This window comes from Arcobacter sp. CECT 8989 (assembly GCF_004116715.1).
Lineage (GTDB): Bacteria > Campylobacterota > Campylobacteria > Campylobacterales > Arcobacteraceae > Halarcobacter.
This window is the reverse complement of record NZ_PDKE01000003.1, coordinates 173,014-230,684: the sequence shown is the minus strand read 5'-3', so window position 1 is coordinate 230,684 and position 57,671 is coordinate 173,014. Positions and strand designations below refer to the sequence as shown.

The following is a 57,671-nucleotide window of genomic DNA, read 5'->3' as shown; positions in this document are numbered from 1 at the left end:
AACTTAACTAAGTAATATTTTTGAATTTGACCATCATAAGGGTGCATTTTCTTAGCAATCACAGGAGGAAAATCATAGCTTACCCATTTTGGATATTCTGCAATTATTTCAACATCCCTTGTGCCTATTTCTTCTTCAAGCTCTCTATATAGTGCTTCATTAGGTTGTTCACCCTCATCAATTCCACCTTGAGGAAACTGCCAAGCATTTTCTACATCTGTTCTTGAAGCTATGAAGATTTCACACTTTTCGGGATATTTTGCTGATAATACTATTGCCGCTACATTAGGTCTGTAATTTTTTTTATTTTTATTATCTTTCATTTCTTTATCAGTCATAAATATTTTTTCCCTTATAATTAGCCAGATATTATAATAAACTTAGGATTAAAAATTGCTTTTATACTTACATATACCTTTTTGCGACAGCAAGTGCCACTATTGTGCTTTCAACTCATATACAACTAAATTTAATCTAAAAAAAGATTATATGAAGGCTTTAAATAAACAACTAAAACATGATTTAGAAAAAAACTGTCAAAATAAAAAATTAGAGACTATCTTTTTTGGAGGAGGAACTCCAAGTACAATAAAACCAAAAGATTATGAAGAAACTTTTAAAATATTAGAAAACTATATTGATGACAATACAGAAATAACAACTGAATCAAATCCTAATTCTGCCACAAAAGAGTGGCAAAAAGAGATGAAAAACTTTGGAGTAAATCGTATTAGTTTTGGAGTACAAAGTTTTCAAGAAAATAAGCTAAAAGAATTAAATCGTGCACATAATGCTAAAAGCGCTATAAATGCTATACAAAATGCCTCTTGTATAGGTTTTGATAGTATTAACTGCGATATAATTTATGGTTTTAAAACAGATACATTAAATAATATTAAAGAAGATTTAACACAAGCTTTTTCTTTGCCTGTGACTCATTTAAGTGCTTACTCTTTAACCTTAGAAGAAGGAACAAAATTCTTTAATAAAAGTGAAGTAAAAATTGATGATGAAGAGTTATCTTATAAGATATTTGATTTTATAGAAAAGAATGGTTTTACTCAATACGAGATATCAAACTTTGCAAAAGATAAAAGTTTCCAATCAAAACATAATTTTGGATATTGGGAACACAAAGAGTATTTAGGAGTTGGAGCAGGAGCAGTTGGATATGTAAACAATAAAAGATATTATCCAAATAAGGATTTAGATGAGTATATCAAAAATTCAACTTCATATGAAATAGAAGATTTATCAAAAGAAGAAATAAAAGTAGAGAAAGTACTTTTAGGTTTTAGATGTATATTAGGAGTTTCTTTATCAATATTTACGGCTGAGGAATTAAAAAGAGTAGAACATTTAATAAAAGAAGAAAAAATATATATAAAAGATAAGAAAGTCTATAACAAAAACTTTCTTTTGGCAGATGAGATTGCTCTTTATATATTAGAGTAAACTCTTTTTGATATAATATCGCCTTTATATATAATAAGGATATAAATGACAATAAAAGAAGTTGTAAGAAACTATTCTAAACAATTAAGAGATGTAACTCATATTCCAGCTAAAGAAGTTGAGATATTAATATGTTATATTTTAGAGAAAAACAATATATGGTTACATCTTAATTATAATAATGAGTTTAGTGAAATAAAACAATTAGAAAAACTAATAGAGAAAAGAAAAAAAGATTATCCTTTAGAGTATTTAATTAAAAGGGCATCTTTTTATGGAGAAAGTTTTCTAGTAAAAGAGAATGTATTAATTCCTAGACCAGAAACAGAGCTTCTTGTTGATAATGCCGTTGAAATTTTAAAAGATACTAAAAATAAAACCGTTTTAGAAATAGGAACTGGTTCTGGGATTATTTCTGTTATGTTAGCTCTTTTAATAAAAGAGATTAAAATTATAGCAGTTGATATAAATGATGATGCAATTACATTAGCAAAAGAAAATGCAAAAAAACATAATGTAGAAGATAGAATCACTTTTATCAAAAGTGATTTATATACGAATATTAGTGAAGATGAAGAGATTTTTATGACAATTTCAAATCCTCCGTATATTGCAAATAACTACAAGCTTCCAGCAAATGTAAAATATGAACCTAGAAATGCACTTTTTGGAGGAGAAGTTGGAGATGAATTATTAAAAAATATCATTGAAGAAACTTCAAAAAGAGATATAAAATATCTACTTTGTGAAATGGGATATGATCAAAAGAAACCTTTGGAAAACTATTTAAATAATTTTGAGATTAAAGATTACTTATTTTATCAAGATTATGAAAAGTTTGATAGAGGTTTTACAATTGAGTTTAAATAAATATAAAATAAAAAGGAGAATAAATGTTTAAAGAGTTTGATTTAACAGATTTAGAAAATAGTAAAAATAGATTAGAAGAGATTTTAGAAGATAGCAAAAAGAAAATTGATGAGCTATTAAAAATTGAAAATAAAAGTTATGAAAATTTTGTAAAACCATATGAAGAAGTAGGGGAGAGGTTAAGTGATTTTGTTACACCTATCTTTCATATAGATTCAGTAAAAAATTCAGAAATAACGCAAAAAGTTTACGAAGAGTGCCTTCCTTTAATCTCAAATTATGAAACTGAGATATCTCAAAATGATAATATTTATAGGTCTTTAAAAGATATACAAGATAACAGTTATACAAGTTTAAATGATATACAAAAAAAAGTACTTGAAAATGAGACTAGAGATTTTGAATTAAGTGGTTGTCATTTAAATAATGAAATTAAAGATAGACTAAAAGAGATAAATTTAAGACTAAGTGAATTGTCTCACAAGTTCTCACAAAATCTTTTAAATGCAACAAATGCTTATGAAATGATTTGTGAAGATTATGAAGATGTAAAAGAGATTCCTGCTTCAGATTTAGAGTTTGCAAAATTTGAAGAAGATGGAAAAACTAAATACAAGTTTACTCTTCAAATGCCATCTTATTTAGCTTATATTACTTATGGAAGTAATAGAGAAAAAAGAGAAGAGATATATAAAGCATACTCGACAAGAGCACCCGAGAATGGAAAAATAATTGAAGAAATCCTTTCTTTAAAAGATGAAAAAGTAAAAATTTTAGGTTTTGAAAACTATGCTTCATACTCTCTTTCAACTAAAATGGCCAAAAAAGAAGAAGAGGTAATTAACTTCTTAGAAGAGCTTGCAAAAAAAGGTAAAGATAGAGCATTAGAAGAGATAGAAGAATTAAAAGTATATGCTTCAAAAGATGGAATTTCTGATATAAAAAGTTTTGATTTAGCTTATTACAGCGAGAAGTTAAAAGAAGAAAAATATGATATTGATGAAGAGTATTATAGACCTTATTTTGAGAAAAACTCTGTACTAAATGGATTCTTTAGCTTTTTGAATAAGATCTTTAATGTAGAGTTTGAAGAAGTAAAAGATGCAAAAGCTTGGGATAAAGATGTATTAGTTTGTAATATAAAAGAAAACTCAAAAGTCTTTGCAAGAATATATATTGATTTAGAAGCTAAAAAAGAGAAAAGAGGTGGTGCTTGGATGAACAATTGGCACTCACACTATGTAGATATGGATGGAAACAAGAAACTTCCTACAGCATATATAGTATGTAATTTCCCACAATCAAAAGAGGGTGTTCCTTCATTATTAAGACACTCTGATGTAGTAACACTATTCCATGAAATGGGTCATGCATTACATCATCTATTTAGTAAAGTACCTGAAGCCTTTGTAAGTGGTATTGCAGGAGTTGCATGGGATGTTGTTGAGTTCCCATCACAATTCCTTGAATACTTCTCTTATGATAAGGAAGTATTAAAAATGTTTGCTAAGCATTATGAAACAGGTGAAGTATTAGATGATGAAGCTATTGATAAATTAATTAAAGCAAGAAATTTTCAATCATCACTTACAATGTTAAGACAAATTGAGTTTGCATTGTTTGATTTTAAACTACATCAAAAGCTATACAAAACGGAAAGTGAAATACAGAGTTTACTAGATAACATAAGAGACAACTATGCCGTAATAAAGCCACCTAAGTACAATAAGTTCCAAAATGGATTTGCACATATCTTTGCAGGAGGATATGCAGCAGGATATTACTCTTATAAATGGGCAGAAGTATTAAGTGCTGATGCATTTTATATGTTTATTGATTCTGGAAAAGTATTTAACAAAGAATTAGCGATGAAGTACAAAAAAGCTATTTTAGAGAAGGGTGGTTCACAAGATATGGACAAATTATTCTATGAATTTGCACAAAGAGAGCCAAGTGTTGATTCTTTATTAAAAATTGATGGAATTATTAGCTAGTTTTTGTAATAATATCGTTTTTAATTAATAATAGAATTTTATAAGGGTTATTTAAATGACAAACGCAGAAACAATCGCAAAACTTAATGAAGCTTTAGAGAAACTAATAGTTGCATATGAACAATTACAAAACTCTTATGATCAGCTACAAGATGAACATAATACACTAGAAAATGAAAACGAAAAACTAAACAGCGAAAATAATAAACTTAAAGATAAGATCTCAGCTTTAGAAGCTGAAACTAGAAACTTAGAAGATAACTTAAACAACTTACAAGATAGTAGTGAAAAAGACTCTTCAAATATTAACTCTATGTTAAGTAAAATTGAAGGACTTCTAAGTAAAAAAGCACATCCAGAAAAACATAACTATGATGAAGACACTTCTAAAGCTAGAGAAACAATACAAGAAGTTATAGTAGATAAAAAAACTGATTCTCCATCAATAAATACTACTAACTCTTCAGAAAATGATGGAAAAGATGATAATAAAGAGTCTTCTTCTAATAATGGCTCTTCATCAGAGAAAATTGATTTAAATAGAATGGCGTCATTATTAAATGGGTTTAATAACTAAAAAAGAAAAATGATACTTCTATTAAATAAAGATTCTCTATTCTCTACATTTGGGGTTGATTCCTTTCAAAGCTTAGACTCTGCAATAAATAGTATGGCTCCTTCAATGGTAGATTACTATTTATCAGATCTTTCAAATGGAATGGATGATAGCTATTTAAATAAAAGAAGTATTCAAGACAGCATAACAGCTGGAGACTTTTCTTTATATTTAGACTATGATGAAGAAGTTTATTTAGAAATAGAAGAAGCAAATGCTTCTTTAGAGCTTGAAACAGGTTCTTTGTGGTAACCAACTACTAACTAATCCATAAGATTAGTAGTAGCTTTTAATCTCTCTTTATCAAAGTGTGTATATATTCTAGAAGTATTTATATCTGCATGACCTAGTGCTTCTTGAACCAAGATAAGATCATGATGTTTTTGGTAAAGTAGGGTTGCAAAAGAGTGTCTTAACATATGTGCACCATTTTTCTCTTTTCTAATACCTGCTAAAGTTAATATATTTTCAACAATTCTACTAACATAAGCTTGTGTTAACCTATTTCCTTTTTTATTACAAACAACATAGTCTTCATCACAAACCCTTTGATTTAACCAGTTTTGTAAATCATTTTCAATAATTTTTGTTTTAATCATAGCAATACGAGGTTTATTTCCTTTTCCTCGAACTTGTAATACATAAACATCATCTTCTTTGTATAAATCTCTTAATTTTAGATTTAACATCTCAGAAACCCTAATTCCTGTATATATTATCATTTTTAGAATAACTCTATTTCTATAAATAGTATCTGCTGAAAACTCGTACTCATCAATCGCTTTTAAAAATCTATCAATTTCATCTTTATTCATATGAGCAGGTAATTTAGTTCCAGATTTACCACCAAGTCCTGCCCAGTTTTTTAATTCAATTTTAAACTGATATGAGCTTCCATCGTCATTTTCATTTTGTTTGTCTATATAAGAAAAGAAGTTAAGTAGGGCAATTCTATGATTTTTTTTACTTGCATCAGATAAACCACTTGTGTATGAAGCTAAAAAATCAATAAGCAACTCTTCATCAATCTCTTTCATAGATGCTGGTCCAAATGTCTGTAAAAACTCATATAGTTTTGCAAGGGGATTAAAATATGTATTTATTCCTGTTAAACCAATATTTCTTGCTTGTTTAACTAAATCTCTTAATTCTTCAATTGTTTTATTTCCACGAATTAAAACTTGCAATATATTTGCAAATTTTTCTTTGTCATTTACCTGTGTATTAGAAAGTGTTGTTAGCTTATTTCTTATAAATAAGGAGAGCCAAAAACAGTAGGTTTTGTTAAAACTGTTTTCAAAATCAAGTTCGTATCTCATGTAGTGCCTTTATACTTATTAGTAGTATAATAGCAAAATATATATTAATTAGTATTGAAAACTATAATTTTCAAACTTTTTATATATACAAAAGAAGCCCTCTTATCTTCTTTTGTTCTTAGCAAAATCTATTATATATTGAGCTATTTCATCTAAATGAACAATATCTTTTACTGCTCCTGCTTGAATTGCTTTTGCAGGCATACCAAATACTACACAACTCTCTTCATTTTGAGCAACTGTATATGCTCCATTATCATGAAGTTCTTTCATAGCAATAGTTCCATCATCACCCATACCAGTCATCATAACTGCCATTGCAGCTCCACCAACTGTATTATTAACTGATCTAAACATCACATCAACACTTGGTTTATGATGACTAACTTTCATTTCATCCAATAATCTGATTTGGTAGTTTCCACCAGCTGTTCTTTCAATAGTTAAATGCATATTTCCAGGAGCTAAGTAAGCATGTCCATTCTCTAAAGTCATTCCTGTTTCTGCTTGATGTACAGTCAAAGATGAATTATCATTTAATCTATCTGCAAATGATTTTGAAAAACCATAAGGTATATGTTGTGTGATAACTATAGGAGGTAAGTTACTTGTTAGACTTTTAAAGACCCTTAATAATGATTCAACACCACCTGTAGATGAACCAATTGCAATAATCTTTTTCCCCATTAATGGGGCTTGTCTTAATGGTATTACTAAATCTGGATGGTTTTTCTTATTTACTTCTAATGAAGCTTTAGTTTTTACTTGTTTTTTTGCTTTTGGCTTTTTTAAAGTGTATCTTTTTAGTAAGAAAGTAAGATTAAGAAGGTTTTCTTTTATTCTTTCCCCAAAAGATATCATTGACTCCCCTGCTTCAGGTTTAGGAATAAACCCTACAGCACCATCATCAAAAATATCATTACCTCGTACGCTTTCTCCTGAAATAACTACAGCAGGCATAGGGTGAAGTCTCATAAGATTTCTTAAAAAGGTAACACCATCCATTTTAGGCATATTGATATCAATAGTTACTAAATCTGGTTCATATTCTTTGATCTTTTCTCTCGCATCATACGCATCAAAAGCTTCTGCAATAACTTCAAAATCTTCTATACCATTAATCATATCTTTAATAATTCTTCTCATTGAAGGAGAATCATCAATCACTAAGACTGTATACATTAAATCTTACCCTACACTTTAATTAAAATAATTCAATTTCCATTTCTGGTTCCGCTTTATTAGTGTTATCATCAAATAAGTCAACACCTCCAACATACTCTTTGATAACTGGTGCTTTTGTAATTTCTGTTTGTAATGCTTTTTCTTCTTTAAGAATTTTATTGTCAGTTTCACTTTTTTGAGTAACTTTAATAAATGTTTGAAAAGTATCTGCAAGAAGAATTAATCTACCATGTTCTCCTCTTGTATGCTCACTAAGAAGTTTAAAACCCTCTGACTTACAAAAATCCTTTGCAAATTCAACATTTCTATGTCCAATAGAGACAGCAGATACATTTAATTGCATGATATCAGCACCACCAGAAATTTTTGCAGTCATATTTTTTTTATCACATCCAAGTTTGTACATTTCATTTAGCATTGCCTCAACAGAATAAAGACCATACTTCATATCATCATTACTACTATTTGTAGTAGGAAGTAAAAAATGGTTCATACCTTTTATCTTCTTTACTTCATCATAAAACATGATTGCTACACAAGAACCTAACAGTGTTTTAAATGCAATATTATCAGTATCTTTTCCTACTGCAAACTCTCCGCCAATTACAGTGTGAGTATTATAGCCTTTAGTTTTTTGTGTAAATCTTGAGATAGATGCTTTTTCAATGCTTCCATCTTTATGACCTATAACAATCAATTACATTCCTTTGTTTTTATAAAAATATTTTGGCCTACTCTATCAACATAATTTATTAAATCATGAGGGTTTTCAGAATGTCCTAAGTATAATGTTCCACCTATTTTTAAATGAGAAAACAATCTTTTTAGAATTTTGTTTTGATCTTCTGAAGAGAAATAAATTAATACATTTCTACAAAAAATCACATCAAAATACTCTTTTTCAAAAGGATATGAATTATCATTTAAATTATTAACTTGAAAAGTTACCATTTTTTGAAGTTCTGGCTTTACTTTTATTAATATCTCTTCACTAGTTAATGTTTTGTTTACTCTTTTTTTGAAAAACTTTGGCGGTTTTATCCAATCTGGAAACTCTTTTGATGACTTTGCATATCTATAAACACCATTTGCTGCATATTGAAGTACATTTGTATCAATATCTGTAGCAATAATAGAAGCATTTATTCTACTTCCTAATAACTCTTGTGTTTCAAGTACTGTCATTGCCATAGAATATGGTTCTTCTCCAGTTGAAGAAGCAGAGCAATACATTTTAATTTCTTTTCCTGCATTAGCAAATGAAGGAAGAACTCTATCTCTTAAATCTGTAAAATGAAACTCTTCCCTAAAAAAATGAGTTTTATTTGTCGTAAAAGAGTTAATAAACTCCATAGTAAAAGAACCCTCTTCTATGGAATCTAAAAGGTGATCTATATCACCTGTGTATTTTGTATCTCTTTTTAATTTATGAAGCCTATTTGCTATCATAATATCTTTATTCTCTGCAAGAGTAATTCCTGTTAGAGAATAAAGTATTTTTTTCACCCTTTGGTGTAAAACTCTATCGCTAGCCATATCTTTATGAAGCGAATTGAGCTGCTGTCATATCTTTTTCTATTTTAATTTGAGCATTGATAATTCCAAGTACATCTAGAATTAAACCAATACTTCCATCACCTCTAACTGTTGCAGCACCAATTCCTTCTACACTTCTAAAGTTTTTATCTAAAGGCTTAACAACAACTTGATGTTGATTTAGGAATTCATCAATTGAAATTGCAACTTTTTGATTTCCAGATTTAACAACAATTAACATACCATCTTCAAGATTATCAAATGTTGGTTCAACACCAAATAATTGATGTAATCTTACTACAGGAATAAACTCTTCTCTAAGCATTAATAAATCTTGCGAACCATCACCAATTTTTTTAATCATATCTGATGTTGGCTGAAGTGATTCAACAATTGAACTTAATGGTAAGATATATTTTTGATCTCCAACAGCAATGTCTAATCCATCTAGAATAGCAAGAGTAAGAGGTAACATAATAGTAATAGTTGTACCAGCTCCAGGAGTAGTGTCTAACTTAATTGCACCACCTAATTTATGAATATTTGTTTTAACAACATCCATTCCAACACCTCTTCCAGAGATATCAGTAATTTTATCTGCTGTTGAAACACCTGCACCAAATACAAGCATCGCTTTTTCATTGTTATTCATATTATTATATTGATTTTCATCAATTTGCCCTTGTTCAAGAGCTTTTAGAGCAACTTTTTCTCCATCAATACCTTTACCATCATCATCAATAGTAATAATCATTTGACCATTTGCTTGCTCTGCAGAGATAGCAATAGTTCCTACTTCTTCTTTTCCATTTGCAACTCTAACATCAGGAGTTTCTAAACCATGATCCAATGAGTTTCTAATAATATGCATTAATGGATCTGTTAATCCTTCAATCATTGCTTTATCAATTTCAACACCGTCACCATAATGTTTAAATTCTACTTTTTTACCAAGTTTTTTAGAAATATCTCTAACAACCTTTGGAAATTTAGAATAGATAGCATCCATTGGTACCATTCTAATACTCATAATAGAGTCTTGCATTTCTCTAATATGTCTTTCTAACAATTCTAATCTTTCTAAAACAGCATTTCTAGTTTTGTCTGATTCAATTGTTGTAGAGAATTGAGTTAACATTGCATTTGTAATAACTAAATCTCCAACATTATTCATAAGTAAATCAATCTTTTCAAGATTTACTCTAATATTATTAGATGCAGAAGATTTTTTACTAGTATCTTTCTCTTTTCTTGCTATTGGAGCTTTTCTAGCTGCAGCAGATGATACTGAAGGTGTAGGAATTTCTACTTTTTTCTCTTCTGCTACAGGAGCTATTTTAGTTTCTACAGTTTTTGTTTCTTGAGCTTTAATCTCTTCTTTTTGGTCTTCATTATTTGCTTCAATTTTTGATTCAGATGTTATTTCATCCATATCATCAAAGAATCCAAAATCATCATTCTCTTCATGTTCTATCACTGGTGTTGCAGTAGTTTCAGAAAGCCTATCAAGCTCTTCATCAAAAAATCCATAATTGGCATTATCTTTTCCAATTTCTTGGTCATTAAAGAATCCATAAGTTTCATTAAAGTTACTTTCTTGAATATTTTCATCATAAAAACCAATGTTTCCTGCTTCTGATGAACTAGGAGTTTCAACAATTGGAGTTACAGCAGAAGAAGCATCACTAACTGGTGTTTCTACTACAGGGATAGTTTCTTCTGAATTAGGATTTTCTCCACTTATATAAGCTCTAATAGTAACTAATAATTCAGCTGTCATTTCTTCAAAAGTTTCTCTAGACAACTCTTCTGAAACTTCTAAGTCTAGAAGTTCTCTCATTACATCTAAACCATCAATTAATGTTCCAGCCATTTCTGGTTTAAATTCAATTTCATGGTTTCTTAATTTATCCATCATGTTTTCAACATCATGAGTAAATTCAGCAAAAAGAGTTAATTCAACAGAGGCACCACTACCTTTTAATGTGTGAACATCTCTAAAAAGTTGACCCATCTCGTCATCAGTAAGTGTACCGTTACTCTCTGCTTCAAGTAACACATTATCTGCAGATTCAAATAGCTCTTCAGCTTCCTCTACAAACATTTCTCTATATTTAGATATATCAAAACCAGACATGATAAAACCTTTTTATATTTATAATTATAGTTTTTAAACTATCTACTTAAAACTATGTTAACTGCTTTTAATAATTGTTCTGGAACAAATGGTTTTACAATCCAACCAGTAGCACCTGCAGCTTTACCTTTTGCTTTCATTTCATCACTTCTTTCAGTAGTCAAAACTAAAATTGGTTTAGAAGCATATTGAGGTAACTTTCTTAATTCACCAATTAATGTTAACCCATCCATATTTGGCATATTAACATCTGTAATTATTAAATCAAATGAGTTAGCTTTAGCTTTCTCAAGACCATCAACACCATCAATAGCTTCTACAACGTCAGTATAACCACCTTCATTTAGTGCATAATTTAGCATATCCCTTAACATTGTAGAATCATCTACGATTAAAAGCTTAGCCATATAAACCCCTTATTTGTAATAAAAATATATTAATTTAATCAATATTAACTAAACATATATTAATTTAGTATTAAATTTTAAAACTGCGCCGAAGCCAGTTCTATTCTATCTTTTTTAACTTTTAGCACTTTAATTTCAACATCTTGATCAACTTTTAGTACATCTTCTACTTTATTTACTCTTTGTTTAGAAATCTTAGAGATGTGTAAAAGCCCTTCACCACCTTTTGGTAGTTCAACGAATGCACCAAAGTCAGCTATTCTAACTACTTTTCCAGTTAAAACTTCATCTACACTATATAGTTTTTCAAAATCTATATTCTTTTTTTGATGATCTCTTCTTTCAGGAGCATTATTAGAAATAGTTTTAATATGTTCGCAAGCATCTAAAACATTTTGTTTGTTCTCACCACTTACTTTTACATTTCCTGTATCTCTATCTAAATCAATAGAAACAGAGAATTTTTCTATAATTTCTTTAATAGTTGCACCTGCTTTTCCAATTACAACCATAAATTTGCTTGGATCAATTGCAAACTGCTCAATTAATGGTAATGCTTCACTAGGAACAATTTCACTAGCTGCTTCTTCCATAAGACCTAAGATATGTTCTCTTCCTTCTTTTGCTTGAAGTAATGCTTCTTTTAAAACTGAAAGTTCAATTCCTCCAAGTTTAATATCCATTTGAAGTGCTGTAATACCTTCTTTAGTTCCTGCAACTTTAAAGTCCATATCTCCATCATGGTCTTCTAATCCCATAATATCAGTTAATACAGAATAGTCATCACCTTCAACAACCATACCCATTGCAACACCTGCAACTAAGTTAGAAACTGGAACACCTGCTGCTTTAAGTGCTAATGAACCACCACAAACAGTTGCCATAGATGAAGAACCATTTGATTCTAAAATTTCAGAAACTAATCTAACTGTTTCACTATAATCTTTATCAATAGTTGCTTCAAGTGCTTTTTTAGCTAAATTTCCATGACCTAATTCTCTTCTACCTACACCAAACATTGGTTTTGCTTCACCTACAGAGAAACCAGGGAAGTTATAGTGAACCATAAAGTTTTCAGTAGAAGTAGATTTTTCAGTTAAGATTTCATACATTTGACCATCTTTAGCTCCAGCTAAAGTACCAACTACTAAAGCTTGTGTCTCACCTCTTGTAAATAAACAAGAAGAGTGAGTAGAAGGTAAAATATTTGTATCAATAGAAATAGGTCTTACATCTTTAAGTCCTCTTCCATCAGCTCTAACTTTATCATTAACAATCATTTGTCTTACAGCTTCTCTTTTTACAATTGAAACTGCTTCATAAATTGTGCTATATTCAATCTCTTTTTCAACACAATATTCATCTACTAAGATTAAGCTAGCAACTTCTTTTAATTCTGTTGCTCTTTCACTTTTTGCTAGTTTTTGAATTGCACTTTTAATATTTTCTAAATAGTTATCTCTTACATAGTTAATAATTGATTCATCAATTGTAAACTCAACTAGTTTTACATCTTTTGTCTCTTTACAAACAGACTCAAAACCTTTTTCATAAGTTTCATTTGATTCTTTTAATGCTTGTTGTGCAACTGAAATTGCTTCAACAAGTTCAACTTCAGTCATTTCATTTGTTTGATGTACTTTTGTAAAAGCTTCAATATCAACTTCTACCATCTCTTCAGAAGCAATTGATTTCATCTCAATCATTAATAGCTCTTCTTTAGAACCAGCTACATATAAATCAAGTGTTGATTCATCCATATCACTGATTTTTGGATTAACAATATACTCTCCATTGATTTTAGCAACTCTTACACCAGCAACAGATTTTTTAATTGGTAAGTTTGAAGTATATAATGCTGCACTTGCTGCATTTAAAGCTAATACTTGTAAGTCAACATCTTTGTCCGCACTTAAAACTATAACTGTAATAGTTGTAGGATAAACATAACCTTTAGGGAAAAGAGGTCTTAAACTTCTATCAATAACTCTTGAAGTTAATGTTTCAAATTCACTTGGCTTTGCTTCTCTTTTAATAAAACCACCAGGTAGTTTTGCTGCTGCATAAGTTTTTTCTACATATTGAACTGTTAAAGGAGTAAAATCTTCTTCAACAGGGTTATCAAACTCACTTACTACAGTTGCTAATACAACTGCATTTCCTAATTTTGCTAAAACAGATCCATTTGATTGTTTAGCTACTTTATTAAATTCGAAAACCTCTTGTTTTTCATTTAATTCAAATTCACATACTGTTGACATAAGTTTTATCCTTTATTCATTATTTTTAATAAGTCTTCATATTGTAATTCATCAAGTTCATCATAATAGAAACCAATATCTATAAAATGGTCAAGACTCTCTACGTAATATAAATCATCTGCAATTGATTCTATAGTATTTATACTCACTTTTGGTAAGATTGGTGTTGCTACAGAAACTGATTTTGCACCTAGATTAATTGCTGTTTTAATACAAGCCATCATAGTTAAGCTTGTGTTTAATCCTTCATCTACAAGTAGAATGTTTTTATTTGTAAAATCTCCAAGTTTTTTTCCTCTTCTATGCTTACAAACCATTTTTGATAAGTCGTTTTCATAAATATATCTAGACTTTGAAAAAACAAAATCTAAGCTAATATCAAATGCTTTTACTAGTTCCTCATGAATTACAACCTCTTCTGTTTCAGTAACAATTGCAACTTCACAATCTTCATTGTTAGGCGATAGTATTTTTCTTGAAAAAAGTACATCACAGTTTCCCTCTAACTCTTTTGCAATAATCTGAGCTACAGGATAACCTCCATACGAAGTTGCAATAACAATCCACTCTTCAAGTTTCATCTTATTTACTGGTAAAACATCAATAAGTCTATATGCTGCTACATCTCTATTTTTAAAAAAGATTTTATCAGGAGTCATACTATTTATCTCTTTCTAATTCAAACTCTTGTTTAACTGAACCTAATGGCTTTAAAACTAACTGTAAATAGAAAATATCTTGTGTAATAGGTTCTAAGTCCAGAGTTGAAGCAGGTTCTGTTTCTCTTTCAAAACTAATACTAAAATCCCAACATCTATCATTGATATCAAAGTGTATAGCTTCTTTACTTCTATAGTCTCTTTCTAAATCATATGTTGTAGTATAACCTATTTTATAATCATGAGAGATTCTATAGCTTGTAGCTACATTATAAGACTCTAGCTCTTCTTTCCCTGAGTTAGGTGTATCTTTAGACATATAATATCCAAGTCTTAGATAATAGTCTTCATATGATAATGAAAAGTTTGTAGAATTTTCAATAAATTGATCATCTTGATGATTATAAACTACTTTATTAGATATTGCACCTAAACCATAGTTATAAGTGATTTGATTCTCTAAATTATGTAGTTTAGCTTCATCTTGGTCATTATATACAATTGATTGTCTAATTCTATGATTTATTATTTGTTTTAAATTTTCTTTATCATAAATAGATTGATTTAATCCAAATATTATATTATCTGAACTTTCACTTATAGGAAATGAGCTTAACTGAGAGTTTGTATTTGAAATAGAGTAAAGATCACCCTCTTCTTTCATTGTATTAAAATGATTATACTCAGCACTTAAATTCATAGTATGAATATAGTTTTCATAGGGTTTAATTAAATCACTATTTAACATAACACTACTTACACTTTCAACAAAAGTACCGTCTTCAAGATTTAATCCTGTATCCTTATCACTATATTCAAACTTATTTGCTGTTACTTGATGTTTAAACGTAAGTGTTAAATAATCATCTAATAATGAGAATGAATAAGATAAAGGAATACTAAACTCATATTGATTAGCATTTAAACCATCTCTTCTATAGTGGTTAGTATATTTTAAATCTGTAGAATACATTAATCTATCTATTAAAGGTCTACTATAAGAGTGAGCTTGAAGTTTTGGTAATTCTTGAAGAGTTTCATTATTTGATTCTTTTTGTGTATCAATATAATATCTTGAATATGCACCTAAAAAATAGTCAGGAGTATCATACACATAGTTAATTTTAGACTCTACCTTTTTTTCAATAGACTCTTGATATCTACTATCTTCTAAAGAGTTAAACTCTACATCATTTAAATATCTAATAGAAGCATATAATCCATCTTTTGAATCAAAAGTATCTGCAAATAGATTTACTCTTTCATAATCTAAATTAAATCCATAATGCTCATCATCTCTTAAGTTGTTTTCTTCAACATAAGACTCTTTTTCTTTGAAATAACCTGTTCCAATTCTAAGCATAGAATCTGGAGAGTCTGCATATCTAAAATAAAAATATGAACCATATCCTCTACTTGTTCTAATTTGAGGAATAACCTCAATATCATAGTTTGGAGCAGGAGCAAAATATATAGGTTGATTATAGAAAAAACCTTCTGTACTAGAATATCCTAATAAAGGAATTAAAAGTCCTGTTCTTCTTCTTGTATCTGTTGAGAAGCCTAAATATGGTGTGTAAATAACTGGAAAATCTTTTACATATAAAGTTGTGTTATATGTATTAATCCACATATCTTTTGTGTCATAATCCATACTAGTAGATCTAATACTCCAATCTGGATCATCACAATCACAACTTGAAAGAATTGATTTTCCTAATTCAATTAGATCATTTTTCTTATCTGCATCTTTTGAGTTAATCCAGATTTGGCTCTTCTCTTCATAAAAAATATTTGGATTTTGATATAAATCATCATTATTTAGATCTAAAAATGCATAATCACTTTTTGTTTGAACATTATTATTTTTAACAATAATTACATCATCAAATAACTCTAATGTATTTTTATCTTTATCATGAATAATTTTTTGCGCAGTTATATAGTATTTAGGAGAGAATACAACAACATCTCCCTTTGCAACTAGAATATTATTTTTTGTATTTAAGTTATTTGCAATAACTTGAAACTTTTCATTTTCTGCATGTAATGATACAACTAAAATAGCTGTTGCTATAACCTTCTTAAGCATTAACTACCAATGTCCTTCCTACTTTATCATGTAATGTTTGTCTACTTTCTGTAAAGAAAGCAAAAATAAATCCAAAATAGAAAAACATCTCACTAAAAAGTCTAAAAACTGATCTTGTTGCAGAAGTAAGCAAAGATACTCTTCCAAAGTTATTAAAATCAATAACTCTCACTTTAGCTATTATTTTTCCTACAGTTGCACCATAGTACCAAATAAAAAATGTTTGATAAATAAACTTTAAAAGTAATACTTGCCAAATAAAGGCATTCATTACAGCAAGAACAGACACTAAATCTGTTCCATTAACAACTATTTTATCCCAAAACATTACCACAATAATGAATGTTACTAAAAAATCATCAATAACATAAGCTAAAGCTCTTTTTCTATTTGATGCTAATTCTAAGTTATCTGTATTCATACTTTTTATTTTAATGCCTGATAAGCAATATCTGTTCTAATTTTTTTACCTGCAAAATGAACTTGACCACAAAGACCATATGCTCTATCTCTTGCTTGCCTAATAGATTTACCAAAACCAACACAAAGAAGAACTCTTCCTCCTGTTGCCATTAGTTTACCATCTTGCATTTCAACTCCAGCATATGAGATATGTGTATGCTCTTTTAAATCTTCATCAACAATTTCATCAACAATAATTTCTGCAGGTTCACTTGAACCATATGGATAGTTACCACTTGCCATAACAACTGCAACACCATATTCATCTTTAATTTTAATATCTAACTTATCAAGTTGTTTTGTAGCACCCTTATAAAATAGTTCAGAAACAGGAGTTTCTAATAAAGGCATTAAAATTTCACACTCTGGGTCACCAAATCTAACGTTATATTCTAAAATAATTGGCTCACCATTTACTACCATTACTCCAATAAATAGTACACCTTCAAAAGGAGCACCTTCTTGCTTCATACCTTCAAGTGTCGGTTTAATTACTCTTTCTTCTACTTTTTTATAAATATCATCATTTACTAAAGGAGTTGGAGCATACGCACCCATACCACCAGTATTAGGTCCAGTATCACCATCTCCTACTCTTTTATGGTCTTGTGCTGCTGGTAAAACTTTATAGTTTTCACCATCACAAATAGCAAAGATAGATAACTCATATCCATCTAAATACTCTTCAACTACAATAGAAGTCCCTGCATCTCCAAAAGATGAACCTGATAACATATCAGAGGCTGCTTGTTTTGCTTCCTCTTTTGACTGAGCAATAATTACACCTTTACCTGCACATAAACCATCTGCTTTTACAACAATTGGTTCACTCATTGTATCAATGAAATCGTAAGCTTCTTTTTCACTTGTAGTTTCTATAAACGCTGCTGTTGGTATGTTATATTTCTTTAAAATGTTTTTCATATAAACTTTTGAACCCTCTAGCTGAGCTGCAGATTTGCTTGGTCCAAATACAGTTAATCCATGCTCTTTAAATATATCAACAACACCATCTACTAGTGGAGCTTCTGGTCCAACAATTGTTAAATCAATTGCATTTTCTTTTGCCCAAATAGCTAACTCATTATAATCTTTAATATTGATATTCTCTGCAATTTGCGAAGTTGCCCCATTCCCTGGGTTAAAATATAATTTATGATTCTCTTCTTCTTTAGAAATAGCAAGTCCTATTGAGTATTCTCTTCCACCACTACCAAGTATTAAAATGTTCACTTTGATTTCCCCTAAAAATTATTAAAATATCCAAGTAGTCGTTAACCATCAAATGGCCCACAAAAGCCAACGATAGCAGATAAGAGTAACATTTCAGGAGCTTAAACGCAATGAAAAGCTGCACACCATGTTATCCACATTATCCACAAAAAAATAGTATCGGACCCTCAACAATGGAAATCCCGCGCTACTTAGATATATATTATTTTATCTAATTGTATATGAATTAAACATTAAAGTCTGTTATAGTGGGCTTCTTTTATAATTATTTTCCTGAATTGAATTTACAGCATTATCAATCTTATTAAATATTTTTATATTTTTAAATATATTATTTCTATCTAAATTAATAACTCTTTTTTTATCAGAAATTTTTAATAGTAAAATTACTTCAATATCTCTATTTTTTAACCTTGTAACAATCTCTTCTAGCATAAATATTGCTGATAAATCCAAAACACTAACCTCTAAGCAGTCCAAAACAAGAGTTTTTGTTCTAGCTCTTACTTTATCTATCCTTCTATCAAGAATAGAAGCTGTTCCAAAAAATAATGAACCTTTTATCTTAATAATCTTTGTTGACTTATCTTCAATATTAATATCAAAGTCTGATTCTCTTTTAGGATAGATAGTTTTGATTTTAGTATTTTTAGATACTTTATAAACTGCAATAATTGAAGCAAAAGTTATCCCTACTCCCACAGCCATAATTAAATCTACAAAAACTGTTAATAATACTACTGTAACCATCACAAGAAGGTCTTGTTTAGAAACTTTATTTATAAGTCTTATAAACTTATAGTCTAAGATATCAAAACCTACTTTGATTAAAATTCCAGACAATACAGCGAGGGGAATACTTGAAGCAAAAGGTGCTAGAACTAAAACAATCAAAAGTAAAGTAATAGAATGAACTATTCCTGAGACCCTTGTTGTTCCTCCACTTTTTATATTTATTACTGTTCTCATTGTAGCCCCAGCTCCTGGAATTGCTCCAAAGAAAGAACAAATAGAGTTCCCAATTCCTTGGGCAATAAGCTCTTTATTTGGCTTATGTTTAGTTTTTGTCATAGAATCAGCAACAAGTGAAGTAAGTAATGAATCAATTGAACCTAAAAGTGCTAAAGTTATAGCTAAAGTTATAATCGTACTAAGTTTCAAGATATCAAAACTAAAAGGAAATACAAGCTCTGGTAAACCCATTGGTATTTCTCCAATTGTAGAGATTGAAAAATTCATTGATACTGAAAGTAAAGTTACAAAAACTAAAGCAATTAAAGCAGGAGGAATTAGCTTTGCAATTTTTTTAGGAGTTAAAAACATTATTGCTAGGGTTATTGAAGCAATTATAAAAGAATGGAAATCTATATTTTTTATAGTATTCGGAATATTAACTACTGTTTCTATAACCGAACCATATGAATCAACTCCTACAAACGAGTTAATTTGTAAGATAATAATTATAATTCCAATTCCTGACATAAAACCAGAAATAACTGGATAAGGAATATATTTAATCCATTTTCCTATTTTAACAATACCAAAAGAGATTTGAATTAATCCAGATAGAAAGATTACAGTAAAAACAGCTTGTAAATCATTTTGAAAAGTTACTATAGCAGAAGCTGTAATAACTGTCATAGGTCCAGTTGGACCAGAAATTTGGGTAGAAGTTCCACCAAAAAGTGAAGCAAAAAATCCCAAGATAATTGCTCCATAAAGACCTGCAATTGCACCTGCACCACTTGCAACACCAAAGGCTAAAGCCAATGGTAATGCAACAATAGCAGCAGTTACACCTCCAAAAATATCATTCTTAAAAGTGTTTATATTCAAGAAGAACTCCTTATTAGAAAGCTTCTACTTCATCCTCATCAATATCTCTTTCACCTTTTCCTCTTGTGATAATATGAATAGGTGTTCCTTCAAAGTTAATATTCTTTCTTAAAAAATTAATCAAATATCTTTTATATGAAAAATGTAGTAGTCGTGGTTTATTCATAATAAGTGCAACCCTTGGAGGTTTAACCTCATATTGAGTTGTATAATATATTCTTAAATATGCACCATTAGGACTTGGAAGAGCATGTCTAATAACAGCTTCTTCAATTGTTCTATTTAATACTGATGTTGGAATTCTTTGTGCATAATTTTCATAAATTTCTATAATTTTATCTTTTAGTCTATCTATACTTCTACCTGTTTTAGCTGAAACTGCAATAATAGGAGCATAATATAAAAATTTAAATTTAGAACGAATTTTATCTTCTAACTTTTGGAATGTATCCATATTCTCATCCCATTTATTTAAAACAATAATTGTTCCTAAACCATATTTATCTACAAGTCCTGCAATTTTTTCATCTAAATCAACTAATTCAGAAGAAGCATCTAAAACTAAAAGAGCTAAATTAGCTTTCTCTAGCATTTGAGTAGTTCTATTTAAAGCATATTTTTCTATACCTTCAATTTTCCCTCTTCTTCTTAGCCCTGCTGTATCAACAAAAGTGATGTGCTTGTCTTTGTAATCAAAAGATTCATCAACAGGGTCAATAGTAGTTCCTGCAACAGGAGAAACCACTGATCTTTCTTCTCCAACAAGTGCATTTAAAATTGAAGATTTCCCTACATTAACTCTACCAATAATAGCTACTTTAACTTGACCATCATCTAGTTGAGCAGTTTCATTAATATCTTCAACTGGGTCTAAAAATTGTTCTAAAGAAAGGTCATCTTCTACAATTTCACTGTTAATTATTACTTCTTCTTCAACTTTTCTTGCTGGAAGTCTATTAGCTATCCATTCAAATAAAGTTTTAGTTCCTCTATTGTGAGAAACAGAGATTCCAAATAGATTATCTTCATCTATTCCAAACTCATAAAAATTCCAAAGTCTTTCTTTCTCTTTATCATTATCAATTTTATTTACAACTAATGCAAGTTGTTTTCCTAAATCTTGAAGCTCATAAAATAGTTCTTTATCTTTATCATCAGGTAATTTTTTACCATCTACCATAAAAAGTATTATATCAGCCTCTTTTGCACACTCTATGGCCTTTCTTTTAACGTTTGTAAAAATTGCATCATTTGTTTCATCAATTCCACCAGTATCTAGCATTAAAGCATCTTTTTCTAAGATTTCAACTTCATGTCTTCTAATATCTCTAGTAGTTCCAGCCATATCAGAAACAATAGCTATTCTTTGTTTTGCAATTCTGTTAAACAGTGATGATTTACCTACATTTGGTTGACCAATTAAAGCAATTTTTTTTAGTTTTTTGTCCATATAGTCTTTATATCCTTTAAAAATAAAAAAGGCATTAGCAAAATGCTAATACCTTATATTAGTAAATTAGATTATATCTTAATATAATCCAAATTTACCTTCGTCTTTTGATTTGTATAATACTCTCATATTATCATCTTTGTCATAGAATACTTTAAAGATAGCATCTGATTCTTTTAACTCAGTTAATGCTTCTTCAATATCCATTGGTTTGTAAGAAGTAAGTCTTACAGGGAAGATTTCAGAATCTAATTTATCTAGTTCATTAGCAATTTGGTCTTCAATCTCTTGAGAAACTACTTCAGTAAGCTTAGTTGCTTTATGACCAGTAATTTTATCATGATGTCTTCTTAAAACTTTTGATACTCTATCTACAGCAATATCAACTGCTGCATATAAATCTTTATCTTTTTGTTTTACAACTACAGTATCTAAATGTGCAATATTTAAAGTGAATTCAAAAGTAAAAGCTTTTCTACCATTTTTTTCTTCTTGTGCAATAATTGCATTAACAGATATAATATCTAAATTATATTTTTTGAAAATTTCGATTGAGCTATTAACGTAATCTTTAATTGGCTCTGTTAATTCTATGTGTCTTCCTACAATACTTGTATTCATAACATACTCCTTTGCTTTATAATTAAAATAATTCTAGCACAAAATATATAAAAACAGCATTTATAATACAAGATTCATAGATTAAATTAGTATTTCTCTGTTACCTTTGGCATTTGCTTCACTTAAAACACCTGTTTGCTCTAATTGTTCCACAATTGTAGCTGCTCTGTTGTACCCTATTCTTAGTTTTCTTTGAATATATGAAATAGATGTTTTTTTGTCATTTAAAACAACTAATTTTGCATCTTCATAAAGTTCATCTAATTCTCCAAGTTCAACACCAGTTGCACCTGCAATATCAGAAGTATTTCTATCTTTTACAAAGTTCATATCATATTCTACTTCTCTTTGGTACTTTAAGAAGTCAACTACAGCTTCAATTTCATCCTCTTTTGACCAAGGTGCATGAATTCTTACAATATTTGAAGTACCAGGAGGTGTAAATAACATATCTCCACGTCCAAGTAATGACTCAGCACCTAAAGAGTCTAAGATGATTTTTGAATCAACCTTTTGACCCACTTTGTATGATAATCTACTTGGTAAGTTTGCTTTAATAAGACCTGTTACAACATCAACAGAAGGTCTTTGCGTTGCAACAATTAAGTGAATACCACTAGCTCTTGCCATTTGAGCAAGTCTTGCAATAGAGTGTTCAACATCTTTTCCACTTGTCATCATTAAATCAGCTAACTCATCGATAACTACAACAATATAAGGGATTTTATCATACCCTTCTTTTTTAGCTTTTTCATTATAGTTTTCAATATTTTTAGTTTTTGTTTGAGACATTAAAGTATATCTTCTTTCCATTTCAGCAACCATATTAGATAAAGCATTAATAGCATCTGTTGGTTTTGTAATAACAGGAGTTAAAAGATGTGGAATGTCATTATACATTGAAAACTCTAGCATTTTTGGATCAATCATTACAAGTCTTAAATTATCTGGAGAGTTCTTATACAATAATGATAAAATCATTGCATTAATACCTACAGATTTACCAGAACCAGTAGTTCCAGCAATAAGTAAATGTGGTAACTTCTTTAAGTCTGTAATAAAAGGTTTTCCAACAATATCTTTACCTAAAACCATTGTTAATGGTGATTTAGAGTTTTGAAAAATCTCACTCTCTAAAAGTTCTCTAATAAAAATTGTTTGCATATCTTCATTTGGAACCTCAATTCCAACAACATCTTTTCCTGGAATTGGAGCTTGAATTCTTATTGTTTGAGCTTTTAAAGCCATTGCTAAATCATCTTGAAGGTTTAAAATCTTTGAAACCTTTACATTTGGAGCTGGTTTAAACTCAAATGTAGTAACAACAGGCCCTGTATAAGTTCTTACAACATCACCTTCAATTTTGAACATTAAAAGTTTTTCTAATAAATCTTCAATCTTTTGATCAATTACACCTTCTGATATTTTTGATTTTTTATCTTTTGGTGCATTTTGAAAGAATTTAGTTGGTGGTAGCTCAAAATCTTTTGGCTTTTCAGTTTTACCTAATTCAATATCTTCTAGAAGTTTTTTATTTTCTTCTAATTCATCTACAATAATTCCATGGGAAGTTGTATCTTCAACTACTGTGATATCAGAGATTTCTTCTTCAACTGAAGAGATATTTATCTCTTTTACTTCTTCTTTATTTAAATCTTCTTGGTCTAAAGAGATAATATTTAAGTCATCAACTTTAATATCAGTAATACTCTCTGCACTCTCATCAATTACAATTTCAGGAATCTCTTCCTCTTCTTGAATAGAAATCTTCTCTTCTTTTACAGGAGCTTGTTTTCTTTCTCTTTTCTCTTTTTTTCTGCTAGAGATTCTTTTAGGTTTAGATGTAGTGTCTACTTTTTTGAAGTTTGGAGTTATTTTTTCAATATCAATATTAAAACTCATGTCTTCAAGAAGAATTAAAAATGAGATTACAAAACCTATAATAACGAATATCCAAAGACCAGCAACCCCGATAAATGGCATCATTGAGTCAACAATATAGTTACCTATTTCACCACTTAGTTTTCCATCTACAACTAAAGATTGGAAAGTTAAAAGAGTAATCAATAATAAGAAAATTGAAACAGTTTTTATAGAAAAATCATTCCAATCAAAATTTTCTTTAAAGTTAATAATATAAAGTGGCACTAATAGTAATAATAAATATCCATATGATAAAAATCCAAAATTAGTGTGAGAAAAGTTAGCAAATACAGAACCTATTTGCCCTACACTACTTTTATCTGATATGAAGGTTGCATATTCAAAATATACAATTAAAAAAAGTATGATTAGTGAAAAAATCTTCTTTAAAATTTTAAAGCCTTTATTTTAATAATTTTGCAATTCTACTTTGTAGTTTTAACCATTGTCTATGTTCAAACAGTGGAAAACCTGCCCATTGTTTCTTTGGTTCAGTAATTGATTTAGTTACCCCACCACGAGCTGCAATTGTTGTAAAAGGTGCTATTTCAAGATGTCCAGCTGTAGCACTTTGTCCACCCATAATTACATATTCATTTAAAATAGTAGAACCAGAAAGCCCTACTTGACCTGTTAAGATACATCCATCTTTTAAAACACAGTTGTGTGCAATATGAACTAAATTATCAAGTCTAACACCATTTCCAATGATTGTTGAATTAAATGCTGCTCTATCGATACAACAATTAGAACCAATTTCAACATCATTTCCAACTGTTACATTACCATTTTGATAAATCTTAATATATTTTCCAGTTTGTGTGTGTGCAAATCCAAAACCATCACTTCCTATAACAGTTCCAGCATGGATTATACAATCATCTCCAATTGTACAATCCCTATAAACTGATACATTAGGATAGATAATTGTATTATCTCCGATAGATACATTATCTCCAATGAAACTTCCAGACATAATAGTACAGTTTTTACCTATTTTTGAGTCTTTTCCTAAATAAACATTAGGCATGATGTTTGTATTTTCACCTACAATACAATCATTCCCTTTAGTTTCTACTACTTTAGGTGCAAAGAACTTACTTAATCTAGCTAAAGTTAAGTATGGTTCTTCACAAATAATTGCAATTGTACCTTCTGGAACATCTTTTGCAAACTCTTCTTTTACTAAAACAGCTCCTGCTTTAGTTTTAGATAAATCATTAACGTACTTTTTGTTCTCTAAAAAAGAGACTTCATTTGCATTTGCATCTAAAAGTGTATTTAAGCCAGAAACTTCAAGCTTAGAGTCTAAACTAATATCTATTTTTTCTAATATATCAGATAAAATCAAATCTTTTCCTATCTTTCCATTGCTACAACACCACTTTTTACTACTTCTAGTGGTTTGTATTTATTCATAATATTTGTAAAGTTTGCAATTCTACTTGGTGCATCAGTTGCAGAGATAACGATTGCATCATCTGTAACATTTTGGATATGACCATTATATGCTCTTGCAATTACTTCAATATCACTAAGAGGTTGTTCAATTGGTATTTTGATTAAAACAGTCTCTTTTTCAATAACATTTTGGTGTTCATTTACTTTTAAAACAGGAATTAATTTATTTAATTGTTTAACAATTTGATCAATAACTCTTTTGCTTCCTGTTGTAACAATAGTCATTCTTGAGTATTTTGAACCACTCATAGGTGCTACTGTTAAAGAATCAATATTATATCCTCTTGCAGAGAAAAGCCCTACAATTCTAGATAAAACATTGTGTTCATTGATAACGATTACAGAGATAACCTGTCTTGTTGTTTCTGAATCATAATAGTGATTAAAATTATTCATTGCTATCTCCTAATAAAGTCATTTCATTTAATGCGTGTCCATTTGGAACCATTGGTAATACAATTTCATCTCTTGCTACAATAACATCAATCATTGCAGGTTTTTTCTTTTCAACTGCATCTTTTAGAGCTTCATCAAACTCTTTTTTAGTTGTTACTCTATAACCATTTCCTCCAAATGCTTCTACAAGCTTTTTAAAGTCAGGTTGTGCACTTAAATCTGTTTCAGATAATCTATTTTCATAGAATAGTGTTTGCCATTGTCTTACCATTCCTAAATAGTTATTATTTAAAATAATATTAATTACTGGTAAATTATATTCAACACAAGTCATTAACTCTTGGATGTTCATTAAAATTGAACCATCACCAGTGAAGTTAATAGATACTTTGTCTGGGTTACCTCTAGCAACACCCATTGCTCCAGGAAGTCCGAATCCCATAGTTCCTAAACCACCTGAAGTGTTCCATTGTCTAGGGAAAGAGAATGGATAAAATTGTGCTGTCCACATTTGGTGTTGACCAACATCTGTAGAGATAATTGCATTTTCACCTAATGTTTGACCAACTCTTTCAATAGCCCATTGAGGTTTAATAACAGCATCAGAGTCTTGGTATCTTAATGGCTCTTTTTCTCTATAATCTCTTAATAAAGAAACCCAATTTGTATACTCATTAAACTCCATCTCTTTTGCAGCTTCAATCATACCTTCTACAGTAACTTTTAAATCCCCTACAATTGGATAATTTGTATCTACTAATTTACCAATCGAAGTTGGGTCAACATCTACATGAATTACTTTTGCTTTTTTAGCAAACTCATCAAGTCTTCCTGTAACCCTATCATCAAATCTTGCACCTAAAGAGATAATACAATCAGTATCATGTGCTGCCATATTTGCTGCAAACTCTCCATGCATACCTAACATTCCCATGAATAAATCATTCTCATCACCCATAACACCTCTAGCCATAAGTGTTTCAACAACAGGAATGTTTGTCATTTTTGCAAACTCTCTAATTTCATAAGCACAATTTGCTAAAATTGCACCACCACCAACGTATAATAAAGGCTTTTTAGATTTTGCAATTGCATCCATTGCCTTTTTTAATTGTCTTTTATTGTAATTAACTGTAGGTTTGTATGTTGGAATATCTACTTCTTTAGGATATTCAAAGTTTGCAACCTCTGCTGTAATATCTTTAGGAATATCAATATGGACAGGACCAGGTCTTCCCGTTGCTGCTATATGAAATGCCTCTTTTATAATTCTTGGTAAATCTTTAATATCATTTACTAGATAGTTATGTTTTGTACATGGTCTACTAATACCAACTGCATCTATTTCTTGGAATCCATCTGTACCTATGATTGTTGTTGGAACTTGTCCTGAAATAACAACCATTGGAACTGAATCCATATATGCATCTGCTAGTCCTGTTACTGCGTTTGTGAAACCAGGTCCACTTGTTACAATAGCAACACCTACTTTACCAGTAGATTTCGCAAAACCTTCAGCAGCATGAATTGCTGCTTGCTCGTGTCTAGTTAAAATATGTTGAAAAAAACTCTGCTTATAAATTTCGTCATAGACATTCATAATAGCGCCACCAGGGTAACCAAATACTACATCTACCCCTTCCTCTTTTAATGATTCTGTAACCATTTTTGCGCCAGTTATTCTCATTGTCTTTTCCTTTTATAAAATAATCAAAGATTATACAGAAGTATTGATTAATAGCAGTTTAATAAGCAATTTTATGATTAATTTTAAGTTTAGCTTAGATTTATTATTTTTTTGGTAAAATGTATAATAATTAATCTACTTTAAGAGGTTTTGATGGATATTAATAATGTAAACAATAATATTGCTTCGTTAAATAGTTCTTCTGATTATCAACTTAATAAAGCTAATGGGTCCTCAAAAGTTCAAGACACTAGTAGTGACTTTTTACATCTAACAATTAATGACTATAATCAAAAAAGAGATGAACTTTCAGAATCTTTACAATCCTTTAATACTGGGATTGCTATAACAAAAGTAGCTGAAAATGGTTTAAATAAACAAGAAGAGATATTAAATAATATTCAAGAAAAACTTAACTCTTTAGATGAGAATACTCAAAATAAAAATGAAATAAAAAATGATTTAAATAAAGAGCTTATGAACTTTAAAGAAGAAGCTTTTCAAACAAAATATCAAAGAGAAAACCTAATTGCTCTTGATGATTATGAAGAGAATCTATCAGTTACAATTTCTACTAAAGAGGCTTATCACTCTATTGATAAACCAAACACTCCTCAAATAGCAAACTCTCTTGCTCAAGAGTTTAGTAGAAATGATTTTAACAATGAAGATGCATTAAACCTAACAAAAGAGCAAGTTGCTTTAGCTCAAAAAGAGATTCAAGGGTATAAGGATCAATTCAATGATTTAGGTGGAAAACTTGAATCAAGTGCAAGGGATTCTATCTCTACTCAAGTGGAGCTATCAAAACTTAATATGCAGAACCTAAAAAAAGGTGAAGAAATAAATTTTGGTCAAGAGATGAATGATTTTTCTAAAACAAATATTACTTCAAATATGGGTTATTTAGCTGCTTCACAAGCAAATATTATGCAAGAGCAAAGTGTAAGACTATTATCTAAGTAAACAAGAGTTAATAGCTACACCCTCTCTTAAACCATCATCTAAAACTATAGACTCTTTTTTATCTAATACTTCAAATATAGTTTTATAAATATAAACACCAACTTCGATAAATTCTACTCTACCACGACCTACAAGTTTTGTAATTGTAGAAGTTGAAGAGTTTCTAAAAAGCTCTAAACACTCATCTAAATCTTTTATTTTAATTTTTGTACCATTTACAGCATCTTTATCATAATGAAAGAAGTCTTGCCCTAGTTTTATTGCTGCAATTGTAGTTGGAGTCCCCGCAGTAGCAACAAAGGTATAATTTTTTGTATCTACACTATTCTCTTCTAAAAAATTTTTGATATCTTTTTTGTGGGCTTGTAGTTCTTTATTTAAATCTTCATAATTATCATACTTTTGAGTTAAAGTAACTATTCCAAAATTAAAACTATGGGAAATAGACTCATCTTCATCACTAACAATTATTTCAGTAGAACCACCACCAATATCAAGCAAAATAAATTTTGAAGAGTTAATTTTTTCTCTTTTTAAAGCATACTTTACGGCTAAAAGTGTAAGTCTAGCTTCTTCTTTACCATCAATGATTTTAAATTGTGCACCTGTTTGTTTTTTGAAGTAAGATAAAACTTCTGTTGAGTTATTAGCTAATCTCATTGCAGCAGTTGTAACACAAATAGCTTTACTTGGGTCATATCCTAACTTTTCAGAAGAAGAGTTAATCGCATCTACTACTCTTTGTTGAGCTTCATTTGAAATACAATTTGTCTCAGATAAACCATCAGCCATACCTACAACTTCATTGTGTTCACCAAGTACTTCATTATTTAAACAATCGTAGATTAGGACTCTAAAAGAGTTAGAGCCCAAGTCAATAGCAGTAACTTGATTCATCTATGGATGTCTAATTTTAAGTTTTGAGTTTAAAAGATATCCAATGATAATCATTGAAATTAGAACAATATTTTCGTTTATTAGTCCAGTTAACCAAACTAAATAAACAACCCATAATAAAATAGCACCTAAAGGAGTTGGAACACCGATAAAATACTTTTCAACTTCACCTTCTTGAGCATTAATATTAAACTGAATTAACCTTCTAAGACCAGAAATCACATAATAGATAAATGCAAAAGCTACTAAAGGTGTAGAAAGCATTAATTCTTTTCCGTCAATTACAGCAAAAAAGATAAACATAGTTGGAACAATTACAAATGATAAAAAGTCAGCAAATGAATCTAACTGAATACCAAACTCTGTAGATAAGTTATATTTTCTAGCAATCTTTCCATCTACAATGTCAAAAGCACCTGCAAGCCAAGCAAAAAGTGCTGCCGCAAAAAAATTATTATGTGTTAAATAATAAATTGCTAACATACCAGCAGCAATATTAAAAAAAGTAGCCAAATTAGCTAAGTTAAAATGACTATTTTTATTAAATAGAAATGTCAATTATTCTCCTTCGTTATAAATAGTAAACTGATTTCTACCATTCTCTTTTGATTTATATAAACACTCATCAGCTATTTTATAAAGCTTGTTACAAGATGTGTATGAATATGGTTTATAAATAACAGCACCAATAGATATGGTAACTACGTTCGCTATTTTACTATTTTTATGCTCAATATTTAATGATTGTATGTTCTTATTTACATCTTTTAGACATTCTTTTAGAGTTTTTTCATCAATATCAAACAAAATAACTCCAAATTCTTCCCCACCAAGTCTAAATACATATTCATAATCTTTATTGAAATACTCTTTAAGCTCTTTTGCTACAGCTTTTAAAGTCTCATCACCTAAATCATGTCCATAGGTGTCATTGTACTGCTTAAAAAAGTCAATATCTAACATCACAAAAGCAGTATGCCAAGAGTTTTGGTTTGAAATAAATGGCATATTATCAAATATCTTGTCAAAATATTTTCTGTTGTATAGCTTTGTCATTGAATCAGTTATTGACTCTAAGGCATATTTTTTAGTTAAAATTTTTAATTGATTGTCTTTTTTTATGATTGAATAAATAATAAAAGAGATAAATAAAAATGATACTGCAATTAAGGCAATCATATTATAAAAAAGATACTCTTTCATTGATGAGTATTCATTTAGAAACTCTACTCTTTTTTTATAGGCAATTTTCTTTTCATACTCTTTTAAAAACTCTATTTTTTTGATTACTTTTTTATAAGTAGCTATTTTTGTTTTATAAGTTAATGAGTTTTTTACATCTTTATTGATTTTATTTACTACTTTTCTCTCTTCTATACCCTTATAAGAGTTGTTATAATAATTCCAATCTTTTTGTATTGATTTAAAAAAAGGGTCTCTTTCACATCTTTTATATGTTCTCATACATTTTATTAAGTCATTATAATCTTCTTCTATACTATGAAGTTTTAGTACAGGAATATAATTTCCAAAATATATATAATCTATTTGTTTTTTTAGTTTGTCTATTTGAGAATTAAACATAAAACTAGAAGTAAACAAAGAAGCTAAAATAATAAAACTAAGAACTGCTAATTTAAAACCAACACTTTTATAAAACTCTTTTCTCATAGGAAAATTATATCCAATAAGTATTAAAAAAGGTTATGAAATAGCTTAACTTATTCTTAAACATGATTTAGATACAATCGCGATTTTAAGAAGAAAGGGTTTTATTTTGTTGAATATCAAAGATACAATAATTGGTAAATCAGTTAAAAGTGATGTTTTATCAGGAATAGTTGTTGCTATTGCTTTAGTTCCAGAAGCTATTGCATTTTCAATTATTGCTGGTGTATCACCTTTAGTTGGTTTATATACAGCATTTATTTTAGGTCTGATTACTGCATTGGTTGGTGGTAAAGCAGGAATGATTTCTGGTGCAACAGGTGCTATTGCAGTTGTTTTAGTTGGATTAGGAGTTAAAGTTAAAGAGTCTATTCCAGAAGATTTAATGGCTCAACTTACAGCAAATGGAGAGTTGTCTACTTATATTTTACAGTATATTTTATTAGCTACAATTCTTGCTGGTATTTTTCAAGTTTTAATTGGTGTTTTTAAACTTGGAAAGTTAATAAGACTTGTTCCTCAACCTGCAATGTACGGTTTTGTAAATGGTCTTGCTATTGTAATTGCACTTGCACAGTTCCCACTATTTAAAGGTGAGAGTTGGATAATGTATGCACTTGTTGCTATTACTATGATTATTGTTAAATTCTTTCCAAAAATATCAACAGCAGTTCCATCTGGACTTGTAGCTATTGTTGTTATTTCAGCAGTTGTTATTGGAATGGACTTAGATACAAAAAGAGTTGGTGATTTAGCTGATATTTCAGGAAATCTACCATCTTTTGCCCTACCTACACTACATATTGATATGGATGCTGTGTTAATGGTTCTTCCATACTCTGTTTTAGTTGCGCTTGTTGGTTTAATTGAGTCTCTTTTAACTCTTTCAGTTTTAGATGAAATGGGTGGAAAAAGAGGAAGTGGAAATCAAGAGTGTATTGCACAAGGTGCAGGAAATATCACTTGTGGTTTCTTTGGTGGTATGGCAGGTTGTGCAATGATTGGACAATCTATTATCAACTTCTCAAATGGTGGTTGGGGAAGACTTTCAGGTATCACAGCTGCTATTTTACTTATCTCTTTTGTTGTTGCATTAAGTCCATATATTGCACTAATTCCAGTTGCTGTTTTAGTAGGAATTATGTTTATGGTTTCTATTGGGACATTTGAGTGGGAAAGTGGAAATAGAATTAGATTTATGCCAAACTCAGATAAGTTTGTTTTAGTTGCAGTAACAGTTATTACTATCTTTGCAGACTTAGCAATTGCAGTTATTACAGGTATTATTATCTCAGCTTTAGTATTTGCTTGGAATCACAGTAAAGTAAGAAGTAGAACTTACAGAGAAGATGATAACACAAAAGTATATGAGTTTGATGGACCACTATTCTTTGGTTCTACAACTTCATTTTTTGAATTATTTGATACAAAACACGACCCTGAAAATATTGTTTTAGACTTTAAAGATGCAAGAGTTATGGATATCTCTGGTGTTGAAGCTATTGATAATATTACAAAAAAATATGCAGATGCAGGGAAAAAACTTACAATTAGACACTTAAGTGAAGATTGTAAAAAAATACTTAAGGATGCAGGTCCATTTTGTACTTATGAAGAAGATGATCCTAAGTATAAGGTAGCTATAAACTATTAAGTTAATAGCTTTACTTTTTAAAGGCAATTAGATAAAATTGTTTTAATATAAAAAGGTTTTAACATGGAATTAAATTCTTATTCTCAATCAGCATCGTCAATATATCAACAACTAGCTCAGAAAAGATCTGAGTTAGCTAATATTGATAAAAAAGAAGTAGAAAAAGCTGCTTCAGATGATTATGATAAAACTAATGCTTCTAATGAAAAGTTTGATAAACAAGACTATGATAGAGTTTTAGATAAATATAAGAACTTAGATGCCCAAGTTAAAACCCATGAACAAGCCCATGCTGCAAATGGGACTACAACAGCACCTATTCAATATAATTATCATGTTGGACCAGATGGAAAGCTTTATGCAAATGGAGGTTCAGTAAGACTTGATACCTCAATGCCTGAAGATGAAGGAGCAGTAAATGCTAAACTAGAAGAACTAAAAAGTGCTTCTAGTGCCCCTAGCGAATTAAGTTCTGCTGATGCACAAATTGCAAGAACAGCAAACTTAAATAAAATGCTACTTCACTCTCAAGATGATACTCAAGGAGTAAATAATGAGAATAGATAATAATTTAAATGGTATGCTTGCAGCACAAATGCAAGTAACTGAAACAGCAGAAAAACTATCTACTATTGCTCAAGTAGTTGGAGATCCAGAAAATATGGAAGTTACAGCAGATATGATTGATGCAATCGCAGGAAGTATACCTCAAATAATAGCTTATGAAGCAAATGCAAAGGGAATTGAAATGCAACAAGCTGTTGCAGATACACTTCTAAATTTAAAGGCTTAATAAATGGATAAAATCAATGTTGTATGTCCTCATTGTTTAAAAGTAAACAAAATTCCAAAAAAAGACTCTTATTCAAAAGCTAATTGTGGTTCTTGTAAGAACTCACTTTTAGATACTACTCCTATTGAGTTAGATGAATCAAACTTTGACCATGTAATTGTTAATTCAGAAATCCCTGTAATAGTAGACTTTTGGGCTCCTTGGTGTGGACCATGTAAAATGATGGCACCAATTTTTAATGAAGTAGCTCAAAAATATCCATTAAAAGCACTATTTGTAAAAGTAAATACAGAACAACACCAAAACTTAGGTGCAAAATATCAAATAAGATCAATTCCTACTTTAATTGTATATAAAAATGGTATTGAAGTAAAAAGAGTAAGTGGAGCCTTAGACCCTCTTAAATTATCTAGTTTAGTAAACGAACAGTTATAAAAACTATTTATTAGTTCTTATAAACTGTTGTAATTCTTTTAATTGAGTTTCGTTGAATACTGTGATTCCATTTTCACTTAATAATCTAGCTGTTAATCCTTGATTTTCAACTAAATTACCTGTAAAAGTACCATCATAAATCTTTGTATTTCCACAAGATGGTGATTTAGATTTTAATAAAGCAACTTTAATACCCTCTTCTTGGCAAAGCTCTAAAGCCTTTTTAGCTCCTAGTAAAAAGTTTATAGTTACATCTTCTTTATTTATAGTTTCAACTTTAAAAGGTTTTTCTACACTTGTAATCTCAGCTGGATCTCTGGGAGTAGATAATCCACCTTTTACTTCAGGACATAAAGAGTAAACTTCATTATCGCATAAAATATCCATAAATAGTTCTTTTGAAGAAAAAGAAAACTTTGGATTAAATGCTACAGAAGAGTTTCCCCCATCATATCTAACATCTTCACCTAAAAGGCAAGAAGAGACCAATAACTTCATATATTAATCTCTATCCAGCAATTCTTTATCAAAGAATGTTGATGTTTGTATATTTTTGAATGCAGATTTCATAGAAACGAACATCTGAGGATTTTCCTCTTCCATTTTTTCTAATAACTCTTTTGTTTTAGCTCTTGCATGAGGCATTTTAATATCAAATCTCATTGCAGGACATGCTTCATCACCGATTACTGAGATTTCATTTGTTTGAGCAAAAGCTCTTAATTGTCTCTCTCTACAAAAGATTAAAGGTCTAATAACTTGTAAACCATTTTCTGCTTTATAAATAGGTGGCATTGATCTTAATGCACCATTGTATAGGAAGTTCATAAAAAATGACTCCATTGCATCATCTAAATGATGACCAAGTGCTACTTTATTGTAACCTTGTTCTTGTGCTGTAGAATATAGATACCCTCTTCTCATTCTAGAAAAGAATGAACAAAATGATGAGTTCTTTCTAATCTTATCTTTTGATAATTCAAAGATTTCTGTATCAATAATCTCATGCTCAATTCCATGCTCTTTACAGTGGTCAGCTAAAAACTGTACTTGCTCACCCATTCCATAAGTTACTGTTACTGCTTTAAAGTCAAAGTCAAAAGGTGTAACTCTTTTTAGGTGATTTAATGCATGAATTAAAGTTGTAGAGTCTTTTCCACCTGAGAAACCAACTAATACTCTATCACCTTCTTGAATCAGTCCATATTCTGCATTTGTTCTTCCAACTAAACTTGAAATTTTTTTACTTAAGTTTACCAAAATCTCTTTCCTAACTATATTTTTCGCGATTATAACAAAAAAAACTAAATTAACTGCTTTTTTAGATAATTACACTATAATTTCTTTTTTAATTTTACTAGAAAGACTAATTTACATGACACAAGAAGAAATAAAAGAGTTTAAAGACACAATTGCTAAAACTATCATTCCTGTTGTTCAAAATATGACAGAAGAGCAAATAAGAGAGATTATAACTCTAGTAGAAAAAGAGCATGAAAACTTGCCTGAAGGCTTTGGTAATATGCTTTATGAGCAAATCTTAATTATGAAATATAATGGAAGATACTAAAGTATCTTCTTTCTCTCCTCCTCACTGCTTTAAATTAAATTCTTTACTGTTTTTTTAGATATTTATACTATAATCATGCCTTTCATATATATTTGAAAGGATTAAATAATGAAAAAACTTTTTTTTAATGCTATCTTTTTTTCAGCTTTAACAGTAATCTTCATTGGCTGCTCAACTGCAAGTAAAACTGAACAAATGGATACACAAGACCCTAAAATTGAAGAACCTAAAGAAAAAATAATAATAAAAGAAAAAATTGTATATAAAGAGAAAAAAGTTCCTGTTTATATTACAAAAGAGCCAAAACAAAAAGACTCAAAGATAATTCTAGGTAACTATGAATATGTATATATTCCTTCTGAAAACTTAAAACTAAAAGCTAAGATAGATACAGGCGCAACTACTACTTCTTTACATGCAACAAATATAAAAGCTTTTGAAAGAGATGGGAAGAAGTGGGTTAAGTTTACTTTAGAAAATGAAAAAGGTGAACTAATTAACAAAGCTTTACCTATAAGTAGAATTGTTTATATCAAAAGGCATGGGGCAAAAAATCAAAAAAGATATGTAGTGCAAATGAGAATAAACGTTGCAAATAGTAGTCAGCTTGTTGATGTAACACTTACAGATAGAAGTAAGTTCTCTTATCCAGTTCTTATTGGTAAAAACTTCCTAACTGGTATGGTTTTAGTTGATGTATCTAAAAAGTTCACTCAAGAGCCAATAAAAAAAGCTAAGTAAAGAGTAAAAATGACATCAAGAAATCAAATACTCTTATTCTCAATTATATTAATAATAACTTCTATTGCTCTAATGAGTTATAAAGTAAAAGTACTTAACTTCCCTATTTTTCAAGAAGAGACTACAAATATATGGAATATTGAAGCAAAAATTAGTTTTGATAGTAAGAAAAACCAAAGTGCCTTAGTTTCTATGATTCTTCCTAAAAAACAAGATGGAATTATCATTGTAAATGAAGAGTCAAGTTCTGCGGATTATGGTTTTACAAAAAGAAAACTAAACTCTACAAATAAAGGTGTTTGGTCTAAAAGAGAAATTGAAGGTAGTCAAGTAATCTACTACTCAATTGATATTATAAAAGACAAATACTATAAAGCAAATCTTGAAGCAGAACCTATTGAAGTTGAGCCAATGGAAGTTCCTTCTGTAATGGTTCAAGCAGCAAACTCTTTATTAAATAAAATATATGACAAAAGCTCTGATTCTTTGACTTTTACTTCTTTATTAATAAAAGAGTTTAATCTAGTTCAACCTTCTCAAGCTGCAAAAATGATTAAAAATAATTATATGAAAACAGCTAAAGAAAAAAGAGATGCTTTAGTTCAACTTCTAAATAAAATGCAATATAAAGTTAGAACAATTGGTGCATTATATTTAGAAGATAAACAAAGAAATATAGTACTAACTCCTATGTTAGAAGTTTTTCATAAAGACAAATGGTATTTATTTGATATAAATAATGGTCTTATTGAAAATAGTAGTGAAATATTTATATGGCAAAGAGGTTCACAGTTCTTATTAGAAGCTGAGGGTGTTAAAAACTCTAATGTAAGATTCTCTGTAACTAAAAACATTGTACCAGCAAGAAATGCTGCTTTATCTAAAGATCTTAAAAACCAAAGTACTCTTTTAGACTTTTCATTGTTTACATTACCAAATGAGTCACAAAATACATTTAAACTACTACTTTTAGTTCCTCTAGGAGCTTTAGTAGTTGTTATTATGAGAGTAATTGTAGGACTTAAAACATCTGGTACTTTTATGCCTATTTTATTATCAATGGCATTTATTGAAACAAGTTTATTACCTGGTATTATGATGTTTATTTTAGTAGTAACTATGGGGCTTATTGTTAGGTCATACTTATCCCACTTAAATCTACTTCTTGTAGCAAGGATATCTTCTGTACTAATTGTAGTTGTGGGGATAATGGCTTTTGTGGCTATTCTTTCACATAAACTAGAACTAGAATATGCGACAAGTATTACTTTCTTCCCTATTATTATTTTAGCTTGGACTATTGAAAGAATGTCTATTATTTGGGAAGAAGATGGTTCTAAAGAGGTATTTTTACAAGGTAGTGGTTCTTTAATAGTTTCAATTATTGCTTACTTTGCTATGACAAACTCTGTTTTAAGTTTCATTACATTTAACTTCCCAGAAGTTTTATTAGCAGTTCTTGGATTAATCATACTTCTAGGAAGATATAGTGGTTATAGACTAAGTGAGCTTTATAGATTTAAATCAATGGTTAAGTAAGATGTTTGCAAACCCTTTTAAACTAAAAAAACTTGGTATTTTAGGAATGAATGATAGAAATATCAACTATATAGGAAAACACAACGATAGAAAAAACTTTCCTTTAGTTGATAATAAACTAAAAACTAAAAAACTAGCCCAAAAACATGGAATTTCAGTTCCTAAATTATTAGGTTATATTCAATACCAAGTGGAAATAAATCACTTTGAAGACTATATAGAAAACCAAAGTGGCTTTGTTATAAAACCTGCACAAGGAAGTGGAGGTAAAGGTATTCTTGTTATTGTTAAAAGAGATAAAGACAAGTTTATTAAGCCAAGTGGTGATGCTTTAGATTATAACGATATAAAAAGACATATCTCAAATATTCTAAGTGGTCTATACTCTCTTGGTGGAAGAAATGATGTAGCTGTTTTCGAGAAACTAGTTGATTTTGATGATGCCTTTGATGGTTTTAGTTATGAAGGTGTTCCTGATGTAAGAGTAATTGTATATAAAGGTTTTCCTACTTTATCAATGATGCGATTATCTACTTCAAATAGTGATGGAAAAGCAAATCTTCATCAAGGTGCTGTTGGAGTTGGAATTGATATTAAAACTGGAAAAGCTTTAAATGCAGTACAGTTTGATAGACCAATTAAATTTCACCCAGATACAAATAAAAATCTAAAGGAATTAGTAGTTCCTTTCTGGGATGAGATACTTCATTTATCTGCAAGATGTTATGAGATGACAAATATGGGTTACTTAGGTGCTGATATTGTTATTGATAAAAATTTAGGTCCATTAGTATTAGAATTAAATGCAAGACCTGGTTTAGCTATACAAATTGCCAATGATATTGGTGCTTTAAAAAGATTTAGTTTAATTGATAGTTTAAAAAACTCTAATAAAAGTTTAGAAGAAAAGATTGCTTTCTCTAAAGAGAACTTTTAAAAAAAGAAGAGATAAACTCTTCTTCTTTTAGTTTCCTTGCTCTCTTGCTCCAATATTTCCATATCTATGATAAGAGTGTGAAACAGACTGCTCTTTAAAGTAGTTTAGAAGCTCTAATCTTCCTTCCATCATAGGTTTTCCTCTTACGATGAAAGTTGTTGTTTTAGAAGCTTCTTTAAATACCTCTTCAGATACTTTTGCGATATCAGAATAGATTACTCTATCGTACTTAGAAATCTCTTTTTTAAACTTCTCTTCATCTTGAATAACTAAGTTATCCCTTGAAGTAAATAGTTTAGAGTATGAATCTTCTAGGAACTTTTTAACTTTCTCATTTTTATCAACTGATACTTTAAAGTGTACCTTTGAAACTCTTGCTGCAAGTATTCTTGATACTACATCAAAAAGAGTATCATCATCACTAACTCTAATAATTACATTATCTAAAGGAATATATCTAAAGTGATTGTCTTCTCCTCTTACATTACAATAGTCTTTTTCTTTTGAAAACTCATTTTCATAGTTTTCATAATATGATTGTAAAGCGAAAGAAAGCTTTTCTATATCATTTTTATCTTCACTATTTGTTTTACAAGATTCAATAAATCTTGTTAAATCTGTAGAGTATTTTTTAGCTACTTTTGGAGTATTACTCTCTTCAAAATCAACGAACTGAGTTATATAGTTATAAATACCAACTTTTCTCCCTGCTCCAATTGCAGATTTACCCATACCACCAAATGGTTGTCTTAAAACAATAGCTCCTGTAGTTCCTCTATTTACATATAGATTTCCTGCTTTTAAGTTTGCTTTCCAGTACTCAACTTCTCTTTCATCAAGTGATTCAATTCCAGAAGTTAAACCATACCCTGTAGAGTTAACAATCTCAACTGCATGTTTTAAATCTTTTGCTTTCATTACAGCTAATACTGGTCCAAAAAGTTCTGTTTTATGAATAAAGTTTCCTTCTTTTACACCCCATTTAATTGCTGGTTCTAACATATACTCATTATTATCAGCATATGAAGGTTCTAACGCCCACTCTTCTCCTTCTTCTAGTTCTGAGATAGCTTTTTTTAATGCTCCTGCTACAGGATTTGCTAAAGTACCAATTCTATTTTTAAAATCCCAAACAGAACCAACACTCATAGAACTAGCAGTATCAACTAAAGCTTTTCTAAATGAAGCATCATTATAAACTTCTTCTTCTAGTACTAGTAAAGATGTAGCTGAACATTTTTGTCCTGAGTTATTAAAAGCACTTAAACAAACATTTTTAACTGCTTGGTCTCTATCTGCCATATTTGTAACAATAGTTGCATCTTTTCCACCAGTTTCAGCTGTTAGGAAAAGGTCTGGTCTAGTTTCAAGCATTTTATGAGCAGTATCTTCACCACCAGTTAAAATTACAAAATCAACTTTTTTATTAGCAATTAAATGCTCACCAGCTAATGCTCCAGGACAAGGAACAAACTGTAGAGTATTTTTTGAAACTCCTGCATCCCAGAAGCATTTGCACATTTCATAAGCAGTTAATGCTGCAACAGAAGCAGGTTTGATAATAACTGTATTTCCAGCTGCTAATGCTGATGCAACACCACCTAAAGGAATTGCTACAGGGAAGTTCCAAGGTGGTACTACAACACCTACACCTTTTCCAGTAAACTCTAAGTTCTCATATTTTTCCCAATACTCTGAAGAGTGAGAATAAAACTCAATAAAATCAACTGCTTCAGATACTTCAACATCAGTTTCAGTAAATACTTTTCCTACTTCTGCTGCTGCAACACCTATTAAATCATCTCTTCTTTCACGTACCTTTATTGCTGCTTGTTTTAAAATCTCATGTCTTTGTCTATTTGTTTTACTTCTCCAACCATCAACATCAGCATCTGCAATATCTACTGCTTTTTGTAAATCTTCTGCTGTAGCATTTGCAAATCTTCCTGCTAAAACACCCTCTTTTAATTGAGATTTATCAATTGCATCTACAATTTTTCTTCCTTCAATTAAATCTTCACCTCCAACTACAACAGGAGCAATTTTATGTTCAGTATCTTTAGAGAACTTCCATTTTTTTACAATATTTCGTGCCCACTCTTGATTTGCTGGTAAAACAAAATCTGTATCAGCTTCTGCATGGTAAGTTCCAGTATCATATGAAGAGTTAGAATAATCATCCCATTTTTCAGTTAATCTATTTTGCTGTCTTTTTGCACCAACAAATGATGTTTTCTCATTTTCAAATGATTTTCTAAATAGTGCTTCTTGTGCTTTCCAATCTTTTGTTCCAACTTCTAGTCCAAAAGAGTATCTAATAAAGTTATTAGGACCTGTATTTTCATCAAGTCTTCTTACTAAATATGCAATTGCATTTGTAAACTGTTCTTTTGAAGCTGTTGGACCATAAAGAATTGCATTTTTAGAGATCTCTTTAATTGCAAGTCTTGCTGACTCACTCATACCTTCTAACATCTCAATAGTATGATACTTTTCTGTATCGTTCTCTTTTGCTAGTTCTGTTGCAAATGCAAGTTCAAATAAGTTATGAGAACCAGTTCCCACATGCATGTATGGAGCATTTTCTGGTTTTAAAGCATGTCTAATCATTCTTTTATAGTTTGAGTCAGTATCACTTTTATCAGTATAAGTTACCATTTCCCAATGTTTTTGAGAAGCTTCTGTCTCCTCCATCTCCATATTTGCACCCTTAACAAGTCTAAACTTAATAGGGCTTCCACCATTTTCTACTCTTTTTCTTGCCCATTCACATAAATCTTTTTGAACATTAAATGAATCAGGTAAATATGCTTGAAGTACAATTCCAGCATAGAAGTCTTTGAACTCTTCTTTTGCTAAAGTTCTTTTAAATACTTCAACAGTGATGTCTAAATCTCTATACTCTTCCATATCAAGGTTGATAAATTTGTTTGATTTTGTACCATCTGGTGCAATATAAGGATATTTTTTAGCTTGAGCATAGATTTTGCTTAGCTTTTCAACTAATACTTCAACTGTATGTTCAAAATCTAAAGCACTTATTTGAGAATAAATTGTAGAAATTTTAATAGAAATATAGTCAATATTTGGGTTTTCTAAAGCTTTTAAATACTTTTCAATTCTTTCACTAGCTTCTTCTTCTCCTAGAACTACTTCACCAATTAAATTAATATTTACCCTTGTACCCTCTTCTTTTCTCATTTTAAGATGTTTATTAAATGGTTCTTCTTCACCTTTTAATACAACAGTTTTTGTATCATCTCTAATTTGATCTACAAACATTGGTACAGAAAGGTTTGGTAAAAATTTACCTATATTTTGGAATAACCATAAAAGCATTCTATCTTTTGTAGTAAAAAAGTGTGCCATACCATGCTTTTCAAGTAAAAAAATGATTTGATTTGCAATTCTATCATTTGATTCACATCTAAAGCATTGGTCCATTAACTCAATTAGTAAAGCTTTGTCTTTTGGATGCTCTAGCATCTTGTTCATCTTCTTATAGAACTCTCTATCATAATCACTAACTAACTCAGTAGCTCTTCTTTGCCATTTTTCAGCCAGTTTAACTGCTGATTCTATAATCTCTTTTTCTTCTCTCATCCCGTATCCTTATAATTAAAAGCATAAAATTTATTAAGTAATACAAAAAGTAGTACCTTTAAAAAATTATCACACACAAAAACTTAATTTAGACTTAAATTTTACTTATTTTAGTATCTAAAATTACTTATTTATAGTATTGTGTAAAACTGTTCTATAAAACCTAAAAAGCATTACTTCAAGGAGTTTTAAAAGAAATCAAAGTAATATAAGTAAACAAAAATCAAAGGGTTATTTTTTGGCTAAACAAAAATATGATAGACAAATTATAAGAAATGTAATAGATAAAAGTCTTAAAAACAAAAAAGAGATTACTCAGCTAACTATTAAAATTGATTCAAAACTAGATGATGCATTAGTTATTCTTTCAGAGAAAATCAATGTATCAAAAAATAGACTTATAGAAAATATTCTTTATGAAAGTGGTATTATTGAAGAAGTAGAGGAAAACTACTATGAATAACTTTCCAAAACAAGAAAAAGTAGTAGATGCTATTTTAAATGGTATTGTAAATGCTAAAAACAACTTTTTATTTTGGACAAATGATAGGCTAAGTCTTTCTTATGGTCCCCATAAAATTGTAACTATTCATATTGCTCAAGAGATAGCAAAAATAGAAGAGCACACACCAGAAATTTTTATAAATGCTACTGTTACAGATATTTTAAGATGTTCTCTACCTGATAGAGACGAATATCCAAACTTTATGACTAAAAGAGATCTTACAGAAGGTACTTTTAGTATAACACTTGATGAAAGAATTTCTCATAGTAGCCACAATGACTCAATTTCAAGAGTAGTTATCTCTGTTAAAAACAATGTTATAAATACTAAAAAAGAGTACCTAGATGAAGTAGATAGAATCTGTAAAATGATTCAAAGGGATGAAAACTATAAAGAGTCTAGTTTAGATTATGGAGTATTTACTTTCTATTCTGATATTACTAAAGATGCCAGAAAGAAGCTTGATAAAAGAATTCCTGAGATAATCAAAAACTTTGATAAAGTAGTTGCTAACTATGATAACTTAAAAGCAACATTTAAAGGTGGAGAAATCCATAAAACAAAAGATGATGAAGAGTGGTCAATGAGTTGTTATATTATTGAACCATTTTTTAAATAGTAGTAGGATTTCCCTTACTACTATTTAGTGTTTTTTACCAAGATAAGCTTCTTGGATTTTCTCTGAGTTTAATAACTCTTCAGATGTTCCCTCATGGGTAATATGCCCCACTTCTAAAACATAAGCTCTATCAGCTAATTTCAATGCAGCTTTCGCATTTTGTTCTACTAATAAAACAGTTACACCACTTTGTGCAATCTCTTTTACTGCTTTAAAAATTGCTTTAATTAAAATAGGTGCAAGTCCAAGTGAAGGCTCATCAAGAATTAAAAGCTTTGGTTTTGACATAATAGCACGTCCTATTGCAAGCATTTGTTGCTCACCACCAGAAAGAGTACCAGCAAGCTGTTTTCTTCTCTCTTTTAATCTTGGTAAGATGTCATAAATCCACTGTAATGTCTCTTTATCGTGATCTTTAAGTGTATATGCACCCATCATTAAGTTCTCTTCAACTGTAAGTGTTCCAAAAACTCTTCTTCCTTCAGGAGAGTGAGACATACCTAAACTTACTATATCATGAGCAGGAGTACTAGTAATATCATTTTTATCAAAGATAATACTACCTTGTTTTGCTTTTAGTAAGCCAGAGATTGTTCTTAAAGTTGTAGTTTTACCAGCACCATTTGCACCTAAAATTGTTACAACTTCTCCACGTCTTACTTGAATATTAATTCCCTTAATTGCAGAAATAGCTCCATATGAAACGTGAAGGTCTTTTATATCTAATAAAATCTCATTATTTACCATCTTGCTCTTCCTCCTCGTCATCATCAGAACCAATATAAGCTTCTACAACTCTTGGGTCATTTTGTACAAAACTTGGCTCACCTTGAGAAATCTCTTTTCCAAAGTTTATAACAGTGATATAGTCAGTTAAGTTCATAACCATTTCCATATCATGTTCAATCATCATAATACCAATATCCATTTGAGATATTTTTCTAATGATTTCTGTTAGCTCAATTGTCTCATTTTCATTAAGACCTGCTGCTGGTTCATCTAAAATAAGAAGTTCAGGCTTTGCAGCTAATGCTCTTGCCATCTCAACTTTTCTTTGATTACCATAAGATAAATCACCTGTTGCATTTGTAGCTAAATGAGTTAAATTAAAAAACTCCATTAGCTCTTCAACTTTTTTCCAAGCCTCTTGCTCATCTTTTTTATATGCAGGAGTATGAATAATTGCGTGATACCATTTTTGTTTTGACTTAGTATGATATCCTGCCATAATATTTTCAGCTACACTCATCTCTTTAAATAGCCTAATATTTTGGAATGTTCTTAAAACTCCCCTTTGGGCAATTTTATGAGGTTGCATTCCAGTGATATCTTCACCTTTATATTTAATAGTTCCTTGCTCTGGTGTATAAATACCAGTAACACAGTTAAAAAGTGTAGTTTTTCCCGCTCCATTAGGACCAATAATCCCATAGATTTGCCCAGGTTTTACTTTAATAGTTAAATCATCAATTGCAACAAGACCATGGAAAAACTTAGATACGTTATCTATTTCTAGTACATATTTCATTATTCAGTTTCTCCTTTTGATTTTGCTTTTAGTGCTTTTTCTTTTAAATACTTTGGAATATTTCCAAAAGTTGCTGGCCATACACCATTTGGTCTAAGAACCATAGTAAGAACCATTGCAGCACCAAAGATTAAATATCTTGATTCTTTAAACTCTGTAAACAGTTCAGGTAATACAAACATTACAAATGTACCAATAATTACACCTGGAAGAGATGCAGAACCACCAACAAGTACAATAGCAAAGAACATAACAGACTGCATAAATGAGAATGACTCTGGACTTACAGCTGAATACTGAATTGCAAAAATAGAACCAGCAACACCTGCAATAGCAGCACCTAGTGCAAAGGCAAATAGTTTATAATATGGAATATTAATACCCATAGACTTTGCAGCAATTTCATCTTTATTGATATAATAAAGTGCTCTACCATATCTTGAGTTATCAAGGTTTCTAATAATTAATAGTGTAATTAAAAGAAGTCCAAATGCCATATAGTAAATTGCAGTATCTGAAAATAACTCATATCCAAATACTCTTACAACATCTATTCCAAAAATACCATTTGGACCACCAGTTAAACCAAATAAGTCATTTGATAAAACTTGTTCAAAAATGATATTAAATCCAATTGTTGCTACAAGTAAATAATCCCCTCTTAAGTGAATGATTGGACCAGCAAGTACAATAGCAACAATTACAGGAAAGATAATTGCAAATGGAATAGTTGCAATAATTTCCAAACCAAAATGTACATTTAATATTGCTGTTGTATATGCACCAATACCAAAGAAAATGGCATGTCCCATATTAAATACACCTGCTCGTCCTAGAATAATATCTTGAGAAAAGGCAACTGTAGCAAATACTAAAAATGTAATACCTATACTAAGCCAAGCTGAATCAACAGTAAATGGGAAAACAGCCATAACTAATATAAATATAGTAGCAATTAAAGTAGTCTTATTCATTATACTTTCTCCGCTGTTTTTTCACCAAGAATACCTGTTGGTCTAACAATTAAAATAATAATTAAAAGAACAAAAGTAAATGTCTCAGCCCACTCCGTTGAGATATAACCTGCAATTAAAGCATTAAATAATCCAAGTAATAATCCACCAATCATAGCTCCTGGAATTGAACCAATTCCACCAATAATAGCTGCAATAAAGGCATTTAAACCATAAACCCATCCCATATCAAATGTTAAAGATCTATAATAAATACCAATAAACAGACCACCAATAGCACCAAGCATAGAACCAACTACGAAAATAATCATAACAATTCTATTAACATTAATACCCATTAGTTTTGCTGCATCTTGGTCAATTGCAGTTGCACGAATAGCAGTACCAATCTTTGTTTTATTAATAAAGAAGTATAAAGCTATCATTAATACAGCTGAAAGTACTAAAATACAAAGCTGTGTAAATGTAATAATTACACCAGAAACATTCCAAGTAGTACTAGGCAATAAATCTGCTGGGAAAATTTGCATATTTGGACCCCAAATAAGCATTATTCCATTTTGAATAACTAAAGCTGCACCAAGTGCTGAAACAACAGCACTAAGTCTTGGTGCCGTTCTTAAAGGTCTATATGCAAGACGCTCAAGAAGAACACCCACAAAAGCAACAATAATAGCAGTCAATAAGAAAATGATAATTACATTAACAAAAGAAACTGCACTTGCACCAAAAAACTGTGTAAATATAGTAAGTCCTACATAAGCTGAGAAGGCAACAAGGTCACCGTGTGCGAAGTTAATTAACTTCATCACACCGTAAACCATTGTATAACCTAAAGCAACTAATGCATATAAACTTCCTATAGTTAAACCATTGATTAACTGTTGAAGAAAAATATCCATTTATTTAGGCTCTCTTATTATTTGTTGAATGATACTTTGTAGCTTCCATCATTTTGAATTTGATACACCATTAAAGATGCTCCAACTCTTTCACCATCTTCTCTAATGTTAAATGGTCCAGTAATTCCTGGGAAATCTTTCATATCATTTCTAATATAGTCAGAAATCTTTTTAGTATCAAATGAGTTTGTTTTTTCAACACCTTCCATAACTGCTCTTAAACCATCTGCATTAACAACAGCCCAAATTGAAGGAGGCTTCATGTTAAATCTATCTTCATATGCTGTTAAGTATTTTTTAGCAGCTTCATAAGGTAAAATATCTGGAGTTGGTACATTTACTAAATATACACCTTCAGCAGCTTTTCCTGCAAGTTTTAAGAAGTCTGGGTTATCATTTGAATCACCACCAACAAAGTCAGCGTTAATTCCTAATTGTTGTTGTTGAACTCTTAAAAGTCCACCATCAGTATAGTAACCTGAGTAATAAATTACATCTGGGTTTAATGCTTTAATTTTAGTTAAGATAGCTGTAAAGTTTTGAGTACCAGATTTAATCTTTCCTCTAAATGCTACATTACCACCAAGCTTTTTAATAGAATCCTCTACAGAGTTTGCTAATCCATCAGAATAAGAAGAATAATCAGATAATACTGCAATTCTTTGATATTTCTTTTGATTTACAAAATAGTCTGCTGTAAACTCACCTTGAGCTGAGTTTGGAAATGAGTTTCTAAAGAATGTCCAATATTTTCTTTTGATTAAAGAATCTGAAGTTCCATCTGAAGTTTGAAGAATCTTATTTCTATAATAAGTAGTTTGAGCAGCTTCTGTTGCTCCTGAAGTATAAGAACCAATTACTGCAAAAACACCTGCATTTGCTAACTTCTTAGCACAAACAGCTGCTTTTTGAGCTTTTGCTTCATCATCACAAGTAACTACTTCAATCTTTTTACCAAGTAGTCCACCCTCTTTGTTCTTTTCATCTACAATAAGTCTAACAAAGTTGTCAATACCTTGTCCCTCATTTGCATACTTCCCTGTAATTGGTGCTTGTACACCGATCTTAACTGTATCTGCTGCAAATACTGAAGTACAAACAGCTGCACTTAGTGCAAAAGCACTAGCTAACTTAGTTAATTTCATCTAATCCCCTTTCCTTAAATTAAATCTTTTTCTAGTCTAAATCCAAACAATATTTCTAATGTTTTTTTAGTAGTACTAAAAGTAATGACTTTTGAAAACTATTCATTATTTCACAGTAAAAATAAATTAAGACTTAAAAAAAGACCATTTATTATAACTAATATATCATTTTATTGTAATTTTCTTAAAATGCTATTTTATTGCTACTCTTTGGCTTTTTTTTGCTGAATTAGTAGTCCAATAATGATGAATCCTAAACCTACTAAAGTAGAGATAAAAATCTTTTCATTTAGAATGAAATATATAAAGATTAAGGACATAAAAGGAGAGATAAAAATTAGGTTTGCAATCTTTGATGTATTCTGAGCATTTTGCATTGCTTTTAACCAAAATAGAAAAGTAATACCCATTTCAAACAATCCAACGTAAACTGCTGCTAATACTCCACTTGAATTAGGAATATTAAGAGGTTGTGTTAAAAGGAAGTATATTATTATAACTGGTGTTGCAACTAAAAAGTTAGAAAACAGCATTACTGTTGACTCACCTTTAGCTTTTGTATTAAATATCCAATATAAAGACCATAGAATTGTACTAAATAGCGCTAATAATACTCCATCTATATTTGAGAAGTTTAAAGAAAAAGGCTCACCTTTTGTTGATATAACTAAAACACCAAAATAACAGATAATCCCTGCAACAATATCATTGAATGTAAGTTTCTGCTTTAAAAATGGAACAGAAAGAAATGCTAACATTAAAGCCCAAGTATAATTTATAGCTTGTGCTTCTTGAGCTGGTAAATAATCATAAGCTTTAAAAAGAACAAGATAGTATAAAAATGGATTAATAAATCCTAGAATAAAAACTAGTTTTATATTCTTTTTTATATATGGGAATACTTGATTAAGTTTTTTATTTATTATTAGCACACAAAACAGTGCAGCTAATGAAGTTAAAGAAGAGAGTAATACTAACTCTTCAGGTGATAAATATTGTAATGCAAATTTAAAAGCTGTAGCAACTGTTGACCAAAGGAATACTGCTATTAATGCAAATTTATAAGCTTGTGATTGAGATTTAATAGTATTCTCCATATTTTTTTCAAATTGTACCACACGTAATGTTATATTTACTTAGCTTTTGTTAAGAAAATTATTATTTAATATTTTTAAGTTTAAATATATGAAATTATTATAATATTTTCTAATAAACAAAAAGGAGTTGAAATGTTAAAATACACACTAAAACTAGCCCTAGCTACTTCATTACTAACTTTAGCAGTAAATGCAAGTGAGTTAAACCTAAGAGGTGATGGTGTAGAAGTTAAGTATGATGAAAAAACATACAATATAAAAAGAATACATGATGAAGAGTGTAGACAAATAAATGGAGCTGATCCTAAAAATATTTGGTCAGGAGACTATGCAAAAGAAGGACTATCTTCAAAATGTGTTAAGAAGTTTGTTACAACTGTAGGAAAAATCACTCCTATGAAAATAACAGACAAAATTCAAACTATTGGAGAAATAGAAGTTATTAACTTCATAAAAGAGTCTCAAGAAAGAGATGATATGCTATTAATTGATGCAAGGCTTCCTGATTGGTTCTTACAAATGAGTATACCAACTGCTGAGAACATTCCATTTACCTACTTTAATAAAGATAAATACCCTGATGACTTCTATGATGTTCTTGATATGATTGGAGTGAAAGAAGTATCAAAAGGAAAATATGATTTCACACAGGCTAAAGAGTTAGTTCTATTTTGTAATGGAGTATGGTGTCCACAATCAACTTTCGCTATTGAAAACCTTATAAAAATTGGTTATCCAGAAGAAAAAATTTCTTGGTATAGAGGTGGAATGTATTCTTGGAAAATGTTAAATCTAACAACAACTTCAGAATAGTAAATCATTAATTTGATTTACTATTTAAAAATCTCTTTAAAATCATTAACAATAGTTTCATCTACCCTATTCTCTTTTGCCATTTGCTCTAAGATATCAAAAGCTTCTTTTTTAGTATAAGCTTTTCTATATGGTTTATTACTTGTTAATGCAGTATATATATTAACTAAAGCTAGACTTCTATCTTTTAGACTTAAATCCTTTGCTTCTAAACTAAAAGGATATCCATTTGCATCAATTTGCTCTTGCACCTTATAAGCATATGAACAAATATCATTAAAACCAATAATATTTGATAAGACTTTTTTTGTATAGTATGGATAGGCTTTTATTTCTTCATATTCATTATCTTCTAAAGAGTTTTGCTTATTTAGTATTTTTTCATCAATATAAAGTTTTCCAATATTACATAAAGAAGCTGCAATCATAAATGTCTGTTTATCTTTGTGTTCAAAGTTATAAAATTCAGCAACTCTAGAAGCATTTTCTATAATATTTAGATTTTCATTAGTAAAAAGTGTAAAGATAGAAGTAATCTCTAAAAGCTCTTCAAAATCTAAAACTATAGTTTTGTCTTGTAGTGTAGAAAAAATAAAAGTAAGTAACTCATTTTCGTTTTGTAAATCAAGCCAAAAGCTTTGAGTTTGAGCAAACTCTTCGAAACACTCAACTAAATCACTTGAAAAAAGTATATTCTCTTTATCTTTTATATAAGCTAGTATTTTAGTTCTATTTTCTACAGAGTTTTTACTTAAATCAAATTTTGTATCTATATGGTTTGCAAAGTAGATAAACTGTGAGAATAATGGAATATCATACTCTTTTAGATTAAAATCATACTGATACTTTAAAACATCTATTTGCTCTTTAAAATCAAAAGGAAGTTTCATTGCGTATTCATTTGCCAAGTTGCAAAACTTTTCTTTATCCTCTTTTGCTTGTGATAAAGCTATATTATGCATCAAAGAATAAGCACAAATATCAAATAAAGCATCTTGTTTATAGTTAAACTCTAAGGCAAACTTTAAACTTAAATAGGCAACTCTTTTAGAGTGGTTTTTACTTGTATTAAAATATCTTGATTCGACTTCATCAAATGCATTTGATAATGACAATAAAAAGTTATTTAGATTGAAATTCATTTGTCTTTTTTTATCCATAAATATTCCTAAAAATTTGTTGATTATATTACAATATTAATGCTAATTATACCTTAGATTTACTAAAATACCTCATGAAGAAATATAAGAAAAACAAATAAGGATAAAGATGAAAAAGATTATTTCAGGTATCGTTGCTTTGGGCTTAAGTACATCAGTTTTTGCATTTGATTATAAGCTAGAACCAAAAAAAATCAATGATAATACATGGTGTTTTTTAGGAAAGCTTGAAGCACCTTCAAAACACAATGGTGGATTTATGTCAAATCACTGTTTTGTAAGTACTGGCAAAAGCTACCTTTTAGTAGATGCAGGAGCTACTTATGAATTAGCAAAACAAGCATATGAAAAAATGAGTGAGATAAAAAAACTTCCAGTTAAAACAGTTTTTTTAACACATGAACATGATGACCACTGGTTAGGTGCTTCATTTTATAAAGAAAAGTTTGATGCAAAAATAATTGGTTCTTCAAGTATAAATAAAAACTATACTAAAGACTCTAAAACAAGAATGTTTAAAATGCTTCCTAAAGATGCTATTAAAAATACAAAAATAGTAAGAGTAGAACAAGAGATTAAAGAAGCAACTTCTATTAAAGTTGATGATATGGAAGTTCAAATTATTCCAGTAGGAAGAAAAGCTCATACTAGTGATGACTTATTTGTATATATTCCTTCAAATAAAACACTATTTTCTAGTGATTTAGTTATGAATGGAAGAATTACTTCTAATAGAGATGGTTCTGTTATTGGTCAACTTAAAGCTGTTGAAATGATGGAAAAAATGGATTATGAAAACCTAATTCCTGGGCACGGTCATGATACAAGTAAAAATGCAATAAATGAAACAAAACAATACTTTACACTACTAAAACAAAGAGTTTTAGAAGCTGTTGAGGAAGAAATTGGTTCAGCTGAGGTAACAAAACATATTAAAATGGAAGAGTTTAAAGATAAAGCTTTATATGAAGAGTTAAACTCTAGAAATGTATTTGATGCATACAATGAACTAGAGTTTTATGAAGAGGAGTAATTATTCCTCTTCAAACATTTCTACAGTAGCTTCTGTAGCAGTATCTGTCATATCTAAATCTATGTGAGCTGCACCTTCTACTTTTACTAGTTTTACATTTAAACCTTTATTTTTAGCCACTTCATAAAAACTTGTAGTAACTTCTGGTTTTGAAATTTTATCTTCTGTTCCATAAATAAATAAGATTTTAGTATCTTTACTTATATTATCTAATACATCAACCATTGAGATTAAATCTTTTTCATCACTTACTTTATGAATATCATATCTTCCACCAGCTAAAGCAATATTTTGAATTAAATCAGGCTTTGTACCAATTAAAGTTGCACCCATCATTGCCCCTGCACTATGACCGATAAAGTTAACTTTTTGCGCATTATACTTTTGCTTTAAAGAAGAAACTAATTCTCCTAAAAAATCTACATACTCTTTTTTAGCCGCTAAATTTTTAACTTCTTTACTTGCTAATGGTTTTAAGTTATTTGTAGATGAATCTGAATATCCAGGAAGAGCAACTGCAATAGTTGTTAAGTCCGTTACCATATTCATAGTTTCTGCAAAAGGAGCATATCTACCAAGAGTATTTGTTCCTAAATCCCAAGTTCCATGAACAATTACAGTAATAACTTCATTATCTTCAGCTTCAAAGGCTTTATACTCAATACACTCATTTCCAGCATAAATAAAGCTTCCCTCTTTTGCTTCACACTGCTCTTTACTAACATTAGCTGCATAAACAGTTGTAGCTAAAGCTAATGATAAAAATCCTGTTGTAAAAATCTTCTTTAACATTGTAAACTCCTTTTATGAAATTAGTAAGCTATAACTCCAATATAGCCATCAACTTGTCTCTCTATTAATTCAACAATTCCTGCTTGAACAAAACTTGCATCATCAATAAAATCATCTTCTGTCCACTTCATAGTTTCCATTGTATTTTTACAAACTATAAACTCTACATCATACTCAACTAAAGACTTGATTCTTTTAAGTGTAGCTGCATCATAATCTGTTTTTAAAGCTCTTACCCCATTTCCATAGGCAATAACAACTACTTTTAGTGATTCTGCTGGGTACTCTTTTAAAATGTTATAAATCGTACTAAGATTATGATTTACTTTTTCTAGGTCAGAATCATAAAGTTGAATAGCTACTTTTCTTGGCTCATCAAAAGTAGGATGTGGCTCACTAAACTCTGATTTTGCAAATAAAAATAGTGCTGATGCAAACATTAAAATAAAAATTCTTTTCATTATATATCCTTTATATTAACTCTACAGAGTCATCTTTTTTTATAACTCCATTATTTATAATAGTACAATAAATACCCCTGCAATCCTTTACGATTTTTGGTAACTTTTTACCAAATACTGCTAAATGATTACAAATGGTACAGTTTTCAGTTATTTGTATAACTGCTTCACCTATTTTAAACTTAGTTCCTACACTATAATCATGTGGATTAAAATCAAATAAAATATTCTCACCTAAAGAGCCAGCTTGAATATTAATTCCCTCTTTTAAAGAGATATCATAACTGTATTGCCCTACTATCATTACTGTTTTTTCTAAGTCTTTTCCAGCAAACTTATCCTCTTCTATGCCAAACCCCTCTATTAGTTTTAAACTATCAACCTTTGGTCTAGGAAGTCCACTATCAGCCTTTTTAGCACTAAAAGTACCTACTACTTTACCAATAGTCATAGATTATAGATTCTCTTTTAAAATTTGTAAATAATCACTTTTAATCCAAGCTCCAGGATAAGTATTTAATAACTCTCCACCAGAAGTTAATACAAAAAATGTAGGAGTCATCCCTTTAAAGTGTTTTTTTAAACCAAAAGGTAAGTTTATATAATCAACATCAACTTTTAAGAAAATATAATCTTCTGCCATGATATCTTTAACATCTTGCTGATTTAAAACATCTTTTTCCATTTTTTTACAGAAATAACAAGTTTTAGAAGTAGCATAAACAATAATATGTTTTCCTTCTGTTTGCGCTTCTTTTAAAATCTCTTTTTCATCATAGTTTGAAGTTAGAATCTTATTTGCTTTTGGCATATTTTTAAGTCTATCTTCTTTGTATCCCATAAAATATTGAGCTAAAAGTTCAGCTTCTTCATCTGTTATTTTTATTGGCTCTTTCTTTTTATAATACTTTAAAGCAGTCTGATCGCAAATACTATTGTTTCTATCTGGTTTTTCTAAATAGTTTTTTAAATACTCTTCTATTTCAACAACTCTCATATCTTCGTCATTTGGGTCACCAATTTTTCTACTACTATCCATCATTGCCCAAGCAAGCATATTCTCTGTTGGAATTTCTAGTTTTAATAATTGATTATTTCTCTCATAAAAGTTCTCTTTTAGTTTTTTAAATGAGATATACCCCTTATGACATTGGGCACATTTTTGTTCAAAAAGTTTTTTACCTTCTTGAAAGTCTGCAAATAAATTTGTAGATATAAAACAGGCAAATAGAACTATAAACCCCTTTTTAATCATCTCTTGTCCTTCTTTTGATTTATAAAATACTTTCTTAAATACTTTATAAATCAAAAACATAAAGAAATGTTTCTTTATGTTTTATCATTCTGAAACTATTAAATAATTCCAGGGTTTCCTTTGATTCCAACAATATCTGGAGTATCAATTTTAAGGTTTGCAATATGCTTAACATTTTGTAAATAGGTCTCTACAGTTTCCCATACTGGTTCACCTGGAGCTTTAGAACCAACAGTAGACCAACCTGCAACTTTATAAGACTTGTTAGCTTCAAGTTTATGTCCATTTTTAGTAAGTGTAATGTCAGAAATTCTTTCACCCATTTTTGCAGTTGGATTAATTCTATAAGAAATACCACCTGTTCTAACCATATCTCCACCTTGTTGGTAGAATGGATCTTCATTAAATAAGTTATCTGCTACATCTTCTAAAATAAGCTTAATATCTTTACCAGAGATATCTCTAGCATAAGTTTCTGGATAAGTCATTGCTGTTTGAGTCATTAAATCATCAAAAGTAATATCTTGTCCTGGAATTACAGATGTTCCCCATCTAAATCCTGGAGATAAAGAGATATCAGCACCTTTTACATCCATTAAAGCATCACAAATGATTTGGTCCCAAGAACCATTGAAGTTACCTCTTCTAAACAGTGTTTGTTCGGTAGTTGCAATTACTCTATTTAAATCTTTTTTATAAGGAGCTCTTACATCTTCAATATATTTTTTCATTTGCTTATCTTCATCAATTAAATCAGAGAAAATTGGAAGAAGTGTAAATTTAAAGTCTTTGATTTTTCCATTTTGAATGTCTAAATCAAGTACATTTAGGAATTTACCATTTGAACCAGCATTACAAACATAAGTAACACCATCTTCATTTTTAACAGGATATGCTTCTGGAACACCATCGTGAGTGTGTCCACCCATAATAAAGTCAATACCAGTAACAACTTCTGCCATTTTTTTGTCAGTATCATAACCATTGTGAGAAAGAACAATTACAGCATCTGGTTTTTCACTTTCTCTTACTTCATCAACTAACTCTTGCATTCCTTCGTCATTAATTGAGAATGACCAATCAGGAATAAATCTTTGAGGATTTGCAATAGTAGTATAAGGGAAAGCTTGACCAATAATAGCAACTCTTGCATTACCCATTTTTTTAATAGTATATGGTTTAAATGCATGACCTGTATCTTCATCATAAGCTTGTTGTGCAATTTCTGTTTCATTGAATAAGGCATCTTCTTTTACTTTAACGTTTTGTGCTAAGAATTCAGCATTTAACTCTTTTACGTTATCTAAAACTTCTTGAGCCTTATAAGTAAACTCCCAGTGACCAACAGCAACATCAACACCAAGTAAATTCATAGCACCAACCATATCTTTACCTCTAGTGTAAAGAGCAGTTGCACTACCTTGCCATGTGTCTCCACCATCCATTAATAAAGTTTTATCTTCGCCAAAACTTTTTCTTAGATAATCAACAACAGTTTTAATTTGAGCAAAACCACCAGTTCTACCCATAACTTTTGCATGTTTTTCAAAATCTACACAAGAGTATGCATAAGTTAATCTTTTATTATCTTTGATTCCATAATAATCTAAAAGTCTATCTCCAACAATATGAGGAGGCTTACCATAGTTTCCATGAAAACCTAAATTAACACTTGGCTCTCTAAAATATACAGGAAGTAACTGTGCATGAGAGTCAGTCATATGCATAAATCTTGCATTACCAAATGGCTTTAACTTATAGTAGTCTTCCATTTTGTTTGTATTTGTCATTCTTGTATGAGAGTTAGCAAATACAGGAGCAGCACCAAGTACTGCCATCATATAAACAAACTCTCTTCTACTTAATTTACTCATTTATAAATCCTCTTTTAATTTTTGACAAGGTCTTAAACTATTTTCCACTTCCAACTACAGTGAAACCTAATGAAGTCCATGCTTGCATTCCACCTCTGTAGTATTTGATTTTTTCAGCAGGATATCCCATGCTTAAAAGTGAATATTTTGCTCTTTTAACCATCGCAGGTGTTTGTCCACACCAATAACCATTACAATATAAAACAATTGTTTTAGCATTTGAGAAATCTAACTTACCATTATTGTCAACTACACCCATTTCATCTTCCATCCACTCAATAGCAGTATCTTTTTCGTTAAAGTTTGTAAATGGAACATTGATTGAACCTGGAATTCTTAGTTTTGCATTCCATCCTGGCTTTCTTGAATCAATAATTGCAATAGACTTATCATTTTGAGCTTTCTTCATATATTCAATAAACTCTAATTCACCTACTGTTTCTACACCTTCTGCTATAATCATAGGTTGAGGCGCACCTCTATTTGTTGTATTATAAAGTTCTGAAATAATATTTCCAGCATTTTGGTTTCTCATTAAAGTAAACTTTTCGCCATTTAAATTCATTTCAATTGATTTAACACCCTTTGAAATAGGAACAAATTTTGAAGTCCCTTCAGCAATTGCTGATGTTGAACATACTGCAAAAATAGCAGAAGTTGCTAATAGTTTTTTTAAAATTGTCATCTCTTCTCCTAGCCTTTTTTAATCTTAAAGAAAAAAAGCCAAGGTGTTATCCTTGACTTTTTAAATTGTGTCTAATTATTTAATTAATTAGTATTTGAAACCATCACCTGGAACAGCCAGTCTCCAAGTAGATTTAGCTTCGTGTGCTTGACTTAAAGCTGCGATACCAAATTTACAAGCTCTTGTTGCTGCAAATTCAATTGGTAAAACAGTTTTAGATTTTTTACCTTTAAAAGTTTTAGGGTTAACTTCTTTAGCCCCAGATCTAATACCTTCTTCTACAGCGATAATTAAATCAGAGTTATTAACACTTAATCTTCTAAATTCTAATTTGTTTGCTTTAGCTGCTTCGTTATAAACTTTTGCTGTTGCTAAAACTTGTTCAATACCATTTTTCTCAACGCTACAAAGAGCTTTCTCGTCAA

The 57,671-nt window shown here is 29.8% G+C and carries 56 protein-coding genes and 1 pseudogene (2 of these 57 only partly in view); 18 read left to right on the top strand and 39 right to left on the bottom strand.

Going from position 1 to position 57,671, the window contains the following annotated elements; translation table 11 throughout:
• Positions 1-338, bottom strand: partial view of an RNA pyrophosphohydrolase gene (locus CRV02_RS04690; protein ID WP_129083540.1) — the 5' portion only. It extends 157 nt beyond the left edge of the window; 338 of the gene's 495 nt are visible here — the first part of the coding sequence; it begins with the start codon at positions 336-338; the stop codon falls past the left edge of the window.
• A gap of 55 nt (positions 339-393) precedes the next feature.
• Here CRV02_RS04690 and hemW point away from each other — a divergent pair, with 55 nt between their 5' ends.
• Genes hemW through CRV02_RS04665 form a run of 5 tightly spaced genes read left to right on the top strand, consistent with a single transcriptional unit; the run spans position 394 to position 5,187 of the window.
• Positions 394-1,455: a radical SAM family heme chaperone HemW gene (gene hemW, locus CRV02_RS04685; RefSeq protein WP_129089365.1), complete on the top strand. Its 1,062-nt coding sequence runs from the start codon at positions 394-396 to the stop codon at positions 1,453-1,455.
• A gap of 45 nt (positions 1,456-1,500) precedes the next feature.
• Entirely contained in the window at positions 1,501-2,325 is an 825-nt protein-coding gene (gene prmC, locus CRV02_RS04680; RefSeq protein WP_129089364.1) for a peptide chain release factor N(5)-glutamine methyltransferase, read from the top strand.
• A 23-nt stretch (positions 2,326-2,348) separates the two neighbouring features.
• Positions 2,349-4,319, top strand: coding sequence for a M3 family metallopeptidase (locus CRV02_RS04675; RefSeq protein WP_129089363.1), 1,971 nt, complete (start codon positions 2,349-2,351; stop codon positions 4,317-4,319).
• Between the two features lie 55 nt (positions 4,320-4,374).
• A complete protein-coding gene (locus CRV02_RS04670; RefSeq protein ID WP_129089362.1) occupies positions 4,375-4,896 on the top strand; it encodes a hypothetical protein in 522 nt (173 codons plus the stop codon).
• Positions 4,897-4,905: 9 nt separating this feature from the next.
• Entirely contained in the window at positions 4,906-5,187 is a 282-nt protein-coding gene (locus CRV02_RS04665) for a hypothetical protein (RefSeq protein WP_129089361.1), read from the top strand.
• Positions 5,188-5,198: 11 nt separating this feature from the next.
• Here the strand turns inward: CRV02_RS04665 and CRV02_RS04660 are convergent, their stop codons facing one another.
• From CRV02_RS04660 to CRV02_RS04575, 18 genes are all read right to left on the bottom strand, one after another.
• Complete coding sequence (locus CRV02_RS04660; protein ID WP_129089360.1) at positions 5,199-6,254, bottom strand: tyrosine-type recombinase/integrase; 1,056 nt, start codon at positions 6,252-6,254, stop codon at positions 5,199-5,201.
• 102 nt (positions 6,255-6,356) lie between these two features.
• A complete protein-coding gene (locus CRV02_RS04655) occupies positions 6,357-7,436 on the bottom strand; it encodes a chemotaxis response regulator protein-glutamate methylesterase (protein WP_129089359.1) in 1,080 nt (359 codons plus the stop codon).
• Between the two features lie 22 nt (positions 7,437-7,458).
• Positions 7,459-8,136, bottom strand: coding sequence for a chemotaxis protein CheD (locus CRV02_RS04650; RefSeq protein WP_129089358.1), 678 nt, complete (start codon positions 8,134-8,136; stop codon positions 7,459-7,461).
• Positions 8,133-8,975, bottom strand: coding sequence for a protein-glutamate O-methyltransferase CheR (locus CRV02_RS04645; RefSeq protein ID WP_129089357.1), 843 nt, complete (start codon positions 8,973-8,975; stop codon positions 8,133-8,135). The genes CRV02_RS04650 and CRV02_RS04645 overlap by 4 nt, the downstream gene beginning before the upstream one ends.
• Positions 8,976-8,979: 4 nt before the next feature.
• Complete coding sequence (locus tag CRV02_RS04640) at positions 8,980-11,112, bottom strand: chemotaxis protein CheA (protein WP_129089356.1); 2,133 nt, start codon at positions 11,110-11,112, stop codon at positions 8,980-8,982.
• A gap of 38 nt (positions 11,113-11,150) precedes the next feature.
• Positions 11,151-11,519: a response regulator gene (locus tag CRV02_RS04635; protein WP_129083529.1), complete on the bottom strand. Its 369-nt coding sequence runs from the start codon at positions 11,517-11,519 to the stop codon at positions 11,151-11,153.
• Between the two features lie 77 nt (positions 11,520-11,596).
• Positions 11,597-13,780: a polyribonucleotide nucleotidyltransferase gene (locus tag CRV02_RS04630; protein ID WP_129089355.1), complete on the bottom strand. Its 2,184-nt coding sequence runs from the start codon at positions 13,778-13,780 to the stop codon at positions 11,597-11,599.
• 5 nt (positions 13,781-13,785) lie between these two features.
• Positions 13,786-14,439, bottom strand: coding sequence for a phosphoribosyltransferase (locus tag CRV02_RS04625; protein ID WP_129089354.1), 654 nt, complete (start codon positions 14,437-14,439; stop codon positions 13,786-13,788).
• Between the two features lies 1 nt (position 14,440).
• Positions 14,441-16,531: an LPS-assembly protein LptD gene (locus CRV02_RS04620; protein WP_129089353.1), complete on the bottom strand. Its 2,091-nt coding sequence runs from the start codon at positions 16,529-16,531 to the stop codon at positions 14,441-14,443.
• Positions 16,524-16,952: an RDD family protein gene (locus tag CRV02_RS04615; RefSeq protein WP_129089352.1), complete on the bottom strand. Its 429-nt coding sequence runs from the start codon at positions 16,950-16,952 to the stop codon at positions 16,524-16,526. The genes CRV02_RS04620 and CRV02_RS04615 overlap by 8 nt, the downstream gene beginning before the upstream one ends.
• Positions 16,953-16,957: 5 nt before the next feature.
• Positions 16,958-18,226, bottom strand: coding sequence for a phosphoribosylamine--glycine ligase (purD, locus tag CRV02_RS04610; RefSeq protein ID WP_129089351.1), 1,269 nt, complete (start codon positions 18,224-18,226; stop codon positions 16,958-16,960).
• A 243-nt stretch (positions 18,227-18,469) separates the two neighbouring features.
• Entirely contained in the window at positions 18,470-20,062 is a 1,593-nt protein-coding gene (locus CRV02_RS04605) for a SulP family inorganic anion transporter (protein WP_258239226.1), read from the bottom strand.
• 13 nt (positions 20,063-20,075) lie between these two features.
• Positions 20,076-21,512: a ribosome biogenesis GTPase Der gene (gene der, locus CRV02_RS04600; RefSeq protein WP_129089350.1), complete on the bottom strand. Its 1,437-nt coding sequence runs from the start codon at positions 21,510-21,512 to the stop codon at positions 20,076-20,078.
• A 78-nt stretch (positions 21,513-21,590) separates the two neighbouring features.
• The gene (gene hpf, locus CRV02_RS04595; RefSeq protein WP_129089349.1) at positions 21,591-22,133 is read right to left on the bottom strand and encodes a ribosome hibernation-promoting factor, HPF/YfiA family; all 543 of its coding nucleotides are present in this window, start codon (positions 22,131-22,133) and stop codon (positions 21,591-21,593) included.
• An 81-nt stretch (positions 22,134-22,214) separates the two neighbouring features.
• Positions 22,215-24,449 (bottom strand): DNA translocase FtsK, encoded by a 2,235-nt coding sequence (locus tag CRV02_RS04590; protein ID WP_129089348.1) that lies wholly within the window; start codon positions 24,447-24,449, stop codon positions 22,215-22,217.
• A 10-nt stretch (positions 24,450-24,459) separates the two neighbouring features.
• A complete protein-coding gene (gene lpxD / locus CRV02_RS04585) occupies positions 24,460-25,407 on the bottom strand; it encodes a UDP-3-O-(3-hydroxymyristoyl)glucosamine N-acyltransferase (RefSeq protein ID WP_129089347.1) in 948 nt (315 codons plus the stop codon).
• Positions 25,408-25,415: 8 nt separating this feature from the next.
• Positions 25,416-25,913 carry an acetolactate synthase small subunit gene (ilvN, locus tag CRV02_RS04580; protein WP_129083519.1) on the bottom strand — a complete coding sequence of 166 codons (498 nt, stop codon included), beginning with the start codon at positions 25,911-25,913 and terminating at the stop codon, positions 25,416-25,418.
• Positions 25,906-27,600, bottom strand: coding sequence for an acetolactate synthase large subunit (locus CRV02_RS04575; protein WP_129089346.1), 1,695 nt, complete (start codon positions 27,598-27,600; stop codon positions 25,906-25,908). Before CRV02_RS04575 ends, ilvN begins: the two co-directional genes overlap by 8 nt.
• A 153-nt stretch (positions 27,601-27,753) precedes the next feature.
• On the opposite strand from CRV02_RS04575, the gene CRV02_RS04570 reads away from it, so the two are divergent.
• Positions 27,754-28,566: a hypothetical protein gene (locus CRV02_RS04570; RefSeq protein WP_129089345.1), complete on the top strand. Its 813-nt coding sequence runs from the start codon at positions 27,754-27,756 to the stop codon at positions 28,564-28,566.
• On the opposite strand, the gene CRV02_RS04565 is transcribed toward CRV02_RS04570, so the two are convergent.
• The 3 genes from CRV02_RS04565 to CRV02_RS04555 are packed head-to-tail and all read right to left on the bottom strand — an operon-like array spanning position 28,555 to position 31,134.
• The gene (locus tag CRV02_RS04565; RefSeq protein ID WP_129089344.1) at positions 28,555-29,463 is read right to left on the bottom strand and encodes an exopolyphosphatase; all 909 of its coding nucleotides are present in this window, start codon (positions 29,461-29,463) and stop codon (positions 28,555-28,557) included. The two genes, CRV02_RS04570 and CRV02_RS04565, sit on opposite strands and share 12 nt — an antisense overlap.
• Positions 29,464-30,021, bottom strand: coding sequence for a phosphatidylcholine/phosphatidylserine synthase (locus tag CRV02_RS04560; protein ID WP_129083515.1), 558 nt, complete (start codon positions 30,019-30,021; stop codon positions 29,464-29,466).
• Positions 30,022-31,134 (bottom strand): GGDEF domain-containing protein, encoded by a 1,113-nt coding sequence (locus CRV02_RS04555; RefSeq protein ID WP_129083514.1) that lies wholly within the window; start codon positions 31,132-31,134, stop codon positions 30,022-30,024. It lies immediately after the preceding gene.
• Positions 31,135-31,240: 106 nt separating this feature from the next.
• Here CRV02_RS04555 and CRV02_RS04550 point away from each other — a divergent pair, with 106 nt between their 5' ends.
• The 4 genes from CRV02_RS04550 (at position 31,241) to trxC (ending at position 34,013) form a co-directional block, all read left to right on the top strand.
• Positions 31,241-32,785 carry a SulP family inorganic anion transporter gene (locus CRV02_RS04550; protein ID WP_129089343.1) on the top strand — a complete coding sequence of 515 codons (1,545 nt, stop codon included), beginning with the start codon at positions 31,241-31,243 and terminating at the stop codon, positions 32,783-32,785.
• 63 nt (positions 32,786-32,848) lie between these two features.
• On the top strand, positions 32,849-33,352 hold the full coding sequence (locus CRV02_RS04545; protein WP_129089342.1) for a putative metalloprotease CJM1_0395 family protein: 504 nt from the start codon (positions 32,849-32,851) through the stop codon (positions 33,350-33,352).
• Complete coding sequence (locus CRV02_RS04540; RefSeq protein WP_129089341.1) at positions 33,339-33,578, top strand: hypothetical protein; 240 nt, start codon at positions 33,339-33,341, stop codon at positions 33,576-33,578. The genes CRV02_RS04545 and CRV02_RS04540 overlap by 14 nt, the downstream gene beginning before the upstream one ends.
• Positions 33,579-33,581: 3 nt before the next feature.
• Complete coding sequence (gene trxC / locus CRV02_RS04535; RefSeq protein ID WP_258239225.1) at positions 33,582-34,013, top strand: thioredoxin TrxC; 432 nt, start codon at positions 33,582-33,584, stop codon at positions 34,011-34,013.
• A 3-nt stretch (positions 34,014-34,016) separates the two neighbouring features.
• Here trxC and CRV02_RS04530 read toward each other — a convergent pair whose 3' ends face one another.
• Positions 34,017-34,511: a DUF523 domain-containing protein gene (locus tag CRV02_RS04530; RefSeq protein ID WP_129089340.1), complete on the bottom strand. Its 495-nt coding sequence runs from the start codon at positions 34,509-34,511 to the stop codon at positions 34,017-34,019.
• 3 nt (positions 34,512-34,514) lie between these two features.
• Positions 34,515-35,273 carry an ATP-binding protein gene (locus CRV02_RS04525; protein WP_129089339.1) on the bottom strand — a complete coding sequence of 253 codons (759 nt, stop codon included), beginning with the start codon at positions 35,271-35,273 and terminating at the stop codon, positions 34,515-34,517.
• A 115-nt stretch (positions 35,274-35,388) separates the two neighbouring features.
• Between CRV02_RS04525 and CRV02_RS04520 the strand changes: the two genes are divergently transcribed.
• The 4 genes and pseudogenes from CRV02_RS04520 to CRV02_RS04505 all read left to right on the top strand — a co-directional run bounded on the left by CRV02_RS04520 (position 35,389) and on the right by CRV02_RS04505 (position 38,800).
• Positions 35,389-35,583, top strand: a complete 195-nt coding sequence (locus CRV02_RS04520) for a hypothetical protein (protein ID WP_129089338.1) — start codon at positions 35,389-35,391, stop codon at positions 35,581-35,583.
• Positions 35,584-35,955: 372 nt separating this feature from the next.
• Positions 35,956-36,324: pseudogene (locus CRV02_RS15130) on the top strand (ATP-dependent zinc protease); the annotation flags it as partial.
• A 9-nt stretch (positions 36,325-36,333) separates the two neighbouring features.
• On the top strand, positions 36,334-37,863 hold the full coding sequence (locus CRV02_RS04510) for an inactive transglutaminase family protein (protein WP_129089336.1): 1,530 nt from the start codon (positions 36,334-36,336) through the stop codon (positions 37,861-37,863).
• Entirely contained in the window at positions 37,829-38,800 is a 972-nt protein-coding gene (locus tag CRV02_RS04505; protein WP_258239224.1) for an alpha-L-glutamate ligase-like protein, read from the top strand. The genes CRV02_RS04510 and CRV02_RS04505 overlap by 35 nt, the downstream gene beginning before the upstream one ends.
• Before the next feature lie 27 nt (positions 38,801-38,827).
• Here CRV02_RS04505 and CRV02_RS04500 read toward each other — a convergent pair whose 3' ends face one another.
• A complete protein-coding gene (locus CRV02_RS04500) occupies positions 38,828-42,403 on the bottom strand; it encodes a bifunctional proline dehydrogenase/L-glutamate gamma-semialdehyde dehydrogenase (protein WP_129089335.1) in 3,576 nt (1,191 codons plus the stop codon).
• A 238-nt stretch (positions 42,404-42,641) separates the two neighbouring features.
• Between CRV02_RS04500 and CRV02_RS04495 the strand changes: the two genes are divergently transcribed.
• Entirely contained in the window at positions 42,642-42,866 is a 225-nt protein-coding gene (locus CRV02_RS04495; protein ID WP_129008390.1) for a hypothetical protein, read from the top strand.
• Positions 42,859-43,527, top strand: a complete 669-nt coding sequence (locus CRV02_RS04490) for a hypothetical protein (RefSeq protein WP_129089334.1) — start codon at positions 42,859-42,861, stop codon at positions 43,525-43,527. The genes CRV02_RS04495 and CRV02_RS04490 overlap by 8 nt, the downstream gene beginning before the upstream one ends.
• A 24-nt stretch (positions 43,528-43,551) precedes the next feature.
• Here CRV02_RS04490 and CRV02_RS04485 read toward each other — a convergent pair whose 3' ends face one another.
• The 6 genes from CRV02_RS04485 to CRV02_RS04460 form a co-directional block, all read right to left on the bottom strand.
• Positions 43,552-44,274 (bottom strand): ABC transporter ATP-binding protein, encoded by a 723-nt coding sequence (locus CRV02_RS04485; protein ID WP_129083503.1) that lies wholly within the window; start codon positions 44,272-44,274, stop codon positions 43,552-43,554.
• Positions 44,264-45,055, bottom strand: coding sequence for an ABC transporter ATP-binding protein (locus CRV02_RS04480; RefSeq protein ID WP_129083502.1), 792 nt, complete (start codon positions 45,053-45,055; stop codon positions 44,264-44,266). The genes CRV02_RS04485 and CRV02_RS04480 overlap by 11 nt, the downstream gene beginning before the upstream one ends.
• Positions 45,055-46,029, bottom strand: a complete 975-nt coding sequence (locus CRV02_RS04475) for a branched-chain amino acid ABC transporter permease (protein ID WP_129089333.1) — start codon at positions 46,027-46,029, stop codon at positions 45,055-45,057. The genes CRV02_RS04480 and CRV02_RS04475 overlap by 1 nt, the downstream gene beginning before the upstream one ends.
• Positions 46,029-46,931, bottom strand: a complete 903-nt coding sequence (locus CRV02_RS04470; RefSeq protein WP_129083500.1) for a branched-chain amino acid ABC transporter permease — start codon at positions 46,929-46,931, stop codon at positions 46,029-46,031. Before CRV02_RS04470 ends, CRV02_RS04475 begins: the two co-directional genes overlap by 1 nt.
• A gap of 17 nt (positions 46,932-46,948) precedes the next feature.
• Positions 46,949-48,076, bottom strand: a complete 1,128-nt coding sequence (locus tag CRV02_RS04465) for a branched-chain amino acid ABC transporter substrate-binding protein (RefSeq protein WP_129083499.1) — start codon at positions 48,074-48,076, stop codon at positions 46,949-46,951.
• Between the two features lie 203 nt (positions 48,077-48,279).
• The gene (locus CRV02_RS04460; protein ID WP_129089332.1) at positions 48,280-49,173 is read right to left on the bottom strand and encodes a DMT family transporter; all 894 of its coding nucleotides are present in this window, start codon (positions 49,171-49,173) and stop codon (positions 48,280-48,282) included.
• A 132-nt stretch (positions 49,174-49,305) separates the two neighbouring features.
• Here CRV02_RS04460 and CRV02_RS04455 point away from each other — a divergent pair, with 132 nt between their 5' ends.
• Positions 49,306-49,986, top strand: coding sequence for a rhodanese-like domain-containing protein (locus CRV02_RS04455; protein WP_129089331.1), 681 nt, complete (start codon positions 49,306-49,308; stop codon positions 49,984-49,986).
• Positions 49,987-50,006: 20 nt separating this feature from the next.
• On the opposite strand, the gene CRV02_RS04450 is transcribed toward CRV02_RS04455, so the two are convergent.
• Complete coding sequence (locus tag CRV02_RS04450) at positions 50,007-51,146, bottom strand: HD-GYP domain-containing protein (protein WP_129089330.1); 1,140 nt, start codon at positions 51,144-51,146, stop codon at positions 50,007-50,009.
• Positions 51,147-51,255: 109 nt separating this feature from the next.
• On the opposite strand from CRV02_RS04450, the gene CRV02_RS04445 reads away from it, so the two are divergent.
• Positions 51,256-52,179 carry an MBL fold metallo-hydrolase gene (locus CRV02_RS04445; protein WP_129089329.1) on the top strand — a complete coding sequence of 308 codons (924 nt, stop codon included), beginning with the start codon at positions 51,256-51,258 and terminating at the stop codon, positions 52,177-52,179.
• Here the strand turns inward: CRV02_RS04445 and CRV02_RS04440 are convergent, their stop codons facing one another.
• The 7 genes from CRV02_RS04440 to CRV02_RS04410 all read right to left on the bottom strand — a co-directional run.
• Positions 52,180-52,971: an alpha/beta hydrolase gene (locus CRV02_RS04440; RefSeq protein ID WP_129089328.1), complete on the bottom strand. Its 792-nt coding sequence runs from the start codon at positions 52,969-52,971 to the stop codon at positions 52,180-52,182.
• A gap of 20 nt (positions 52,972-52,991) precedes the next feature.
• Positions 52,992-53,432, bottom strand: coding sequence for a DsrE family protein (locus CRV02_RS04435; protein ID WP_258238978.1), 441 nt, complete (start codon positions 53,430-53,432; stop codon positions 52,992-52,994).
• 10 nt (positions 53,433-53,442) lie between these two features.
• Positions 53,443-53,883: an MOSC domain-containing protein gene (locus CRV02_RS04430; protein WP_129089327.1), complete on the bottom strand. Its 441-nt coding sequence runs from the start codon at positions 53,881-53,883 to the stop codon at positions 53,443-53,445.
• Between the two features lie 3 nt (positions 53,884-53,886).
• Positions 53,887-54,687 (bottom strand): thioredoxin family protein, encoded by an 801-nt coding sequence (locus CRV02_RS04425; RefSeq protein WP_129089326.1) that lies wholly within the window; start codon positions 54,685-54,687, stop codon positions 53,887-53,889.
• Positions 54,688-54,785: 98 nt separating this feature from the next.
• Positions 54,786-56,561, bottom strand: a complete 1,776-nt coding sequence (soxB, locus tag CRV02_RS04420) for a thiosulfohydrolase SoxB (protein ID WP_129089325.1) — start codon at positions 56,559-56,561, stop codon at positions 54,786-54,788.
• A gap of 37 nt (positions 56,562-56,598) precedes the next feature.
• Positions 56,599-57,246 carry a rhodanese-like domain-containing protein gene (locus CRV02_RS04415; protein ID WP_129089324.1) on the bottom strand — a complete coding sequence of 216 codons (648 nt, stop codon included), beginning with the start codon at positions 57,244-57,246 and terminating at the stop codon, positions 56,599-56,601.
• An 87-nt stretch (positions 57,247-57,333) separates the two neighbouring features.
• Positions 57,334-57,671 carry the 3' portion of a hypothetical protein gene (locus CRV02_RS04410; protein WP_129089323.1) on the bottom strand. 100 nt of this gene lie beyond the right edge of the window, so the window shows 338 of its 438 coding nt (coding positions 101-438); its start codon lies beyond the right edge, outside the window; it ends in the stop codon at positions 57,334-57,336.

Excerpts from the sequence above, each read along its gene's own strand:
- prmC (WP_129089364.1), top strand. The coding sequence starts at position 1,501 with ATGACAATAAAAGAAGTTGTAAGAAACTATTCTAAACAATTAAGAGAT.
- CRV02_RS04675 (WP_129089363.1), top strand. The coding sequence starts at position 2,349 with ATGTTTAAAGAGTTTGATTTAACAGATTTAGAAAATAGTAAAAATAGA.
- CRV02_RS04670 (WP_129089362.1), top strand. The coding sequence starts at position 4,375 with ATGACAAACGCAGAAACAATCGCAAAACTTAATGAAGCTTTAGAGAAA.
- CRV02_RS04665 (WP_129089361.1), top strand. The coding sequence starts at position 4,906 with ATGATACTTCTATTAAATAAAGATTCTCTATTCTCTACATTTGGGGTT.
- CRV02_RS04660 (WP_129089360.1), bottom strand. The coding sequence starts at position 6,254 with ATGAGATACGAACTTGATTTTGAAAACAGTTTTAACAAAACCTACTGT.
- CRV02_RS04655 (WP_129089359.1), bottom strand. The coding sequence starts at position 7,436 with ATGTATACAGTCTTAGTGATTGATGATTCTCCTTCAATGAGAAGAATT.
- CRV02_RS04645 (WP_129089357.1), bottom strand. The coding sequence starts at position 8,975 with ATGGCTAGCGATAGAGTTTTACACCAAAGGGTGAAAAAAATACTTTAT.
- CRV02_RS04640 (WP_129089356.1), bottom strand. The coding sequence starts at position 11,112 with ATGTCTGGTTTTGATATATCTAAATATAGAGAAATGTTTGTAGAGGAA.
- CRV02_RS04635 (WP_129083529.1), bottom strand. The coding sequence starts at position 11,519 with ATGGCTAAGCTTTTAATCGTAGATGATTCTACAATGTTAAGGGATATG.
- CRV02_RS04630 (WP_129089355.1), bottom strand. The coding sequence starts at position 13,780 with ATGTCAACAGTATGTGAATTTGAATTAAATGAAAAACAAGAGGTTTTC.
- CRV02_RS04625 (WP_129089354.1), bottom strand. The coding sequence starts at position 14,439 with ATGACTCCTGATAAAATCTTTTTTAAAAATAGAGATGTAGCAGCATAT.
- CRV02_RS04620 (WP_129089353.1), bottom strand. The coding sequence starts at position 16,531 with ATGCTTAAGAAGGTTATAGCAACAGCTATTTTAGTTGTATCATTACAT.
- CRV02_RS04615 (WP_129089352.1), bottom strand. The coding sequence starts at position 16,952 with ATGAATACAGATAACTTAGAATTAGCATCAAATAGAAAAAGAGCTTTA.
- der (WP_129089350.1), bottom strand. The coding sequence starts at position 21,512 with ATGGACAAAAAACTAAAAAAAATTGCTTTAATTGGTCAACCAAATGTA.
- hpf (WP_129089349.1), bottom strand. The coding sequence starts at position 22,133 with ATGAATACAAGTATTGTAGGAAGACACATAGAATTAACAGAGCCAATT.
- ilvN (WP_129083519.1), bottom strand. The coding sequence starts at position 25,913 with ATGAATAATTTTAATCACTATTATGATTCAGAAACAACAAGACAGGTT.
- CRV02_RS04575 (WP_129089346.1), bottom strand. The coding sequence starts at position 27,600 with ATGAGAATAACTGGCGCAAAAATGGTTACAGAATCATTAAAAGAGGAA.
- CRV02_RS04570 (WP_129089345.1), top strand. The coding sequence starts at position 27,754 with ATGGATATTAATAATGTAAACAATAATATTGCTTCGTTAAATAGTTCT.
- CRV02_RS04565 (WP_129089344.1), bottom strand. The coding sequence starts at position 29,463 with ATGAATCAAGTTACTGCTATTGACTTGGGCTCTAACTCTTTTAGAGTC.
- CRV02_RS04555 (WP_129083514.1), bottom strand. The coding sequence starts at position 31,134 with ATGAGAAAAGAGTTTTATAAAAGTGTTGGTTTTAAATTAGCAGTTCTT.
- CRV02_RS04545 (WP_129089342.1), top strand. The coding sequence starts at position 32,849 with ATGGAATTAAATTCTTATTCTCAATCAGCATCGTCAATATATCAACAA.
- CRV02_RS04540 (WP_129089341.1), top strand. The coding sequence starts at position 33,339 with ATGAGAATAGATAATAATTTAAATGGTATGCTTGCAGCACAAATGCAA.
- trxC (WP_258239225.1), top strand. The coding sequence starts at position 33,582 with ATGGATAAAATCAATGTTGTATGTCCTCATTGTTTAAAAGTAAACAAA.
- CRV02_RS04530 (WP_129089340.1), bottom strand. The coding sequence starts at position 34,511 with ATGAAGTTATTGGTCTCTTCTTGCCTTTTAGGTGAAGATGTTAGATAT.
- CRV02_RS04520 (WP_129089338.1), top strand. The coding sequence starts at position 35,389 with ATGACACAAGAAGAAATAAAAGAGTTTAAAGACACAATTGCTAAAACT.
- CRV02_RS04510 (WP_129089336.1), top strand. The coding sequence starts at position 36,334 with ATGACATCAAGAAATCAAATACTCTTATTCTCAATTATATTAATAATA.
- CRV02_RS04500 (WP_129089335.1), bottom strand. The coding sequence starts at position 42,403 with ATGAGAGAAGAAAAAGAGATTATAGAATCAGCAGTTAAACTGGCTGAA.
- CRV02_RS04490 (WP_129089334.1), top strand. The coding sequence starts at position 42,859 with ATGAATAACTTTCCAAAACAAGAAAAAGTAGTAGATGCTATTTTAAAT.
- CRV02_RS04485 (WP_129083503.1), bottom strand. The coding sequence starts at position 44,274 with ATGGTAAATAATGAGATTTTATTAGATATAAAAGACCTTCACGTTTCA.
- CRV02_RS04480 (WP_129083502.1), bottom strand. The coding sequence starts at position 45,055 with ATGAAATATGTACTAGAAATAGATAACGTATCTAAGTTTTTCCATGGT.
- CRV02_RS04475 (WP_129089333.1), bottom strand. The coding sequence starts at position 46,029 with ATGAATAAGACTACTTTAATTGCTACTATATTTATATTAGTTATGGCT.
- CRV02_RS04470 (WP_129083500.1), bottom strand. The coding sequence starts at position 46,931 with ATGGATATTTTTCTTCAACAGTTAATCAATGGTTTAACTATAGGAAGT.
- CRV02_RS04465 (WP_129083499.1), bottom strand. The coding sequence starts at position 48,076 with ATGAAATTAACTAAGTTAGCTAGTGCTTTTGCACTAAGTGCAGCTGTT.
- CRV02_RS04460 (WP_129089332.1), bottom strand. The coding sequence starts at position 49,173 with ATGGAGAATACTATTAAATCTCAATCACAAGCTTATAAATTTGCATTA.
- CRV02_RS04455 (WP_129089331.1), top strand. The coding sequence starts at position 49,306 with ATGTTAAAATACACACTAAAACTAGCCCTAGCTACTTCATTACTAACT.
- CRV02_RS04450 (WP_129089330.1), bottom strand. The coding sequence starts at position 51,146 with ATGGATAAAAAAAGACAAATGAATTTCAATCTAAATAACTTTTTATTG.
- CRV02_RS04445 (WP_129089329.1), top strand. The coding sequence starts at position 51,256 with ATGAAAAAGATTATTTCAGGTATCGTTGCTTTGGGCTTAAGTACATCA.
- CRV02_RS04440 (WP_129089328.1), bottom strand. The coding sequence starts at position 52,971 with ATGTTAAAGAAGATTTTTACAACAGGATTTTTATCATTAGCTTTAGCT.
- CRV02_RS04435 (WP_258238978.1), bottom strand. The coding sequence starts at position 53,432 with ATGAAAAGAATTTTTATTTTAATGTTTGCATCAGCACTATTTTTATTT.
- CRV02_RS04430 (WP_129089327.1), bottom strand. The coding sequence starts at position 53,883 with ATGACTATTGGTAAAGTAGTAGGTACTTTTAGTGCTAAAAAGGCTGAT.
- CRV02_RS04425 (WP_129089326.1), bottom strand. The coding sequence starts at position 54,687 with ATGATTAAAAAGGGGTTTATAGTTCTATTTGCCTGTTTTATATCTACA.
- soxB (WP_129089325.1), bottom strand. The coding sequence starts at position 56,561 with ATGAGTAAATTAAGTAGAAGAGAGTTTGTTTATATGATGGCAGTACTT.
- CRV02_RS04415 (WP_129089324.1), bottom strand. The coding sequence starts at position 57,246 with ATGACAATTTTAAAAAAACTATTAGCAACTTCTGCTATTTTTGCAGTA.